Raw genomic sequence first — 57671 nt, 5'->3', positions numbered from 1 at the left:
CCGCCTGGCAGTCGTTTCGCCGTATCACCCTGCCCTTGTTGATGCCGGCCATTTTGCTGGCCGCCTTGTTCCGCTACATCTTTGTCTTCCGCATCTTTTCCGAGGCGTGGTTGCTCACCGGCGGTGGCCCGGCACGCACCACCGAAGTGGTGGGGGTCTACCTATATCTGGAAGCCTTCCGTTTCAACGCCTTTGGCGCTGCCTCTGCCACCGGCTGGGTGATGGTGCTGGTGTCCTTGCTGCTGGGTGCGGGGTATCTGTGGGCACTACGTCGTCAAGGTCGTCAGGGGGCGGGCCATGGCCATTAGCCACAAGCACACGTTCAAGAAGCTGGCCGTGCCCGCCGGCAAGTGGCTGGCGGTGCTGGTGATCCTGCTGTGGTCCCTGGTGCCGATTGCCTTCATGGTGCTGTCTTCACTGAAACCCGGGCAAGACATTTTTGCCGTGCCACCGCGCCTCACGTTCAGCCCCACGCTGCAGCACTATGCTGACCTGTGGACACGTTGGGGCGGCTTCTTCCATGGCCTGCTCAACAGCTTCATCGTCACCGCCGGCGCCACCTTGCTGGTGGTGGCCACCAGCACCATGGCGGGGTTTGCCTACTCGCGTATCCGCAGCCCGTGGCTGGAGCGCAGCGCGCTGTTCCTGATTGTTGTGCGTTTGCTGCCGCCCATCGTCATCACGCTGCCGTTGTTTGGGGTGGTCAATTACATGGGCCTGAACGACACCCACCTGGTGTTGATCCTGCTGTACGCCACATTTTTTGTGTCGCTGGGCACCATCCTCATGCGCACCTTCATCGACCAGATTCCACACGAGCTGGACGAGGCCGCGATGGTCGATGGCGCGGGCCGCTTCACCATTCTGTGGCGCATCATCCGGCCGCTGGCGCGCCAGGGCATGCTGGCGGTGGCGGTGTTTGTCATCGTCTACGCCTGGAACGAATTTTTGTTTGCCTTCATCTTCACCTCCACCAGGGCCAAGACCGCGCCGCTGGTGATCTCCGAAATGATGGGCTCGCTGGACGGTGTGGAATGGGGCGTGTTGTTCGCCGCTTCCACGGTGCAGCTGATTCCCATTTTGCTGTTCGTATTGCTGATGCAGAAACACCTGGTGGCCGGCCTCACGGGCGGCGCCGTGAAAGCTTGAACGACGGCATTGCTACAAGTTTCCAGAGCACACCCACAACAGGAGAGCACCATGACGCACCACTGGACCCGCAGGCAAGCCCTTCAATCCGCGCTGGGCGGCGCAGCCGCATTGGCGGCGGGCCCGTTGTGGGCCGCAGGCTCGACACTCAACATCCTGTGCCACCGCGTGCACCAGACCAGCCTGACCACCGGCCCCGCAGGCGACCTCACAGCGCCCTGGCGCAACAGCGCCAACGCCGAATGTGTCTGGACCAGCTTCGACACCAACCCGCTGCAAGACCGCCTGTTCCGCGAAGCCTCACTCGAGAAAACCGATTTCGGTGTCGGCTTTGTTGTCAACAGCCGCGCCACGCCCGCTGCGGCCAGCCTGCTGGCGCCGCTGGATGCCTTCCAGGCCAAGGCGCCGATCGAAGACTTTGCCGACATTGCCCCCGGCCTGGTGTCGGCCATGCGTTTTGGCGGCAAGCTGGCGGCCGTGCCTTTCCGCCACGCCACACAGGCCTTGTTCTACAACGAGGCGCTGCTGGAAGAGCGTGGCATCAAGGCGCCACCCACCTCGCTGGAAGAACTGGTCGACCAGGCGAAACAACTCAGCTTCCGCTCGGCGGCCGGCACACCCGTGGTGGGCATGGTGCTGGCCAGCGACCTGGCGGTGTTTCCGGTCACGTTTGCACGTGCCTTTGGCGGCGACTTCATCGGTGCCGACCTGGCCTTGCTGCCCGATCCGGACGCCATGGAAAAAGCGCTGACCACGTTGCAGGACATGTTCAAGGCCGGGGCCCTGCCGCGCAGTTATGCCACCACCACCAACGACGACCAGGTCACCTGGCTGCAGCAGGGCCGTGCTGCGTTCAGCGTGTTGCCGTTTGCGCGCCATACCCAGTTGAACCGCGCCAACCAGTCCAAGTACCCGGGCCGCATCAAGGCGATAGAGTTTCCGCAGTCGCAGGCGCTCAAGGGCAAAAGCAGCATGGCCTCGGTCACCGAATTCTGGGCCATGGGCATTCCGGCCAATGCGCAGGACAAAGAACTCGCCTGGAGCTTCATACGCGCCATGTCGACCAAGGCCAATACCGTGGGTGCGGCGCGTAATGGCAACGGCCCGGTGCGTGTCTCCACCTACAACGACGCCACGTTTGCCAAAGACCAACCGTTTGCCGCCATCGAGGCCAAGGCCTTGGCCAACGCACGTGTGCCACTGCCGGCGTTTCCCGAAGCGGCCCGTGCGCAGACCGTGTTCCTGGAAGAAGTACAGCTCACGGTGATAGGCCAGAAAACGCCCAAGGCTGCGGTGGCCGCGATTGCCGAACGTGTCAAACCCTTGCTGAAGGCTTGATGCCGTCTGGCCATGGACGCCGTCGCCGCCCCGCTGCTGCTCGCCATCGACGTGGGCTCGACCAGCGCCCGCGCGGGGGTGTTTGACACGGCCGGCCACATGCTCGCCAGCGCCAGCCGCGTATTCGATATCAATCGCCCCGCGCACAACCACGCCGAGCACGACAGCACGCAGATCTGGGCCGCCGTGGGCATGGCCGTGCGCCAGGCCTTGGGCACCTGCGGCCAACCCAGCAGCGACGTGGTGGGTGTGGGTTTTGACGCCACCTGTTCGCTGGTGCTGCTGGATGCACAGGGTGCGCCGGTCACAGCATCCACCACGGGCGACGACCGCTGGAACGTGGTGATGTGGGCCGACCACCGTGCCGTGGCCGAGGCGGCCGAAATCACCGCCACCGACCACCCGGTGCTTGAATTTGTCGGCAACACCATGTCGCCCGAGATGGAGCTGCCCAAGCTGCTGTGGCTGCGCCGCCACCTGCCCGCGGCCTGGGCGCGTTATGGCCTGGCGCTGGACCTGGCGGACTTTCTGGTGTGGCGCGCCACCGGACAGGTGCACGCCTCGGCCTGCACCGTCACCTGCAAGTGGGCCTACCTCAACCACCCGGCGCAGCCCTCGCCCGGCTGGCAAGAAGACCTGTGGCTACGGCTGGGGCTGGGCGACCTGCGTGAGCAACTGCGCCTGCCTGCCCAGGCCACACCCCTGGGTGGCCGTGCTGGTGGGCTCACCGAGGCGGTGGCCAGCGATTGGGGCTTGTTGCCGGGCATTGCCGTGGGCGTGGGCATGATAGACGCCCATGCGGGGGCGCTAGGCGTGTTGGGCGCCACCGCAGGGCCAGAGCTGGACAGCCGCCTGGCGTTGATCGCCGGCACCTCCAACTGCCACATGGCCTTGTCGCCACAGGCGCGTGCCGTGCCCGGCGTGTGGGGGCCGTATTTTGGCGCGTTGCTGCCACAGTGGTGGTTGAACGAAGGTGGCCAGTCGGCCACCGGCGCGTTGCTCGACCACGTGCTCGACTCCCATGTGCTGGGCGCCACGCTGGGCGAAGACCGGCATGCACGCATGGCCGACTACCTGCTGCGCCGCCGGGCCGAGGTAGGCCCCGGTTATGCAAGCGACGTGTTGGTGCTGCCCGACTTCCATGGCAACCGCTCGCCGCTGGCGCGGCCCGATTTGCGCGGTGTGGTGCATGGGCTGGAGCTGGACAGCTCGATGGAAAGCCTGGCCCGGCTGTACCACGCCACGGCCGTGGGTATTGCGTATGGCACACGCCACATCATTGATGCGCTGAACACTTACGGCTACCGCATCAACCAGCTGCACCTCACCGGCGGCCACGCCAAGAGCCCGCTGCTGGTGCGCCTGTATGCCGACGCCACCGGCTGCGCCGTGCTGCTGCCGCGCGAGGCAGATGGTGTGCTGCTGGGCACGGCGCTGCTGGCGGCCACGGCGGCGGGGGTCTACCCAGACTTTCTGGCCGCCGGCCTTGCCATGGTGCATACCCGTGAACGGGTTGTGCCGTCACGCGCGTCGTTCGACATCCACGCCTGTGGCTACGCCGCGTTTCGCCGCATGCTGGTGCAGCGCGAAGAGGTGCTGGCCCTGCTGCACGGTGTGGTCGATGGTTGTCCCGGCGCGGGCACGCTGCATTGAAGGCGCCAGAAGTGCGTGACGTATCGCCGATAATTTTTCATCAAACTTACCCACCAGAATCTGAAAGAGCCATGGCCACCACCCGCCGCCGTACCGCTGCTGCTGCCCCTGCCCCACAGCCCCCATCGGTGGTGGCCTCTGGGCTTAGCCTGGTGCCCAATATGCCGATGCGGCAGCAGATCCTGCGGGTGGCCGAAGACTTTTACGTGCTGCGCGGTTACGACGGCTTCAGCTTTGCGCACATTGCCGAGGCGGTGCAGACCACACGCGCCAACATCCACCACCACTTCGGCGACAAGCTGCAGCTGATGGCCGAGTTGATCGAGAAATTTGCCACCAGCGCCGAGACACGTATCACCGACAACTGGACCTGTGCCGATCGCCGCTTTGCGGAACGCCTGCAAGCACAACTGGACGACCTGCGCCAGTTCTACAACCGCTTCAACCACACTCCGGGTGAGCGCAACGTCTGGAGTCCGCTGTCGCGGCTGCGGCTTGATCTGCCGGTATTGGGCGAGCTGGCCACACAGGCGTTGCAGCGGGTAGACCAGGCCTATGACCGCAACCTGCGCCAAGCCCTGGCCGATGCGATTGCGCAGGGGGAACTAAAGGCTGAAACGCCGGTGGACGACGTGGCGCGTGTGCTGCGTGTCACGCTGCTGTCGTGTGCGCCCATGACACAAGACAGCGGCAGCTTTGCCGAGATTGAAAAACTCTTTGCCGCGATGCAGCGCCTGATTCTGGCGGCCTGGTCCACGCCAGCGGCGCAGACCAAGGCAAGATCAAAGGCCCCCAGGAAGCCTCAAAGGGGCGGGCTTAAAGCCGGCGCTTAAAACGGTGCATCAGCCGGCCAGTTTTCCGGCGCGGTGTTGCCCTTGCTCACCAGCGTGGCGGCGGCTGCGGCCATGGAGCCCGATGCTGCATCCTTCACCACGCTGGCACCCGCAGAAGCCAGGGCTCCGGATGTATCTGCGGCTGGCGCCGTGGCATCAATCACCACCTCGCCACCCAGCGCCATCAACAGCGCCGGAATCAGCTCGCGCATTTCACCCGTGCCAATCGCCACATCGGCGTCAAAACCGTCTTCCTTCTCTTTGCTGGTGCCGTCGTACACGCCGTCCATGAAGCTGACCTTCTTCACCTGCAGGCCCTCGGTGAGGATGAAGGACACGCGGTCTTCCCACACCATGGCCAGCTTGGTCGGCATCTTGCCGTCGGCCACGTGCTGGCGCACTTCTTCGATGTCCAGCGGGTGGCGCGCGTACTTCACCACGGCCTTGGATTCATCGGCCGCCTTGAGTTCACACTCGCGGTCTATGCTGAAGCCGGCTGGCGGCTCCTGTGTGGTCAGCCAGGTGGCCATGGCGGTGCTGGGTGCGAGCTGTGTGTTGAGCTGCATCACGGCAAAACCGTCGAGGTTCTTCACCAGGCTGGTGATGATGTCGTCGGCGCGGCTTTGGCTGCCGGCATCTACCACCATCAGGCGCTCGCTCGGGTCTATCCACACCAGCACACTGCCGCGCTTGGTGAAGGCCAGCGGCAGCAGCGACAACTTCACGTCGTCGCGTATGTCGCGTGCTTCCTTCTTGCCGGGCTTGCGGCCGGTGGTGGCCTCAATCTCGTCCAGGCGCTGCTGCGCCTTGCGTTTGACCACGGCGGCGGGCACGGATTTGCTCTCCACCATCATCTTCAGAATCCACTGGCCACCGACCGATTCGACCAGCGCGCCACCGGCTTCGCCGCGTGGCTCGGTCCAGCCCATGGACACCTCCTGGTTGGCGCCACATTCTTCAAAACGCTGGCTGTCCAACGCGGCTTCAATCTTGGTGAGATCAGGGGCCCAGGCGGGGCCAATACGGTAGACCAACACGTTTTTGAACACAGGCAATCTCTTTCGTTTTCAACTCAACAACAGCGGGACACGCCGACGGCAGCCGCCGGCAAACCACCTATTGTCCGTGCTGCGGGGGTGGCTTGATCGAGTGCTTTTGTTTTAAAAAGATTTTGATAGCTGCCTGCGTTCATCCCTTATGCGTCAGCGGCCGATTTCACGCATAAAAAAAGACCAGGCGCCGGGGTGCGCCATGGTCTTGTGTGGGGAGCCAAATGCGGTTAGCAGGCGCTAGTCTGCGTAAGCCCAGAGGTCTAGCAACTGCGTGCCGTTGTCCGCCACCATGCGGAACTTGGCGGGCGTGTAGTCCGCATCCAGTGTGGCTACACCGGTGCTCGTGGCGGGCAGCGTGCCGCAGCCCGAAGTGTTCAGGCTCAGCTTGAAGGTGTTGGGCAAAGTGCCTGCAGCCAAGCTGCCGGACAACTTGCAGCTGGATGTGCCCGCCGTGATGTTGCCGTTGGCATCCAGCGTAAAGCTGGCCGCCATGCCACTGGCCACCTGCGCGGCATAAGGCCCCGCCAGCGAGGCCAGGGTGGCGCTGTTGCCGGTTAGTGCCGTGCTGCGCAGCAGCGCCACGGTCACCGGTCCCGTCGCGGCGGGTACGGCCAGCCATTCAGCCGTGCCCGTCTTGCGGTAGAGCTGGGTCGCGCGGTCGGTGCTGTCGGCCAAGACCAGCAGGCGGCTGCCATCAGCGGCGGCGTAGTATTTGCCAATGGTGGGCGCGCTTTCGCTGCCCACGGCCACCACATAGCTGCCGGTGGCGAGGTTGTCCACCGCCACCTGTGAGCTGGATGCGCTGTCGCCATTGCTTCCGCCGCCGCAGGCCGTCAACACCACGGCCGCACAGGCCGCAGCACAAAATGCAAACGTTTTAGTCATGCCGCGCACCTCACTGCGCAAACAGTTCGCGCAGGCGCAACTGCAGCCACTGCTGTGCGGCGGGGCGGTGTTCAAAACCCACTTGCATGGCGGTCACCGCCACCTTGGTCTTGTAGACGATGGATTCGTCTTCGGCCTGCTCCGCCGTGGCCGTGCCGGAGCCGGCACCCGCGCCCAAGCCGTAAGGCACGGTGTTGTTGAACTTCAGGTTGTAGGCCTGGTAGCTGCCAAAGCGCGAGAAGGCGAACTTCATCGCGGTGGTAGGGGCGTTTGGAAAGTTCACATTCAGCGCCACACCTGTGGGCAGCAGTGCGCCCGTGCCGGCCTTGGCCTGCAGCGACTTCACCAGGTTCAGCGTGAGTTGTGCCACCACGGCCGAATACGGGTTGGCCAGGTTGGTGTTGTCGGTGGTGTCCGAGCCAGCGCTCAAGGCGATGGTCGGCAGGCCGCGTGCAGCCGCGAACTGTGCATTGCCCACGGTGCCCGAGCTGTTGACGATGTTGCCTAGGTTCTGCCCTTCGTTCGGCCCCGACAACACCAGGTCTGGCGCCTTGCCCCAGCGCGCTTGCGCCACCACGTCCAGGCCATACATCGTGGCCATCACGGGTGTGCCGTGCACATAGTAGTAGTCGCCGCCGGTGTAGCCGGCCTTGGTGAACTTGCCCACCGCGGGCGCGCCGGTGGGAGCTGCGCCGTTGTGGCAGCCGCCTTCGGCTTCGATCTGCGTTTTGTCGTTGTCCGGCACGATGGTGTTGGTGCTGTACATCACGATGCCGGCACCGCGGCCGCTTTGGCCGGTGCAGGGTACGGACACGATGACGTCATGGCCCGCGGCCTTCAGTGCTTCGTACAAGGCTTTGGTGTTGCTGGTCAGGCCGTCGTCGTTGGAGACCACGATGTTCAGCGCGAAAGCGGGGGCGGCCAGGCACAGCAAAGCTGCGCCAGCAAGAGCGTGACGTTGGAGAGTTGTTTTCATTTTTTTGCCGTCTGTCTCGGCGTTCAGAATCAAGATCAAGAGAGGGATGCGACACCACGCACCCCGCGCATCTTGTGAACACATGGGGCCTGGATAGCGGCGCATTCTGAAGCTGTCACATGACATATTTGTGAAAGCTGTGCGACGGCGTCTAAGCTGGCGCTGCAAGTCCGGCAAACCAAGCGCTGCCGACCACGGCCAAGGGCCGCACCAATCCGTCCGTGCTCAGGCCAGCTTGTGCCTGGTCTTCAGCAGGCCCAGGCCCAGCGCAATGAAGGTGCCGCCAACGATGCGGTTGAACAGTTTCACGTGGGCCAACACATGGCTCTTGACCAGCGAGATCAGCAGCACATAAAAGGCGTGTGAAATCAGCGCGCAGATGGCGAAGGTGCTGGTCAGCAACAGGTACTGCGTGAAAAGGGGAACCTGGGGCACGATGAACTGTGGGAACAGTGCCGAGAAGAACAGAATGGATTTGGGGTTCGTCAGCGACACCCCCAGCCCCTGGGCCACCAATTGCCAGTTCTTGCGTTCACGGCGTTGCATGGGCGCCAGACCCGCATCGCTGCTGATCAATGCGTCCTTGCTGCGCCAGCGCTTCAAGCCCAGCCAGATCAGGTACATCGCGCCCACCACCTTCATCAGCAGAAACGCATTCGCCGACATCGCCAGGATGGCGCCCATGCCAATCATCGCCAAGCCCGACACAACGAAGATGCCCGCCGAGCTGCCGGCCGAACTGAAGGCCGTGCGTTTGGCGCCTACGTCCATTGAATTCGACACCGCCAGCAGCACCGCCGGGCCAGGAGTGAAACACATCAGCAGCGAGACGCCGCAGAAAAGAAGCCAGTGGGTCAGGGTCATGGTTGTAGGGGTTCAGTTGCTGTGGACGGTGGGCAAGGGCCATTTTCGTTGAAGCTGGGTTGTCTTGTTTCAATGCTTGGCTGCATCGGCTGGCCCCATGGCTGGGCACAATGGGCCTTTTGTGTGTGCCTGCGCCAAGCTTGTTCGACGCAGCCACTCAGCGCAAAGGAGTGGAACCCGCATGACCGAGCCAGAAGCCGCTGCCAAACCACTGTCACCGCCGCAGGCGCCCCGGCCGGCCATAGGCCTGGGCCATGCGGCGCGCGACCTGTATCGCGCCCTGTGGCGCCATGCGTTGGGTGTGCGGGGCCAGTTGCTGGCTGCCGCCGGCCTGTTGTCGGCTGCGCAACTGCTGCGCCTGAGCATGCCCTGGCTCGCAGCCCAGGCCATCAACGCGCTGCAGCAGGACCAGCTGGCGGCAGCCGGCCGGTGGATCAGCTACCTCATAGGCATTTACCTGTTGTCGTGGCTGCTGCACGGACCGGGCCGCGTGCTCGAACGCAACGTGGGTGTGCGGGTACGCGAGCGCCTGGCCGACCAGCTTTATGCGCGCATCAGCTTCGCGCCGCTGGCCTGGCGCGACGGCAGGCATTCCGCTGAACTGCAGCACCGCGTGGTGCAGGCCAGCCGTGCGTTGTCCGACTTTGCGCAGAATCAGTTTGGCTATCTGCAGAGTGCGTTCAACTTCGTCGGCCCCATCGTGGCGCTGGCCTTGCTGTCGCACACCAGCGGTGCCATTGCGGTCACCGGCTACGTGCTCATCGCCGTCATCATCCTGCGTTTCGACCGCATCCTGATGCAGCTCGCGCGTGCAGAGAACGATGCCGAGCGCCGTTACGCCGCAGCTTTGCTCGACTTCGTGGGCAATGCCGGCACGGTGATAGGCCTGCGGCTGCAAGCCGCTTCGCGCAAGCTGCTGGGGCGGCGTATGGACGCGGTGATCGCCCCGCTGCGCCGCGCCGTCATGGTCAACGAAGGCAAGTGGTTTGCCGTCGACCTGATGGGCATGGGGCTCACCTGGATACTGGTGGTGGTGTATGTGCTGCAGTCGCGCCAGCCCGGGCAGGCGGTGCTGCTGGGCACGGTGTTCATGATCTACCAGTACGCGCAACAGGCTGCGGGTGTGGTCGGTGCCATGGCGTCGAACTTCCAGAGTTTTGCACGCATGCACACCGACTACAGCAGTGCCGAGCCGATCTGGCAGGCGCCCGGTGATGCCGATGCCGGCGTGACGGCGGTGCTGCCCGACGCGCCCTGGCATACGCTGCAATTGCGCGGCGTCAGCTGGCGTTATGCCGACGACGCGCGTGGCGGCCTGCAAGGGGTTGAGCTGCAACTGCGGCGTGGTGCACGTGTGGCGCTGATAGGCCCCAGCGGTGGTGGCAAAAGCACGCTGCTGCGCAGCCTGGCCGGCCTTTACCTGCCGCAACAGGGTGAACTATTGCGTGACGGTCTGGTGGTGGACTGGGCCGAGCTGCGCACCCTGGCCACCCTGATCCCGCAAGAGGCCGAGGTGTTTGAAGCCAGCGTGGAAGAAAACCTTACCTTCGGTGAACCGGCCGATGCGGCAGCCCTGCAGTCTGCGGTGTATGCGGGGGTGTTCGACGAGGTGCTGCAACGCCTGCCCCATGGCCTGGCGAGTGCACTCAATGAACGTGGTGGCAACCTCTCGGGCGGCCAGCGGCAGCGCCTGGCCCTGGCCCGTGGTGCGCTGGCGGCACGGGGCAGCTCGCTGCTGCTGCTCGATGAACCCACCAGCGCACTCGACCCGCAGGCCGAGGGCCTGGTGTTCGACCGCATCGTCAAAGCCTTTCCCTCCGCCTGTATCGTGGCCTCGGTGCACCGCCCCAGCCTGCTGGCGCGCTTCGACACGGTGGTGGTGGTCGAAGCCGGCCATGTGGTTGATGCGGGGCCGCGTGAAGAGGTGCTTGCGAGGCGTGCGCCCGAGATCGTCCCTACCTTCCAAGCTGCGCCTTGAGGGCGGTACAGGCTTCAGGTTTGCTGCAGCACCACGGCGCCGCCCAAGCGGCCATGGCAAGCCGGCAAGGCCCTGGAGCCGGTGGCCCATGGCCTGGCTGATTTTTTAGGCGGCCATGTAGAGGCCAAGCTTCTCGGCAAACTGATGTACACAAAATGAAGCAAATAGGTACACTTTGCTGCTCATAAACCAAGCGGCCGAAACCTTGACCACCAGTTACAACTTCTGGCTCGTTTCGTTATCGGTGGCCATCGCGGTCGTGGCGGCTTACGCCACGCTCGGCCTGGCCGGACGCTTGGCCTACAGCCGCGACAACTCCTGGCGCGGCTGGCTGGCCGGTGGCTCGCTGGCCATGGGTTTTGGCATCTGGGCCATGCACTTCGTCGGCATGCTGGCCTTGCGCGTGCCAATCGAGTTCAGCTACCAGGCGCTGTGGACCGGGCTGTCCATGCTGCCGGCAGCGCTGGGCTCGGCCGGCCTGCTGATGCTGATCCGCAAGGTGCCCAGGCCGCACGCCGGCCACATCCTGCTGGGCTCGGTGATCATGGGTTCGGGCATAGGCGCCATGCACTACAGCGGCATGCTGGCGATTGAACTGGCGCCGCCTATCCGTTTCGACTGGGGCATGGTGCTGGTGTCCGTGGGCGTGGCCGTGGGCCTGTCCATCGCCGGCGTCTGGCTGGCCTTCCGCCATGCACGCCAGGCCGGCTCGACCTGGACGCGCGCGCTGGGTGCGTTGGTCATGGGCTGCACCGTGGCGGCCATGCACTACACCGGCATGGCGGCGGCGCGTTTTGCCGACAACTGCATCAGTGTGCCCAGCGCCTGGGGCGTGCCGGGTACCGGCCTGGCGGCCGCGGTCAGCGTGTTGGCCTTTGTGGTGCTGGGCTTCACCATCCTGCTGACCGTGCTGGACGCACGCATGAGCGAGCGCAACTCCGAGCTCATGCGTGACCTCATGGTGGCCAAGGAGCAGGCCGAGCAGGCGGCGCAGGCCAAGAGCGATTTCCTGGCCAACATGAGCCACGAGATCCGCACACCCATGAACGCCATCATAGGCATGTCGCTGCTGGCGCTGCAGACCGACCTCACGCCGCGCCAGCGCAACTACGTGGAGAAGGCGCACCGCGCGGCCAAGGGCCTGCTCGGCATCATCAACGACATCCTGGATTTCTCGAAGATCGAGGCCGGCAAGCTGACCATAGAGCAGGTGCCGTTTCGCCTTGACCAGGTGCTGGCCGACCTGGCCAACCAGGTCGGCTTCAAGGCCGACGAGAAGGACCTGGAGCTGGTGTTCGACCTGCCCAGCGAGGTGCCGACCCTGCTGGTGGGTGATCCGCTGCGCCTGGGCCAGGTGCTGCTCAATCTGGTCAACAACGCCGTCAAGTTCACCGACCGCGGCGAGGTCACGGTGGGTGTGCGTGCGCTGCGCAGCGATAGCGGCCATGCCGAGCTGCAATTCCATGTGCGCGACACCGGCATAGGCATGACGGCCGCCCAGGTCGAGAAGGTGTTCGAGTCCTTCACGCAGGCCGACAGCTCCACGTCGCGCCGCTACGGCGGCACCGGCCTGGGTCTGGCCATCTCGCGCCATCTGGTCCAGCACATGGATGGGCGGATCTGGGCCGACAGCCAACCCGGCAAGGGCTCGTGTTTCCAGTTTGTACTGCCCTTTGTGCGCCAGAACGAGACCACCGAGCCGGCCGCGCCGCGCATGCCGCTGGCGCAGCAGATCGAGGGCCTGCGCGCGCTGGTGGTGGACGACAACGCCATGGCGCGCGACATCACGGCTGCACTGGCCTCCGAGATGGGTCTCAAGGTGGACACCGTGACCAGCGGCGAGGCGGCCGTGAAGGCCGCCGCCGAGGCGGCGCGCGGCGGCACGCCCTACGAGCTGCTGCTGGTGGACTGGAAGATGCCGGGCATCAGTGGCGTGGAAGCCTTGCGCCAGCTGCAGGAGCAAAAGGTCGACCATGCGCGCGCCAGCATCATGGTGACCGCCTATGCGCGCGAGGAGGTGATGGAGTCGGCCCGCTTGGCCGGCGTGTCGCTGCAGGCCGTGCTGACCAAGCCGGTCACGCCGTCCACGCTGCTGGAGACCATAGGCGAGGTGCTGGCGCCCCAGTCGGCGGCAGCGCCGACAGCGCCTACGCTGCTGCCGGGCGCGGCGGCGGCCGCGCTGGCCGGCGCGCGCGTGCTGCTGGTGGAAGACAACGCGCTCAACCAGGAGCTGGCGCTGGACCTGCTGGGCCAGGCCGGGCTGCACGTGGTTGTGGCCGAGCACGGCCGCCAGGCGCTGGATACGCTGGAGAGTGATGGCGACTTCGACGGCGTGCTGATGGACTGCCAGATGCCTGTGATGGACGGCTTCGAGGCCACGCGTGCGATCCGCGCCGAGGAGCGCTGGGCCAAGCTGCCGGTGCTGGCGATGACGGCCAACGCCATGGCCGGCGACCGCGAGCGTGTGCTGGCCGCTGGCATGAACGACCACATCACCAAGCCTATCGACGTGGACGAGATGTTTGTCACCATGGCGCGCTGGATCCGGCCCAAGCTGCGGCGCGCGGCGGCGGTGGCCAAGGCGGCCGCGCCGGTGCCGCTCAGCAACACCCTGGGCGCATTGCCCGGCATAGACGTGGCGGGCGGCCTGCGCCGCACCCAGAACAATGCCCAGTTGTACCGCCGCATGCTGGACAAGTTCGCCAGCAGCAACGCGGGTTTTTCGCAGGACTTCACGCAGGCGCTGGACGGCGGCGAGCTGACCCAGGCGGCGCGGCTGGCCCACACGCTGCGCGGCACGGCCGGTACCATCGGCGCCAACGGCGTCTGGGAGGCCGCCACCGAGCTGGAGCTGGCCTGCAACCAGGGGCGGGGCCGCGCGCAGCAGATGGCGGCGCTGGCGCGTGTGGGGCGCGAGCTGTCGCCGGTGCTCGCCGGCCTGGCCACGTTGCTGGCGCCGGTGGAAGCGCCGGGCGTGCCTGCGGCCAAGGTGGCGCCGGCGCTGGCCAAGGCCCAGCTGCTTGAGCTGGCGGGTCAGCTGCGTGCGCGGCTGCAGGAATCCGACCCCTATGCCCTGAACCTCGGTGAGGCGCTGCGCGCGGCCACCGCCGGCAGCACCGTACATGTGGTCCTGGAGGAGGTGATGCAGGCCGTGGGCGACTACCGTTTCGACGAGGCGCTGGATGCGCTGGACCGCTGGAGCGCCCACTACGCCAGCGCCTGACGGTTAACAGGCCGAATGGGCGCGCCAGGACCAGCCCGCGCCACGTGGCAAAACCGCCAGACTGCGATGTACCGCATAGCCAATGGTCAAGTTGAATTGATCCGCGCCGATAAACCATGAGGGCAGGTGCAGACCCTAGCGCCCTTGATGCCTTTTTTCCGATTCCGCTGGAGCCCCGTTGACACGTTCTTTAGACAACCACACGTTTTTCAAGCAAGCATGGACAGGTCTGGGCTTTTTTCTGGGTTTGACGCTGGGGCTAGGCATTCTTCAGTTGTACCTCGCTCACATACGCCTCAGCGAAGAGGAGAGCGGCCGCCTGCAGATACAGGCGAGTGTCCTGGCCGAAAACCTGGCGAGCCAGTTTGAAGGGGTGGACAACGCTCTGACCGACCTGGGGGACGCGCTGGTCGGCAACACCCCGGGTGCGGCGCCTCCTGCATCTTCCAGGCTCAAGGCCTTGGCAGAGGCCATGCCGGCGGTGCGTGGCATCGCTGTACTGGATGCGACCGGCACCGTCATCCTGAGTGATCAGGCCGCGCAACGTGGCAAGAATTTTCGCGACCTGGCCTACTTCGCGGTACCGCAGAAAGACCGCGACCTCAGCCGTATGTATGTGAGCCCGCCCTTCAGGTCTGCAGATGGGGTGTACTCGGTCAATCTGAGCAAGGCCGTTTTGGCCAACAACGGAAAGTTCGCCGGCGTCGTCACGGCCAGCCTCAATCCCAGATATTTTGAAACCCTGGCCAAGGCGGTGCTTTATGCCCCCGACATGCAGGCCAGCCTGGTGCACAGCGCGGGCCGCGTGTTTGTTGATGCGCGGCACGACGAAGTGGTGCTGGGCAGTGATCTGCATGACGGCAAGTCGCTGTTCAGCCAGCACGTGGCCAGTGGCCGGGAAGAGTCCACCTTCGAGGGCGCAACCGATGATGAACGCATGACGGTGCTGCGCACCGCAGCGCCGGTGCCGCTGCGCATGGACGCGCCGTTGGTGGTGCAGCTGAGCCGCAAGCCCTCGGCCATCTACGCGGGCTGGCAGGTTAATCGTTTGTTGGGTGTGGCGTTGTTTGTTCTGGTCGCGGTGGGCAGTGTGGCCGCCCTCTTTCTGGCGCAGCGAAGAGCCGAGACCGCCAGCCTGGGCGCCCAGGAGCGCGCGCGGCTGGAGCGCGAGAACGCTTTGCGCCTGGAGTTTGGTCTGGAGAGCGCCGGCCTGGGCCTGTGGGACCTGCGCCTGGATTTAAACGCCCTGACCGTGAACGACAGAGAGCTGGAAATGCTGGGCTACCGCTACGGCGAGGTGGAACTGTCTGTTGAGCACTGCCGAAGCCTGGTGCACCCCGACGATTTGAAGTCCGTCTATGTCGGTTTTCAGGGGCATCTGAAAACCAGCTTCAAGCCCTATCGCGTGATGCACCGCATGCTGCACAAAGACGGCCGGGTGATCTGGGTATTGGCGCACATCCTGGTGATGGAGGTCGACCAGCACGGCGCGCCGGTGCGCATACTGGGCACCCACCTGGACATCACCGAACGTATGCAGACCGATGCCGCATTGCGTGATTCAGAACAGCGCCTGGCGTTGGCCATGGAGACCGGCAATATGGGGCTGGTCGACTGGCACGTGACCACCGACGAGGTGTTGTTCAACGACCGTGCGTATGAGGTGTTGGGCCTGAAGCCTGGCGCGGTTGCGCTCAGCTTTCCGCAGTGGATTGCCTTGCGCCATCCCGATGATGTGGAACAGACGAATTTGGTGCTGCAGAAGATGCTCAAAGCAGAAGTGGCCACCGCCGATATCGAGTACCGAGTCTGTCACGCCGACGGGCATTACCTGTGGGTGCACCTGCGTGCCGAAGCCATTGAGCGCGGGCCGAAGAACGAGCCACTGCGCGTGATGGCGACCTTCAGGGACGTGGACGCACGCAAGGCCGCAGAGTTCGAGCTGAAGCGGGTCAACGAACAGCTGGAACTGCTCACCGTGACCGATGGCCTGACGGGTGTGGGCAACCGCCGCCTGTTTGACAAAACCCTGCACGACGAATGGCAGCGTTGCGCGCGGCAGGGTTTGCCGCTGGGCCTGTTGATGATAGACATTGACCACTTCAAGAAATACAACGACCACTACGGCCACCAGGGCGGCGACGCTGCGCTGGCCGGCGTCGCGCAGATCCTGAAGAAATGTGTCAAACGCTCGGGCGAACTGGTGGCGCGCTACGGCGGCGAAGAGTTCTCTCTGCTGCTGCCGGGCAGCGACGCAGCGGCTGCGGCCGTGGTGGCACAGCGTTGTGTGGCAGCGGTGCAAGCAGCACAAATCCCCCACGATGCATCACCGGTGTCGCCATGGGTGTCGCTCAGCATTGGTGTTGCAAGCTGGGTTCCAATTGCTGGTCTTTCGCCCGAGGACTTCCTGAAGGCAGCAGACGCCGCGCTGTACGAGGCTAAGGACGCGGGGCGTAATCGGTTTGAGGTGGCGAAGGATGTTGAAACTGTGGGATGAATGGGTGTTCATCGAGTTTGTGGTGCCGCGGGGCGCGTGGCGCAATTTGCTTGGACTGATTTGCAGCGATTGCGATCAGTGATCGTCGCCGCGCATACTCTCGCTTTCTGGCGGCAAGCGGTCGTTGGGTCCGACGACCAGCCGATGGTCCGGCTGGCTGCTTTACGAGGTACTGCAGTCGTAGAACTCTCACGAGGCGGTCCTCGCGTCGCCAGTGACCACTTCTCTACTATTCGGCCGCGCAGCCTCGACTCAAAGCGGTCGAAGATTTTTCACATTCGTGAGCTAGGAGGCCGACTTTCGGACGACTCGGTTGATAGGCGCGACTAGCTCGGAAACCCAGAGCGGGCAAAGCAAATAGCGTGGGAAGATCAATCAAGAAATTTTCGCTCCCAACCTATCTCGGGCGGCAATCACATAACTCAGTTCGGCGCCATCAATCTTCTGCTTTAGCTCGAAGTTCGCAGAGCGCACTGTGAGTCCGACGTTTGCGACCTCAACTGCAACGCCAGCCAGTAGAGCGGCGCTTCCAGCAATACCACTATCCGGAATATTGCCGAAAAGCCAAGCCATGATTCCACCCAGCCCTCCGGCTGCGATGTATTTCGAATTCAATACAGAACGCACGACTGAATTTTGAAGCTCAAACCCGTGCTTCTTGCGGATCGCTTCGAATTGGCGCAAGCGTGTCAGTAGATCGTCTTCAATGAACGTCGGACTCTTACCGCTATAGTTCTGTCTCACGAATTGGCGGAAGGCCCTGAACTTATCAACCGCATCGGTGTCCTTTCTGAATTCCATGATTTGTGCCCATGGGGTGGTCGATAAGTTAACCCAAGGAACATCAACCAGTGTCACCAACACATCGTTGGTATCCTTGTCTGCTTCACCAAGAAGGTCGAAGCCGAAGGCGCTTGCACTTGCCGACTTGAAATTAACAGAGAACAGAAAGTCTCTGAATGTACGTTCATGCGTATCCTCGAAATCTACGGGGAGCGGCGCATTTGAATTTACGAGTGACGCGATGCACGTATCTATTTCTTCGTCTTTTCCGGGGCGGCGATGGTAAAACTGATAGATGGGGTGACCGTCATATCCAACCATTTCCATTTTTTTTTCAATCAGTGATTCGTATCCTGACAAAAAGAGCGCTTCAAGAATGGAATGTTCGATATCCCGGAATCCAGTCAAACTCTCGGAATGCGCCAAAAACGGTGGAATCAGTTCGAAAGGAATGCCGGTTGAGTTTATTAATGGCGTAACGTATTTAAATAGCAATGCAGCCGACTTTGTTGTCTGATCCTCGACTCCGAAAGTCAGGGCGGTCGCCGTGATCTGCTGAGCCTTGTTTGCTTCATGGAACATATATTCCTCCTGGTGCATCGCTGACCTAGTTGGGTATCAAACTTTGACTGGCTCGTAATCTAATCTACTCCGTAGACCCAGTCTGGCTCAGTGTGCCGAACGAGACCAGCGGAGTGGTCATACTGACAAATGTGGCGGCGGATAACTTCCTAACAATCATTCAAAACTAAAGTTGAATTCAGGCGGATAGCTCTGTCAATACGCCATCGAACTGACGCGCCTTGTTAATGATCGTGATGGCAAACCGATATCGAGTAGTTACGCAGGCAAACAACCTAACCCCGCCGTCAGCGCGAGTTCGTCGAGCCAGCGTGATGGCTGAAGTGGTTCGGGTACAGCCGATGACCCAGGGCGCAAGAAGTCCCTCGTGAGCCACGACTCGGCGGGCAGCGGTCGACTGACCGGTGTTGGATGTGCTGCAGACGATCTAGACTGCAGCTGGCGATTGACCGCTTTGAGCGGCCGCCGCCATTCCCGGTGAGCGGCCCAATGTCTCAGACCAGCCTGCAGCAGCCATCCGCGCAAATCACTCCTCCCCCCGCACCCCCAACCCCTAAGGCAAGTTCTCTCTAAAAATCACCTGGCTGCGCGCCACTTCCACCCCCCCCAGCGGCTCCAGCCCATCGCGCACATTGGTGAAGATGCGCACACAGCTGGTCATCGCCGTTTGTGGGCTTTGGGTGATCACCGCGTCCATGCTGCCGCGTATCAGCAGCGCACGGGTGTCGGGCGAGAGGCCGTGGCCAACGAACACGACCTTGTGCTCCAGGCCGGCCTCTTCCAATGCACGGCCTACACCGTCTGATGCACCGCCGATGTTGTAGATGCCGGCCAGATCGGGGTGTTGTTCCAGCAGCACCTTCATCTGTTCGTAGTTCTTGCGTGCATCGTCGTGGCCTTCGCGCAGGCCGACCACTTCAATGCCCGGAAACTGCTCCTGGAACAGTTGCAGAAAACCGGCCTCGCGTTCCTCGTGTGCGCGGTAGCTCAGGCTGCCCGCAATCATGGCCACCTTGGCGGTGGTGTGGTTGGCGCGTGGGCCGATGAAGCGGCCTATGAGGTAGGCGGCGGTGCGGCCGGCGGCGCGGTTGTCCAGCCCCACATAGGCGGTGCGCAGGGTGTTGGAGATGTCGGAGATCAAGGTCACCGTGGGCACCTTGCGTTCGGCCAGGCTGTTCACCGCCTCACGCACCGCTGGGTGTTCCAGTGCCATGAAGGCCACACCATCGGCACGTTCGCCCGCGCGCAGCACGCTGCGCGCGAGTTCTTCGGGGTTGAAGCTTTCGATGTAGTCGACGTGGCAACGCACGTTGTAGGGCGCCCAGTGTTCGTGCAGATAACCCACGGTGTCGCCCATCATGCGGATGAAGCGGTTGGTGCCGGCGGGCAGCAAAAACGCCAAGCGCATGGGCTGCGGTGCCAGCGCGGCGTAGAGGTCGTTTTCGGGCAGGTACTTGAGTTCGGCGGCGGCCTTGAGCACACGCTCCACGGTGGCCGGGCGTACACCGGGGCGGCGGTTGAGCACGCGGTCCACGGTGGCGGTAGAGACGCCTGCAAGCCGCGCCACATCGGGCAACAGGGCGGCCTTGGTTGCAGCAAACGGCGCGGGTTTACCCGTATTCATACATCAAATTCCATCATTTTTAAGTTTGACATTAGCCGTATGAATCCATATTGTTCGGCATCTTGCAAGACGAAAAGCAGATAAACCAAGACAAATGATGCATCAAAACGCATCAACATTTCATTAGGAGACACCATGACCCAAGTCACCCGCCGCAGCCTGTTGCGTACCTTGTCCGCCGTTCCCGTCGCCGGGGTTGCGGGCGCCTTGCCGGTCATGGCGCAAACGGCCGAGTTCACGCTGAAGTACGGCAACAACCTGCCCGTCACCCACCCGCTGAACATCCGCGCGCAAGAAGCGATGGACCGCATCCTGAAGGAAACCAAGGGTCGTGTAGACATCAAGATCTTCCCGAACAACCAGCTCGGCGGTGACACCGACATGCTGTCGCAGGTGCGCTCGGGCGGCATCGACTTCTTCACCCCATCCGCCCTGGTGATCGCCACGCTGGTGCCGGTGGCCGCGATCAACGCCGTGGGTTTTGCGTTCTCCGACTACAACCAGGTGTGGGGCGCGATGGACGGTGGTCTGGGCGCCCACGTGCGTGCGGCGATTGCCAAGATGCGCCTGCACACGTTTGAAAAGATGTGGGACAACGGCTTCCGCCAAACCACCAGCAGCAAGGCGCCGGTGAGCACCGCCAAAGACCTGGACGGCCTGAAGATCCGTGTGCCGGTGAGCCCGCTGTCCATCAGCATGTTCAAGGGCCTGGGCGCCGCGCCCACCAGCCTGCAGTTCAGCGAGGTCTACTCTTCGCTGCAGACCAAGATTGTCGATGCGCAAGAAAACCCGCTGCCCATCATCCAGGTGGCCAAGCTGTATGAGGTGCAGAAGTACTGCTCGCTCACCAATCACATCTGGGACGGCTACTGGTTCATCGCCAACGGCCGCACCTGGGAACGCCTGCCGGCCGACCTCAAGACCATTGTCTCGGCCGCCATCAACGACGCCGGCCTGGCCCAGCGCGAAGACATCAAGAAGCTCAACGAATCGGTGGTCGGCGACCTGCAGGCCAAGGGCCTGAGCATCAACCGCCCCACGGCCGACAGCTTCCGCGCCAAGCTGCGCGAAGCCGGTTTCTACGGCGAGTGGAAGGGCCGTTTCGGCGACGAAGCCTGGGCCCTGCTCGAAAAAGCCGTGGGCAAGCTGGCTTAACTGCTGCTGCTTCGCTGGCTTGCGGCAGTGGGCGCTTGGTCAAGCGCCCCGCCGCCGCCTTGTCTGTTTGATGACCTCGATCACACCCGTGAAAGTACCCCCGCGCCATGTCCCTGCCCTCTGATCCCGCGCTAGAAAAAAACGCCCCGCCAGCCAATCCGTTCAGCCCGCTTGCACGCCGGCTGGACCAGGGTTTTGGTGTGGTGATGGAGTCGGCGGCGGCGGCCATTGTGCTGGTCGAGATCGTGGTGCTGTTCGCCGGTGTGGTGGCGCGTTATGTGTTCCACGCGCCGCTGGTGTGGTCGGATGAACTGGCCTCCATCCTGTTCCTGTGGCTGTCCATGCTGGGCGCCGTGGTGGCCTTGCGCCGGGGTGAACACATGCGCATGGCCGCACTGGTGAACAGTGCCAAGCCCGGCACGCGCGCCATGCTGGATGCGGTGGCCATCACCGCCGCCCTGGCCTTTCTGGCGCTGGTGTTGTGGCCGGCCTACGAATACGCCGAAGAAGAACACTTCATCATCACGCCCGCACTGGAGATCAGCAACGCCTGGCGCGCCTCGGCCATTCCTGCGGGCATGTTGCTGATGATGCTGGCGGCGCTGCTGCGGCTGTTCAAACTCAGCACGCTGCGGCAGATTGCCGTGGCCGTGGGCGTCACCGCCGCGCTGGTGGCGGCGTTCTGGCTGGCGCAGCCGGTGTTTGCCAGCCTGGGCAAACTCAACCTGATTGTGTTTTTTGTGTGTGTGGTGGCGGGCTGTGTGTTCGCCGGTGTGCCGATTGCGTTCTCGTTTGCACTGGCCACGTTTGGTTATCTGGCGCTGACCACACAAACCCCCATGCTGGTGATGGTGGGCCGCCTGGACGAAGGCATGTCGCACCTCATCCTGTTGGCGGTGCCGCTGTTCATCTTCCTGGGTGCGTTGATCGAGATGACCGGCATGGCGCGTGCCATGATTGGCTTCCTGGCCAGCCTGCTGGGCCATGTGCGCGGCGGCCTGTCGTATGTGTTGATCGGCGCCATGTATCTGATCTCCGGCATCTCCGGCTCGAAGATCGCCGACATGGCGGCGATTGCGCCGGTGTTGTTCCCCGAGATGAAAAAACGCGGCGCCAAGCCCGGCGACCTGGTGGCGCTGCTTTCGGCCACCGGCGCGCAGACCGAAACCATTCCGCCGTCCATCGTGCTCATCACCATTGGTTCGGTCACCGGGGTGTCGATTGCGGCGCTGTTCACCGGCGGCATGTTGCCCGCCGTGGTGCTGGGCCTGTGCCTTTGTTCGGTGGTGTGGTGGCGTTACCGCAATGAAGATCTGAGCGGCATCCAACGTGTGCCCAAACGCGAAATCGCCCGGCTGTTCTGGGTGGCGCTGCCAGCGGTGGCCTTGCCGTTTGTGATCCGCGCGGCGGTGGTTGAAGGGGTGGCCACGGCCACCGAGGTGTCGACCATAGGTGTGGTGTATTCGGTGCTGGCCGGGCTGATCTTCTACCGCCAGTTCGACTGGCGCCGCCTGCGCCCCATGCTGATCGAAACCGCTTCCCTGTCGGGCGCCATCATGCTCATCGTGGGCTGTGCCACGGCCATGGCCTGGGGCCTCACGCAGTCGGGTTTTTCCACCGATCTGGCCAAGATCATGGCGTCGCTTCCGGGCGGCAGCTACGGCTTCCTGGCGGTGTCCATCGTCGCTTTCATCGTGCTGGGTTGTGTGCTCGAAGGCATTCCCGCCATCGTGTTGTTTGGCCCGCTGCTGTTCCCCATTGCCAAGGCCGTGGGTGTGCATGAAGTGCACTACGCCATGGTGGTGATTTTTGCGATGGGCATAGGCCTGTTCGCGCCGCCGATTGGTGTGGGTTACTACGGCGCCTGCGCGGTCAGCAAGGTCGAGCCCACCGAAGGCATGAAATACATCTGGGGCTATATGGCGGCGCTGCTCGTGGGCCTGCTGCTGGTGGCCGCTGTGCCGTGGTTCTCCACCGGTTTCCTCAAAACGTAATCACCCACCCTCACACCAAAGCCAACATACAAGGGAGAACCACATGAGCCGCCATTTCGGACAAATTCGCCAACTCGGCTACGTCGTGCACGACATCGAAGCCGCCATGGACTACTGGAGCAAGACCCTGGGCGTGGGCCCGTGGTACTACAACCCCAAGGTGCCCATCGTCAACTACCAGTACGACGGCAAGAGTTACGAGCCACACAACTCGGTGGCGCTCGCCAACTCGGGTTTTGTGCAGGTCGAGCTGATACAGACACGCAACGACGTGCCCTCTATGTACCGCGACTTCCTGCAGGCCGGCCGCACCGGTTTGCAACACGTGGCCTACTGGACCGAAGACTACGACGCCGACGTGAAGCGCCTGCTGGCCGAAGGTTTCAAGCCCAAGATGAGTGGCGAGGTGGGCGAGCGTGGCCGCTTCATTTATTTCGACACCGAATACCACCCCGGCACGGTGATCGAGCTGTCGGAAGTCGCCGGTCCCAAGGGCCGTATGTTCGACCTGATCCGCAGTTCATCTGAGGGCTGGGATGGCAAAGACCCGGTGCGCCCCTTCCCTGATCTCAGCAAGATTTGAATATGACGCTCACCCCCAGTCTTTGCGCACTACGTGTCGCTTCGCCAACCCCCTTGCAGGGGGCAATACCAGCGGCCCGGCAAAGCCGGTTCCGCGGTATTTCGCGCCTCGATGGGGCTTGTCGCAACGCTGCGTTTTGACTGTGGCAATGCAAGGAAAGAATATGAGTTCAGATCGCATTTTCGCGCGCTACCTCGTCGAGACCCCGCTAGACCCGGCCAAGGTGGCCGAGGTCATGGCCGGTGAGCAGTCCTGCGGCACCTTTACCCGTGTGGCCGGCGAAACCGACGACCTGCGCGCCCGTGCGCGCGCCACGGTGGAGCGCATCGAAACCGTCGCCACCGCCAGTACGCCCAGCCTGCCCAACGCCTGGCTGGCGCGTCACGCGCCTTCTGGCCCGTGGCGCCAGGTGTTGGTCGACGTTGCTTACCCTGTGGCCAACATAGGCGCCAACCTGTCAACGCTGGCCGCCACCGTGGCGGGCAATTTGTACGACCTGGGCGAAGTCACCGGCATGCGTTTGGAAACCCTGAGCTTGCCGGCCGACTACCGCGCGCAGTTTGAGTTGCCGCAGGTCGGTATTGCGGGCACACGCCGCATCACCGGTGTGGACCAAGGCGCCTTGGTGGGCACCATCATCAAACCCAACGTGGGTTTCTCGGCCGCGCAAACCGCTGAGCTGGTGGCCACCTTGTGCGCCGCCGGTGTGGACTTCATCAAGGACGACGAAGTCTGTGCCAACCCGGTTCACGCACCGCTGGCCGAGCGCGTGCCGGCGGTGATGGCCGTGGTGCGCGCACACCAAGAGCGCACCGGCAAACACGTGATGGTGGCCTTCAACATCACTGACGAAACCGACGCCATGAAGCGCCATGCCGATCTGGTTCAACGCGAAGGTGGCTCGTGTGTCATGGCCAGCATCAACTGGTGTGGCTACTCCGGCATGCAGACGCTGCGCCGCCACACACCGCTGGCGCTACACGCGCACCGCAATGGTTTTGGCGCCCTGTCGCGCCACCCCATGTTGGGCATGGGCTTCCAGGCTTATCAAACGCTGTGGCGCCTAGCCGGTGTGGACCACATGCACGTGCATGGCCTACAGGGCAAGTTTGCGCAGGCCGATGCCGAAGTCATCAGCTCCGCACACGACTGCTACACACCCTTGACCCAGGCCGTGGACGACCGCGTGATGCCGGCCTTCTCGTCCGGCCAATGGGCCGGCACCGTGCCCGCCACCTGGGACGCGATTGGCAGCGACGACTTGTTGTTCATGTCGGGCGGCGGCATTCTGGCCCACCCCGATGGCCCGGCCGCGGGCGTGACCAGCATCCGCCAGGCCTGGCAGGCCGTGCGTGCCGGGCAAACGCTGGCGGACTACGCCAGGCAAGCCCCGGAGCTGGCCAGTGCGCTGAAGTTCTTCGGCAAGTAATCCACCCGCATGCAAGCCCCGCGCATCGTTTATTACGCCGACGACTTCACCGGCGCCACCGACACCCTGGCCAACGCCGCACGTGCCGGCCTGCGCGCCCTGCTGTTCCTGGCCTTGCCCACAGCGGCGCAGCGCGAGCGTGCGGGCGCGCTGGATTGCCTGGGCATAGCAGGTGCCGCACGTGCCATGGCGCCCGAGGAAATGGCGACCGAACTGGCCCCCGTGGGCGCCTTTTTTGCCGCTTCGGGCGCGCGGGTGTTGCACTACAAATGCTGCTCCACCTTCGACAGTGCGCCGCATGTGGGCAGCATAGGCCAGGCGGTGCGCAGCCTGCGCCCGTATGCGCCCAACCAGTTTGTGCCCATCGTCGGCGGCCAGCCCAACCTGGGGCGCTACTGTGTGTTTGGCAACTTGTTTGCGGCGGCGGGCAGCGGTGGCACGGTTTACCGCATCGACCGCCATCCCACCATGCGCCAGCACCCGGTGACACCCATGCACGAGGCCGACCTGCGCCAGCATCTGGCGCTGCAGGGGCTGGAGGCGGTGGCCGGGCTAGCCTACCCGGTGTACCACGCCGCCGAGGCCACACAACACGACAAACTCGAGGCCTTGCAGCAGACCCGGCCGGATGCCGTGTTGCTCGACGTGGCAGAGCCTGCACACCTGGCCGCGGTCGGTGGCCTGATCTGGCGCGAAGCCCAGCAACAGCCGCTGCTGGCCGTGGGCCCGAGCAGCGTGGTGCAGGCCTTGACGGCGCATTGGGCCGCGCAGCAGCAGCAGCAGCACACGCCGCCCGCGCCCAGCAACATTGGCGCGGCCGTGGGTCCGGTGCTGGTGCTGGTGGGCAGCCTTTCGCCCATCACCGCACAGCAGGTGCATCACGCCAAGGCGTTTGAACGGGTCAGCCTGGACGCCGTGCAGCTAGCCGCGCCCGACGGTGTTTACCGCCGACGCATGGCGGCTGAGGTGTCGGCCATGTTGCGCAAGGGCCAGAACGTATTGGCCTGCACCTCGAGTGCCGAAGGCCGCGCGACGGAAGGTGTGCCCGCAGGCTCACGCAGCCTGGCCCAGGCCTGTGGCGACTGGTTGGCCCAGGTGCTGCAGGCCAGCCCGTTGCGTCGTGTGGGCATTGCCGGGGGCGACACCTCCAGCCTGGCTGTGCAGTCGTTGGACGCCTGGGGCCTTTCACACATAGGCCAGGTCTCTGCCGATCAGGCCTTGTGCCGTGTGCACAGCGACAACCCCACGCTCGACGGCATGGAGCTGATGCTCAAAGGTGGGCAGATGGGGCCGCCCGATGTGTTTGAGCGCTTGATCCGGGGGGCGTGAAAGGGCTTGCGCTAGCGGCCGCTGGCGCGGCTGCCGTGCGTGGCTCGGGCATGACCTTGTTCGCCATTAGTTGCCGTACTTCTTGTGCCGAGTACCCAATCGAGCCTAGCACCTGCGCAGCGTCGGCATTGAAGCTGCGTGGTGATGCGCCGGGTGTGCCGGGTGTGCTGTGCAGCCGCACGGTCAAGCCCATGCCGCTGTAGCCGTCGCGCCGCACCAGCATTTCCCGGTGTACCGCATGTGGCTGGGCAAAAGCCTCGGCCACCGAGTGGACCGGGCCGGCGGGCACACCGGCCTGCATCAGCGCCGCGCAGAGTGGTGTACGTGGCCAGTGGCGCAGCGTGTTTTCGATTTCATGCCGCAACGCGTCGCGGTGCTGCAGGCGGCTGGCGTTGTCGCGGAACCGTGTGTCGCTGGCCAGGCCGGGACGGTCGACCACGCCGCAGAATTTCTCGAACTGGCTGCGGTTCATGATGCCCAGGAAGATGTCGCCGTCCTGGCACTTGAACCTGTCGTAGGGGGCGATGTTAGGGTGGGCGCTGCCCAGCAGGCCGGGCACCTTGCCCGATTGCAGGTAGTTCGCCGCGTGTGGCACCAGCAGGCTCAGTGCCGCATCGAACAAGGTGGCCTCCACGTGTTGCCCCTTGCCCGTGGTGTGGCGGCTGTGTAGTGCCAGCAGGATGGCCGACAAGGCCGTGTAGCCGGTAAGGTGGTCAACGATGGGCACACCCATGCGTGTGGGCCCGCTCGCCGCTTCGCCATTGATGCTCATCAGGCCACACATGGCTTGCAGCACCGCGTCGTAACCGGGCAGCCCGGCCAGCGGGCCATCGGCACCAAAGCCGCTGATGCTGCAATGGATCAGCCGGGGGAAACGCGGCTTGATCCAGCCTTCAAAAGAGATGCCCCATTTCTCCAGGGTGCCGGGCAGGAAGTTCTCCACCAGCACATCGGCATCGGTCAGCAAACGCGCCAATACCTCGCGTCCCTCGGGCCGGGCCAGGTCCAGGCTGATGCACTGCTTGCCACGGTTGAGTGCCGTGAAGTAGGCGGCATTGCCCTGGGCGTCAAAGGGCGGGCCCAGGGTGCGGGTGTCGTCGCCCGCAGGCGGCTCCACCTTGATCACGGTGGCGCCGTGGTCGGCCAGGATCTGTGTGCACAGCGGCCCGGCCAGAACACGCGACAAATCCACCACTCGAATGCCAGCAAGGGCTCCAGGCATATTGATTTCCTGTTGTCTCTTTATCTTTTTGATGCAGGCCCGCCGCCATCGGCAAGGGCCTGTTTTATAGCTTCAACCGCGGCTCGGTAATTCCACCACGCCAGAGCCAATCACCGACAGCTCTTCATCCTGGTTGCGCGCTTCTTGGGCAATTTCCACCAGGTGTTTGCCGTCTTCTATGTATTTGCGTTTGACGTGGCCCTTGATGAACAGCATATCGCCTTCAGGATTGTGGCGGCGGATCTTGCAGCTGGCCTTGCGCAGGAAACCGTCGTCGCCCATCCAGTTGGTCAGGTGGTGGGTCAGCCAGGAGGTGCGTTCCGGGCCGTAGTCATAGGCGCCGGGTGCGCCGACTTCCAGCGCGAAGTCCTCTTCCCAATGCACACGCTCGGGCACATCCGGAATGCCAAAGCGGTTGGTGATGCCCACGCCGGGATGCGCGTCTATCAGCTTCCAGGCCAGCTTGTTGGCTCGGATGTACAAGCCACCCCAGCCTTGTGCGTAGGCAATGAAGCCGGTCACCGTCATCGGGCCCTTGAACATCACCGGCAGCGCTTCACCCTCCACCACATCTTCCCAGTAACGTGGTGTGGCGCCGCGCACCTGCTCACCACGGTACAGCTTGTAGGCTTCGCCGATTTCCTCGGGGGTGTAGCGCCGCGGCGTGCGGGCACGCACTTCCTTGTACTTGGTGCCTTGTTCGCGGGCGTGGTCGCGTTCGGTGCGGAAGCACCAGCTGTCGGCCTCGGACACCTTGTCGCCGTGTTGGTTGTAGAAATCAACGTGGTAGATCTGCTGCACCGCACGCCCGGCAAAACGCGTTTGGTGTTCGACCAGTTCCTTGAGATAAGCCTCGGTGTGGATCTCGTCGTTGCGGTGTATGTTTTTATGCCATGTCCAGTCGGCGCCCGACCACATCGCATGTACACCCGGCAGGCCACCCACGTAACCCGACACGATGCGGCTGGTCGAAAACAGGAAGCTAGGCAGCGCAATGATGCCGCCATGGCGCGTCTTGGCCGCATAGGCCGGGTCGCACCACAGCGGGTTGTCGTCGCCTATGCCGTGTGCGTAGTGGCGGATGTTGTCGCGTGTGGCTTCGTGGCACCAGGGTTCGAGCGTATTTTCAATCTTCTGGCCAATGCGCTGGCGCAATTCATCGAGTCCGTTTTCGGTGATTTTCGGGAAGCTGCGTTCTGTTTGTGCTGACATGCTTGTCTCCTGTGGTTGATTCGGGTGAAGGGTGAGGTGGGGTCTTAGGCGGTCGCGGCCTTGAGCTCGCGCTCCCTGAGCACTTTGCGATGCACTTTTCCGGCGGGTGTCTTGGGCAGTTCGCTGACAAAGGCCACGTGCCGGGGGTACTCGTGCTGGCTCAAGCGGCTGCGCACAAGCTCCTGGATTTCCTTGGTGAAGGCGTCGCTGGCCACGCGCTGGGTCACCACAAAGGCTTTCACGACCTGGCCACGTAGTTCGTCTGCCACGCCAATGGCGGCGGCCTCGTGTACGTCCGGGTGCTTCAGCACGGCGTCTTCTATCTCTACGGCGCTCATGGTCCAGCCGGCCGAGATGATCACGTCGTCGGCGCGGCCGGCGTGGTAGAAATAACCGTCTTCATCGACCTTGCCCAGGTCCTTGGTGGAAACCCAGCCGCCGCCGCGCCAGATCTTCAGCTCACCCACCGTGCCGGCCGGGCAGGACTGGCCCGCCGCATCCTGCACGTCGACACGGCCACCGGGTATGGGTTTTCCCAGAGACCCGCGTTTGACCTCAAAGTCGTCGGCGCCGGGGTAGTTCACCAGGATCACGCCAATCTCGGTCGTGCCATACATGCTGCACACCGGCCGGCCGAATGTTGCCTTGACGAAGTCCTCGGTTTCGCTGTCCATGGGCTCGCCCGTGAACGACACCTTTTCAAGGTAGTACTTGTATTTGTCGGCGGCACCCGAGTTGCGCATCATCCGGTAATGCGTGGCGGCGGCCGAGATGTTGTTGAAGCGGCCGTGCTGCAAGGCCTTCAACAGCCGCGCGGCGTCAAACTTGCCAGCGTATGCGCCTATGGTCACACCCAGCGCCAGTGGCGCCAGGGTGCCGTGCCACAGACCATGCCCCCAGGCCGGAGAAGAAGGGCAGAAGAAACGATCGCCAGGGCGGATGCCGGTGCCATACAGCGCCGCCAGCATCAGCGTGACCAAGGCGCGCTGCTTGTGTTTCACGGCGGCGGGCAATTCCCTGGTGGTGCCCGAGGTGTACTGGAAGATCGCCTCGTCTTCCGCGCCGGTCTGGATTTCGAAGCTCTCGGGATATGCCGCGAGCTGGGTGTTGAATGTCTCGTCGGCGATGAACAGTTCAACACCTTCCATGCCTTCCGAAACCGCGGCTTTTTCTGTGTTGGTGACCAGGATCTTGGGGCGGCAGTCGCCGACCCGCAGCCGTATCCCATCGGGGCCGAACAAGGTGAACAGTGGCACGGCAATCGCGCCCATCTTGATGGCACCAAAGATTGCGACATAAAAGGCCAGAGAAGGCTCCAGCATGACGGCGACACGGTCTCCGCGCCCAACACCACGGGCGACGAGCAGATGCGCAAAGCGGCTCGACAGTTGAGACAGGCTCTTGAAGCTGATCACCTGTTCGGTGCCATTGGCGTTGGCCACCACGATGGCGACCTTCTCGCTGTTCGCGTGCCGGTCCACACATTCATGCGCGATGTTGAAGGTCTCGCGATTGCCGTCGAAAAGTTCCCAGAGTTTTGCCGGTGAGCAGTGTTTCTGGGCGTCTGCAAACGTCGTGTAGTCGGTGAGGTGTTTCATGGTTCTCATGTCGTCTTGCGGTGAACGAACTATGCTGCTTTCAACAATAAATTGTCAAATACGACAATCAATTGTCTATGTACAAAAACTATGAAAAACCTGAAGCGGCCGATTTTCTAGAATCGGCCACCCATTCTTCTAGATGCGAGGCGGCCATGTGCGAGACCCAGGAAATGCAAACCCGACTGCTGTCGCAGGGCTGGAAGCAAGTCAAATCGGCGGGTGTCTTCATGGACCTGGTGGGTCCTCTTTGGGCACGGCGAGAGCGTGAAGGTGTTGCTGCGGCCTGGCGCTACGGCCTGCTGCTGACGCCACGCCATCTCAATCCCGCAGGTGTGGTGCACGGCGGGCTGCTCGAAACCTTGATGGACCATGCGCTCAGCGCCATCGCCTGGGAGGCTGCCGGGCGTGTGCCCTGCGTCAGCGTGCAACTCGACTCGCATTTCCTCTCGGCCGCGCGCGCCGGCGAGTTCATAGAAGCCTCTGGACTGGTGGTGCACCGCAGCCAGAGCATGGTTTTTCTGCGCGGCGGCTTGTGTGTCGCAGAGCGTCAAGTGATGGCGGCGCAGGCGCTGATGAAAATTCAGCAAGCCTGAAAGGCTCGGCGCATTTGTGTAAATGCCGGCGCCAGATTTCGCCCAGTGATTGATTGTCTATGTACAAAATATTGTTGTATTTGACAATCGTAAGTGCGAATTTCATACTTCATTTCAGAGCCACAGGATGCGCTGAGTTCCGTGAATTGCAGGAACCGGGCCGCGAACAACGGCAGATGTTGTTGCGGCCTGGAGTGAGGCACGCCAGCCGCCGGGCGCAGAAAATAACAAAGGAGACAAGCATGAAGCTATGGAAACTGCTCTTCGCGAGCTGTGCAATGGTGAGCGCTTCGCAGGCCGGTTTGGCGCAAGCCTATCCGGCCAAGCCGATCAGGATCATCGTCGCCTACCAGGCCGGGCAAGGCACGGACACGGCGACGCGTTACCTGGCCAACCAGCTGTCCAAGGAGCTGGGCCAGGCCATCATCATCGACAACCGGCCCGGTGCCGGCGGCAATCTGGGAACCGACCTGGCGGCCGAGGCCGCACCCGATGGCTACACCCTCACCATGGGCACAAATGCCACACATGTGCTCAACCAATACCTCTATGCGAGCCCGCGCTTCAAGCCTGAAGTGGCCTTCGAGCCGATTGCCCTGGTGGGGACCTTCCCCATGGTGCTGGGGGTCAACGCAAAGTCCCCGTTCCGCTCGATTGACGACGTGGTGGGCGCGCTCAAGAGCAACCCCAGGGCCGCAGACATCGCCACGCCCAGCACCACCGCCCGCCTGGTGGTCGAGTTGCTGAAGGAGCGTGCCGGCCTGAAGCTGTTCGAGGTGCCGTACAAGGGCTCGGGCGGCGCCATGACCGATGTGCTGGGTGGGCAACTGCCGCTTCTGGTCGACACACCAACGGCGGTGCGCTCGCAGATCTCGGCTGGCCAGCTGCGCGCGATCGCCGTGACCTCGGCCGTGCCCAGTGGCCTGGTGCCGGGCATCAAGCCGGTGGCAGAGCAAGGTTTCCCCAACTTCGAGGTGGTGGCCTGGAACGGGCTTTATGCACCCAAGGGCACACCCGTGGCCATACTCGATCTGCTGAACACCAGCCTCAACAAGATTCTCGCGCGCGCCGAGACCAAGCAGCAGTTGCTCGACTACGGCTTCGACCCCGCGGGTGGCTCGCGCCAGCAGCTGGCGGATTTTGCGCAGGCCGAACGGCGCAAGTGGGAGCCCATCATCAAGGCTGCCGGCATTCGGGCGGAGTAGCCGCGGTGCACACCCTGACACCACAAAGCGCTGCAGCGGTAAGCCCCTGGGCCAGCCTGCTGGAGCGCCCAGCATCTGGGTTAAGCTTGCGTGCACGTAATGAACGCACCATGAACTCAAGCCCGACCCCGCCCGCCAAGCCCGAAAAGAAAACCCCTGTTGCCAAGAAAACGGTGCGTGTGCGGCCCGTGCCAGGCGTGACCCGCGCGGTGGCCATTCTGCGCTTGCTCGGGCGTTCGCCGCAGTCCATGGGGGTCAAGGCGATTGCCGATGAACTCGAGCTTGTGCCCAGCACCTGCCTGCATATTCTGCGGGCCCTGGTGGCCGAAGAGCTGGTGCGTGTGGACACCGAGACCAAACGTTATAGCCTGGGCACCGGCATGTTGAGCCTGGCGCGCAGCGTGATTGAAACCAGCGGCTTCGCCAACCTGGCCCAACCCGTTCTGGACGGCCTGGCCAATGACTGGAACGTGACCATGATTGGTGTCGAGACCCCCGACATCGACCATATCGTGGTGCTGGCCTTGTCGCGCTCGCGGGCGCCGTTTCGCCTGCATGTCGACGTCGGTAGCCGCTTTCCGGCCATGGTCAGTGCCACCGGGCGGCTGGTGGCGGCGTTCAGCGAAGCGCCATGGGCGCAGATTGAAAAGCGCTTCAAGGCCATGCGCTGGGACAAGCCGGTTGAGCTGGCCACCTGGAAACGCGAGGTGGAGCTGGCGCGCAAAAAAGGCTTCAGCATAGACCGCGGCAACTACATGAATGGCGTGACCGTGATTGCGGTGCCGCTGCTGGACGCGGCCAACCGCATCAGCCACACCCTGGTGGCGACCGGGCTGTCGGACAACTTTGTGGGCGCGGCCGCCACGGACCTGGCCATGGCCATGAAAAAGCAGGCAGAAGGTCTTTCGGCCTTGCTGCCATCGACCCGATGAGTGCCGACACCCCTGGCGCCTCCCTGCCCGGCGACACCGGGGCGGATGCGGAGCTGGTGCTGCGGCTGATTCCCATGCCGTCTGACACCCATCTGGGCGACCAGGTGAGCGGCGGCTGGATGCTCGCCAAACTGGATGCCGCCGGCAGTGTGCTGCCTACGCGCGCAGCACGCGGGCGGGTCGTTCTGGTGGCCATAGAGAAGCTGGCGTTCAACCTTCCCGTCAAGTCCGGCGACCTGGTGTCGTTTTATGCTTCGGTGCTGCGCATCGGCACCACTTCCATTACTGTGCTCGTCAAAGCCAAGACCGAGCGTCGCGGCAATCTTGGTGAGGCCAGCCAGGTCACGGAGGCAGTCATGACCTATGTGGCCATCGATGATGCTGGCCAGCCTTTGTCAATGCAAATGACTTAATAAGTCTTGTAGGGCAAGAACTTGCCCGACAGCACCACCTTCACGCGGTCGCCCTTGGGGTCGGGCTGGCGCTCGATGTCCATGCTGAAGTCAATGGCGCTCATGATGCCGTCGCCAAACTCTTCGTGGATCAGCTCCTTGATGGTGCTGCCGTACACGCTGACGATCTCGTACCAGCGATAGATCAGCGGGTCGGTGGGCACTGGGGTGGGCAGCGAACCTTTGTAGGGCACGACTTGCAGCCACTTGGTTTCTTCGCTGGTGAGGTCAAAGATTTCGGCAATGGTTTTAGCCTGCTCGGCGGTGCAGGTCATCTGGCCCAGGCAGGCCGCCGTGGTCCACTCTTTCGACTGGCCCACCTTCTGCGCCACGTCGGCCCATTGAATGCCCTTGGACACTTTGGCGGTGATGATTTTTTCGGTGATCTCGTTGCGGTTCATGGTTTGCTCCTCGGGTGAAAACAGCTGGTTAGTGGGCAGTGGCAGGCAAGGCTTTGCCCACCAGAAAATCGACGATGTGGTTACGCAGCGGGTAGTAGCCGTTCAGGTGGTGCAGCTCCGCGCGTTTGCGGCTTTTGGGTAGCGGGTTGACCACCACTTCGGCCACGCTGCCAGGGTGGTAGCCGTTGGCCGTTTCGCTGCCGTTCTGCATCAGCAGAATGCGGTCCGCCAGCAGAATGGCTTCGTCCACGTCGTGGGTGATCATGAACACCGTTTGCTGCGTCTCGCGCACGATGGCCATCAGCTCATCTTGGATGCTGCCGCGCGTCAGTGCGTCGAGTGCGCCAAACGGTTCGTCCAGCAGCAGCATCTTGGGCTGAATGGCAAACGCACGTGCAATGCCCACGCGTTGCTTCATGCCGCCGGAGAGCTGCGACGGCTTCTTGTCGATGGCAGCGGTCAGGCCCACCATGGCGACAAATTTTTCCACCTGCGCATCGATCTGCGCGCGGCTCCAATCGGGCCAGCGCGAGGCCACGGCAAAGGCAATGTTTTTGCGCACCGTGAGCCAAGGCATCAGCGCATGGCTTTGGAACACCACACCGCGCTCCAGGCTCGGCCCGCTGATCTCGCGGCCGTCCATGATGACCACGCCGCTGCTGGCCGTGTCCAGCCCGGCCAACACATTCAGGATGGTGGTTTTGCCGCAGCCCGAATGGCCGATGATGCAAACGAACTCGCCACGCTCCATGGCAAACGACACATCGGCAAACACCGGCTTGCTGGGCACAAAGGCTTTGGCCAGACCTTCAACAGATAAGAAACTTTGCATGGTGTGGATGGCCTCAATCTATGTACGTCACACGCTTTTGCACTTGCGCAAAAGCCAGGTCGAGCAACATGCCGACGATGCCGATCACGCCAATCGCAAAGATCACGTTGGTCAGCGACAGGTTGTTCCACTCGTTCCATACAAAGTAGCCAATGCCGGTGCCGCCCACTAGCATCTCGGCGGCCACGATCACCAGCCACGCAATGCCCATGCTGATGCGCATGCCGGTCAAGATGGTGGGCGCGGCCGCCGGCAAGATCACCAGGAAGGCTTTGCGCAACGGGCTTACTTCCAAGGTGGCAGCCACGTTGAGCCATTCACGCTTCACGCTGGCCACACCAAAGGCGGTGTTGATCAACATGGGCCACACCGAGCAGATGAAGATCACAAAGATGCCGCTGATCGAAGAGTCCTTGATGGTGTAGAGCGCGAGCGGCATCCACGCCAGCGGGCTGATGGGTTTGAGCACCTGGATGAAAGGGTCGAGCGCACGGTGCAGCAGCGGCGACATGCCAATCACAAACCCCAGCGGAATCGCCACCACGGCGGCCAGTAAAAAGCCCAGTGCCACGCGGCCCAGCGAATACGCGAGCTGGATCAAGATGCCCTTGTCGTTGGGCCCGTTGTCGTACACCGGGTTGCTGAGTTGATGCCAGATGGTGTTACCCATGGCGGCCAGCGTCGGGAAGCCGGTGGTCTTGGTGCTGCCGGGGTCCTTGCCCATCATCTTCTGGTATTCGATCTGCTCGGCTGTCATGCCCGCCGTAGAGGCTGGCCCGGTGCCCGGCGCGGGCAAGGTGGCCGCGTACCACACGCCCAGAAACGCCAGGAAGATGATCAACGACAGCAAGGCTGCCTTTAACTTCAAAGCCAACATCACGCAGCGATCTTGTTGATGGCGAAGCTCTTCACGTAGTCTTCTGGCTTGGCCGGGTCGAACACCTTGCCCATCACGGTGAACTTCTTGTAGGCGCCTTCGGGCGGCGTCCACCCAGCGAGCGCCATTTGCTTTTTGGCCTCGGTCAGCAGGAATACTTTCTCGGCGATTTGTTTGTAGTTGACGTCGCCCTTGATGTAGCCCCAGCGCTTCATCTGCGTGAGCATCCACACGGCCATGCTTTGCCATGGCACGGGGTCGAAGTTGGCGCGGTCGGGCACGTTGCGGATGTTGCCCAGGCCGTCGGCAAACTTGCCGGTGAGCACTTGTGTGAGCACGGCCTCGGGCTGGTTCAGGTACTGCGTGGGGGCGATCACGCGGGCGATGAGTTCGCGGTCTTTCGCTTGGCTGGCCATGAACGACGCCGTGAGGATGGCGCGGTACAAGGCCGCAAAGGTGTTGGGATTTTGCTTGATGAACTCGTCGCTCACACCAAAGGCGCAGCAGGGGTGACCGTCCCAGATTTCTTTGGAGAGGATATGGATGAAACCCACCTCGTCGTACACCGCGCGTTGGTTGAATGGGTCTGGTCCCAGGAAACCATCGATGTTGCCGGCGCGCAGATTTGCCACCATTTCGGGCGGTGGCGTCACGCGGATCTGCACATCGGTATCCGGATTGATGCCGTTCTCGGCCAGGTAGTAGCGCAGCAGGAAGTTGTGCATGCTGTACTCAAACGGCACGGCCAGCTTGAAGCCTTTCCACTGCTTGGGGTCGCGTTTGTCTTTGTGCTTCACGTGCAGTGTGATGGCCTGGCCGTTGGTGTTTTGAATAGTGGCCACGTTCATGTTCACCTGGTTCGAGCCCAGGCCCATGGTCATGGCCAGCGGCATGGGCGACAGGAAGTGGCTGGCGTCGTGCTCCTTGTTGATCATCTTGTCGCGTATCAAGGCCCAGCCAGCGGTCTTGTTCAGCTGCACGTTCAGGCCTTCTTTTTTGTAGAAGCCCAGCGGCTCGGCCATGATCAGCGGGCTGGCGCAGGTGATGGCGATGAAGCCCAGCTTCAAATCCTTTTTCTCCAGCGGGCCGCGCTCTTGCGCCATGGCCTGCAAGGCACCCACCGGCAGCAGCGAGGCGATGGCCGCGCGTGCGGTGTTGGCGCCCACGGCTTTCAAGAAACCGCGGCGTACGCTGTCCACCGGGAATAGCGCTTTCATCAGCGTGGCCTCGACGAAGTTGCGCGACAGGTCGTCTTCGTTGTGTATCGTGGCCTGCCCGTGTTCACTCGGCGCATGGTCTTGGCCGCAGCCGCAACGCAGCATCAGCGGGCGGTCGGCGTCATACGGATCGTGCGGGGCGGCGGTGGCTGGTGTGGCGAGCGTGACAGGCTTGGACATGGTGCACCTTTGTGGAAGGAAGATGCAGGGCCCTTGCAAGCCGCAGGCCCGTTCTGCTGTTTTGGCAGAACGCGCGGCAAGTCGCAGAAACTTTGTGCCGCCCTTGTAGGGCTAGCACTACAAAAGAATGCTCGCTAAGCGTTTTTCACCTGGCGCTGCGCGTACAAGGCCAACTCCACGTCGTTCTTGGTGCCGGTTTTTTCCAGGATGCGGGCGCGGTAGGTGCTCACCGTGTTGGGAGCGAGCTTGAGCTGCGCACCAATTTCACCCACGCTGTGCCCCAAGATCAACAACCTGAACACCTGGTGCTCGCGGTGCGACAGCGACTCGGTGCCAGTCTTGCTCGACACCGCCTGGGCCAGTGCCTCGGCGGTGTTGGCCGTCACATAGATGCCCCCGGCGGCGGCTTTGCGCACGGCGGCGAGCATGTCGTCGGGGTCGGCGCTTTTGCTGAGGTAACCGGCGGCGCCTTGTTTGATGCAGTGCACCGCGTACTGGCGCTCGGGGTAGGTGGAGAGCATCAGCACCGGCAGCGTGGGGTGCTGCTGCTTGAGCTGCTGCAGCACATCCAGCCCGTCGCAGCCGGGCAGTGCAATGTCGAGCAGCACCAGGTCGAGCCCTTGGCTGCCGCCCAAGCTGTTGACCTGTGCCAGCACGTCGGGTCCGGTGGCGGCCTCGGCCAATACTGCGACCTCGGGCGCTTCGGCCAGCACTTGTTTCAGGCCCTCGCGCACGATGCGGTGGTCGTCGCCAATCAGCAGGCGAATGGTGTCATTTCTATTCATCAGATAACAAGTTTGATAGCTGCATGCGCAGGTGGAATGTGCTGCCCAGGCCGATTTGGCTTGTGATCTCCAGGCTACCGCCAAAGTGCCGCGCGCGTTCGCGCATGCCTTGCACGCCGTAAGCGGTGGGGGCTTCAAAGGCCTGCGGCGCGGCGCCTACGCCGTTGTCTTGCACGCGCACTTCCAGCTGCTGCGGCGTGGCCTGGATGTAGATGGCAATGCGGCTGGCCTGGGCGTGCCGGCCCACGTTGGAGAGCATCTCCTGGAAGATGCGAAACACCGCCATGGCGGCGGCATCGGGCAGCGCCAGGTCGTCGTCTACCAGCATCTGCCAATCGAGCGCCAACTCTGCGGCGCGCACAAACTCCTGCGCCTGCCATTCCAGTGCCGCCCACAGGCCTTGGTGGTCGAGGATGCTGGGGCGCAGGTCGGTGATGATGCGGCCCACGTTGTCTACGGCGGTTTCGATCAGGCCGCTCATGTTCTGGCACTTGCTGCGCATGCGGTTGCGCATGTCCTGGGCGGCCACCGCGTCGCGGCTTTGCTGCTCGCTCAGGCGCTTGTCCATCCAGTTCACGTCCATCTTCAACGCCACCAGCAGGCTGCCGAGTTCGTCGTGCACCTCACGGGCAATGCGTGTGCGTTCGTCTTCGCGCACACGGTCGAGGTAGGCCGAGAGTTCACGCATCTGGGCCAGCGTGGCCGACAAGGTGGCCGTGCGCTCGGCCACGCGTTCTTCCAGCTCGGCCTTGGCGCGCTGCAAGGCATCGGCCGTGCGTTTGCGCTCGGTGATGTCGACAAAGGTGATCACCGCGCCGCGCACCTCGGCGCCGTCCAGGATCGGGTAGCTCGAATACTCCACCGCAAACGCCTGGTGGTCGCGGCGCCAGAACACTTCGCTGTCGATGCGGCAGCCCAGGCCCTGGCGAAAGGCGTTGAAGATCGGGCAGTCGGTGTCGGCGTAGTGCGAGCCGTCGGCATGTGAATGGTGGGTGAGCCAGTGCATGTTGTGGCCCAACACCTCGGCCGGCTCGTAGCCCAGCATCGCCGCACCGGCGCGGTTGATGAACATGCAGTGGCCGTCCAGGTCGACACCAAAAATGCCCTCGCCGGTGGACTCCAGCAGCAGGCCCAGTTGGTGCTGCCACAGCGGATCTTGGCTCGCCAACAAGGGTTACAACCCCAGGCTGCTTAGCGAGGCGTGGTCGTCGGGTCGACGTCCCAGCGGCCAGTGGAACTTGCGGTCGGCCTCGGTTATCGCCAGGTCGTTGATGCTGGCGTAGCGCCAGGCCATCAGGCCGTGTTCGTTGAAGCCCCAGTTCTCGTTGCCGTAGCTGCGAAACCACTGGCCTGTGGCGTCGTGCCACTCGTACGCAAAGCGCACGGCGATGCGGTTGCCGGTAAAAGCCCAGAGCTCTTTGATCAGCCGGTAGTCCAGCTCCTTGGCCCATTTGCGTGTGAGGAACTGGTGCACCTCGGTGCGGCCCACGGGAAAGTCGGCGCGGTTGCGCCAGTTGGTGTCTTCGGTGTAGACCTGCACCACGCGGTCGGGGTCGCGGGTGTTCCAGGCGTCTTCGGCCATGCGGGTTTTCAGCGTCGCGGTCTCGAAGGTGAAAGGCGGCAGTGGCGGTTTGGTTTCCATGGGTTTGTCTCCGGTCAAAAATGCGCAATCAGCGAACTCTCGGGGGGTGATGGAGCAACGCAAGTTCTACGCCTGAACGCCCGCGCTGGAAACAACTGCGCGCGCAAACTTTACAAAGCAATAAACCCCCGTTATGGCGGCGAAACATCGGCCAACCACACTAGCCTCAACCTGAACCCGATGTGGCGTGCAGGCTTCTTCTTCGAAAGGAAGGACTTCTATGCGTTCAAACACCACCACCCTCAAAAGTCTTGTTCTCGCCGGTTTGCTGGCCACGCTAGGCGCCGGCGCCATGGCGCAGACCCCGGCACCTGCCGACGCGGCGTCACCACCACCCGCTGCCGCCCACAAGGGCCCGCGTGAAGGCATGCACCACCGTGATCCGGCCAAGATGCAGGCGGCCATCGCCAAGCGTATGGCCGAGTTGAAGACCAAGCTGAAGATCACGTCCGAACAGGAACCGGCCTGGGCCGCGTTCACCGGCAGCATGAAACCACCAGCCCCCATGGCCCCCGGTGAGCGCGCTGACTTCGCCAAGCTGACCACACCCGAGCGCCTGGACCGCCTGCACGCCCTGCGTGTGGCACGCAATGCCGAGATGGACAAGCGTGAAGACGCCACCAAGACCTTTTATGGTGCGCTGAACACCGAGCAGAAGACCACCTTTGATGCCGAGTCGCTGCGCATGCTGCAGCGCATGGGCCACGGTGGCCCTGGCGGCCCTGGTGGTGAGCACCACCGCCCAATGCGTGACAAGAGCTGAGTATTGGAAACAGAAACTCCAGGCTCGCCGGGCACCGGCGTTCTGTCTCCAGCCAAGGCCCTTAGGGGCCTTGGCTTTTGCCAGTTGGCGTCAGCTGGCCGCCACGGACTGGTTGCGTCCGGCGCGCTTGGCCTGGTAGAGCCGGCGGTCTACCAGGTCTATAAACAGGCGCAGGTCTTCGCCGGCCGTGGGGATGACGGTGCCTATTCCCATGCTGACCGTGATCAACTGGCCAAGCGGAGAGCTGCCGTGCGGAATCTGCGCCTTGAAGACGGCCCGGCGGCAACGCTCGGCGACCGCTGCGGCGGCCTTCTCGTCGCTCGCGGGTAATACCAGGACAAATTCCTCACCACCATAACGGGCAAAGAAATCGCGCGGCCGGTTCGCCGCCGAGGCCAGCGCCTGCGCGATGCGCTGCAGGCAGTTGTCGCCTTCGACATGGCCATGCTGGTCGTTGTAGAGCTTGAAGAAGTCCACATCCACCATGATCAGGGACAGGGGCTGGGTGTTGTGCCTGGCCTCTCCCCACTCTTTTTTGAGTACCGCATCAAACCTGCGCCGATTGGCCACGCCGGTCAGGCTGTCGAGGTAGGAGAGTTCCTCCAGCTCCCTTTGCAGGCTCAGCAGTTTTTCTTCGGTTTGCTTGCGCTCGGTGATGTCGAACATGAAGCCTATCAGCGACTCCACTTGGCCCTGTGCATCCCGGACCACGTGCACAACATCGCGTATCCACACATACTCGCCGCTGGCCGTGAGTGCGCGGTAGTCAGCCTCGTGGTCCACACCGGCCTGCGATTGCGAGACGCAGAAATTGACCACACGCTCGCGGTCGTCCGGGTGCATACGCATGGCCCAATCATTCACCGTCAGCCAGCTGGACGGCGCCCAACCCAGCAGGGGCTCGATCTGCGGGCCTATGTAGCTGAAGGAAGCGGTCGCCCAGTCTATCTTCCAGGGGATGGCACGCGTGGATTCAAGCAGTGTGCGGTAGACCGCGCTGTCGGGTGCGTTGGGTTCGTTGGCTTGCATGGTGTTGGAATAGTTGTCGCGATGCAGGCTACTTCTGGTTCAACAGCTGCTGCAGCTCACCGCTGTTCAGCAACCGCTCCAGATCGTTGGCGCCACCGACCAAGCTGCCGCGCACAAACACCATGGGGAAGGTGCGCCAGCCGCTCCACAACTTCAAGGTATTGCGCGGACGCCAGTTGCTGAAGTAGTTGCCGTAGCCCAGGTAGTGGTAGGGAATGCCGGCCGCATCCAGCAGGCGGCGCGCCTTGCGCGGGAACGGATTCAGCCCCATGCCCACCACCACCAGCGGATGAGCGGCAATGGCGGCCTGGACTTCGGCCACTTGGGGCGACACTTTGGCCACTTCGGCGCGCACAGCAGGGTGGATATGGGCTTCGTCAAGAATCGGGCGGGGCATGGCGCTCCTCAAGGTTGTGGGTTCAAACAGGCCTGGATGGTAGCCTGCAGGTGCTGGCTGGCGCACGGCTTTACAGTGCTTGTTGCTATCAAAAGTGAAGCTGTTGACGCTCTTCCCGATTGTGCAAGAGGCCAATTTTGCCGGAAATACTTCTGCGCCCCAATGCCGATACCATCGACATCTCTTTTCCAGCCCGCAGCAAACCCTCGCTCGCCTACTTCATGCAAACAACTCCTCAGGCTCGGCGCAAGGCGCACGAAAACAAGATCTTTGTGCTGCTCATGGTGGTGGTGACACTGGCCTTTGGCTGGATTCTGCTACCCTTCGGCGGCGCGGTGTTCTGGGGCGTGGTGATGGCCATCCTGTTTGCGCCGCTGCACCGTTGGCTGCTGCGCAAGTTGAATGGCCGCGCCACGCTGGCGGCGCTTTGCACGCTGCTGATCATCCTGGTGATGGTGATTTTGCCCATGGGGCTGATTGGCGGCATGTTGGTGCGTGAGCTCACCGCCATTTTTGCCAAGCTGCAAAGCGGCAGCTTCAATCTGGGTGAACGCATACACCAGATCGAATCGAGCCTGCCCCAGTGGCTCACCGACGGCCTGGCCTATTTCGAGATCAGCGGCATCAAGGGCCTGGAAGAAAAGCTGGTGCAGCTGCTCACGCAGGGCGGCCAGATTGTGTTGAAGCAATCGCTCAGCGTCGGACAGAACACGTTTGAGTTTGCGGTGTCGTTCTGCATCATGTTGTACCTGCTGTATTTTCTGCTGCGCGATGGCGATGTCTTGATGCGCAATATGCGCGCCGTGGTGCCGCTGCAGGATCACACACGCCGTGCGTTGATGGGCAAGTTCATCACGGTGGTGCGCGCCACCGTCAAAGGCAATTTGCTGGTGGCGGCCGCGCAGGGCGCGCTGGGCGGCCTGGCGTTCTGGGGTCTGGGCATTCCATCGGCGGTGCTGTGGTCGGTGCTGATGGCGTTTCTCTCTCTGCTGCCGGCCGTGGGCGCGGGGCTGATCTGGGGGCCTGTGGCGATCTACTATCTGGCCACCGGTGATACCGTCAAGGCGGTGGCGTTGGCGGCCTATGGCGTATTGGTGATAGGCATGGTGGACAACGTGCTGCGCCCCGTGCTGGTGGGCAAAGACACCAAGCTGCCCGATTACATGGTGTTGTTGTCCACGCTGGGCGGCATGGCGATTTTCGGGCTGAATGGTTTTGTCATAGGACCGGTGATTGCGGCCTTGTTTCTGGCGGTTTGGGGCTTGTATGCGGCCTCGGTGAACGAGCCGCTGGAGGGTGTTGAGGCCGATGCCAGCCCGGTCGCTGCTACGCCGCTGCAGCCCCTGCAGCCCCTGCCTTCGCAGGCTGGCAACCAAGACAAGCCCCGCCACGACTGAGTGAAGCTGATGTCCACCTCCTCCCTCTCCGCGACCAGCCCTGCGGTTGGCAAGCCCTGGCGTGTGGCCGTGGCCGGCATGGTGGCGCTGGCCACCGCCATGGGCATAGGCCGCTTTGCCTTCACGCCGCTGCTGCCGATGATGCTGCACGACGGCGTAGTCGATCTCGCCACCGCCAGCTGGCTGGCCAGCGCCAATTACATAGGCTACCTGGTCGGTGCGCTGCTGTGTACCTTTCAGCCGTGGATCTGGGGGCGTTTGAAGGGTTTGCCGCCGGTGGTGCCGGCCATGATGGTGCGTGCAGGCCTGGTGGCCACCTGTGCCTTGACCCTGGGCATGGCCTGGCATTGGGCAGCGCTGTGGCCCTTGCTGCGTTTTGTCTCGGGCGTGGCCAGCGCCTTTGTGTTTGTCTATACCTCGGGCTGGTGCCTGGCCAGGCTGGCGCGTCTGGGGGTGCCCGAGATGGGCGGATTCATCTATGTTGGGCCAGGCGCGGGCATCACCCTCAGTGGTCTGTTGGCCAGTGCCATGGTGGCGCACGGCTGGGCGGCGTCCAGTGGCTGGCTGTTGTTCGCCGCGCTGGCCCTGGTGTTGACGGTGCTGGTGTGGCCGGTGTTCCAGCGGCCCGCCGCAGAGCACCTGACAGCGGCAGCACCGCTGGCGCCCAGCACCACCACCACTACCGCCGCCACGCCAACGCCGCTGGCCGCGCACGACAAGGGCCAGATGGCCAGCCTCACCGTGGCCTATGGCCTGGCCGGTTTTGGCTACATCATCACCGCCACCTTTTTGCCGGTGATTGCACGCGGCGTGTTGGGCAATTCGGTGTGGATCGATTTGTTCTGGCCCATTTTTGGCCTGGGTGTGATGTTGGGGGCGGTGCTTGCCACACGTGTGCCGCGTGACGCGGACATGCGCCTATGGCTGGCCTACTGCTACGGCATGCAAGGGCTGGGGGTGTTGGCCAGTGTGGTCTTGCCCAGCGCGTTCGGCTTTGCCTTGGGCAGCCTGTTCCTGGGCCTGCCGTTCACGGCCATCACTTTTTTTGCGATGCAGGAGGTGCGCCGCCTGCGTCCGCTGGCCGTGGCCAGCAGCATGGGCATGCTTACCGCGATGTACGGTTTGGGGCAGATTGTCGGACCGCCGCTGGTGGCCTTGGTGATCGCGCACAGCAGCAGCCAGGCCCTGGGTTTTACGCTGTCCCTGAGCCTGGCCGCCGGCACGCTGTTTGTCGGCGTAGCCCTGTACCTGTGGATGTTGCGGCGCTACCCCATGGCGCACACCGTCGCTCGCGCATAATTCGACGCCATGCAGTTTTTCCGTTCATCGTCCCTACTTGCCCGCTTGTTCTTGGCCTGGTTTGTGTTGACGCTGAGCGTGGCGAGCGCCTCGCCGCTGTTGCACCCCCAGGCCATGGAAATTGTGTGTTCGGCGGGCGGCGCGGTGAAGGTGGTCTTCACCAGTGACGATGGCTCGGCTGCCGAGCCTGGGCAACACACACTCGACTGCTCCTTGTGCCTGGCGGCCACGCTGCCGCTGCCACAAGCGCGCACCTCGGTGGCTCCGCCACATGCCCTGGCTTATGCCCTTCAGCCCATTGCGGCGGCACACATTGCCGCCCGTATTGGCGCTGCCTTGCCCGCACGCGGGCCCCCAGTTTCAGTCTGACTTCTTTTGTTGGTGTTCACCGCTGCTGAGGGCTTGCGTTTGCAAGACCTGCTCGGCAGTGCGTGCGCTTGTGTTTTGGCACGTTCAAAGATTTCATGATGTCTTCATCCACCCCCACTGTTTCTCTCCAGGCCGCCGCCGCGCCGGCCGCTGGCAACCTGTACCGTGCTGTCTGGCGCTGGCACTTTTATGCTGGCTTGCTGGTGCTGCCGTTCCTCATCTGGCTGGCCGTGACCGGCGGCCTGTATGTTTTCAAAGCCGAGATTGACGGCTACTTTCACCGCGATCTGAAGTTTGTCGCGGCGACCGATGGCGCCCCACGCGCCCATAGCGAACTGGTGGCCGCTGCGCTGGCCGCACACCCGGGCAGCCTGCGCAAATACCGCGCGGCGGCGGCGACCGACGACTCGGCCGAGATCAGCGTGCTCACCAGCCAAGGCGAGGCCTTGTCGGTGTTTGTCGACCCCTACCGCGCCCAGGTGCTGGGTGCCTTGGCCGACCGCAGCAGCGTCGCCTGGACGATTCGCAAGCTGCACAGCCTGAAGTACTTCGGTGCGCTGGCGCGTGGCGCCATAGAGATTGCGGCAGGTTGGGCCATCTTGTTGGTGCTGACCGGCATCTACCTGTGGTGGCCGCGTGGCAAGGGGCGCGGCGGCGTGCTGGTGGTGCGTGGCCAGCCGCGCCAGCGGCTGTTCTGGCGCGATCTGCATGCCGTCACCGGCATTTTTGTCGGGGCCGCCCTGGTGTTCCTGGCGCTCACCGGCATGCCGTGGTCGGTGGTATGGGGCGCCAAGGTGAATGAGTGGGCCAATGGCCACAATTTTGGTTACCCGGCGGGTGTGCGCGTGGCCGTGCCTATGTCGCAGCAGCGTCTGAACGATGTGGCGCCCACCAGCTGGTCCGTGGAGCAGGCGCGGCTGCCGGAGTCGGCGCATGCGGCACATGATGCGCATCAGGAGCACGCCGGGCATGATGAGCACAACGCTGCCGCTGCGGCACCGGTGGCCACTTCAGCGCAGGCCTTGAGCCTGGACCAGGCCATGGCCATCTTCAGCCGTCTGGGCATTGCGCCAGGCTTTAGCGTCAACCCACCCAAGGGGCCTGCTGGGGTCTACAGTGCTTCGGTCTACCCCAACGTCTTGGCCCAGCAACGTGTGATCCACCTGGACCAATACAGCGGCCAACCGCTGATCGACATGGCTTACGCCGACTACGGGCCATTCGGCCGCTGGCTGGAGTGGGGCATCAATGTACACATGGGCCAGGAGTTTGGTGTGCCCAACCAGGCCTTGCTGGTGCTGGTGTGTCTGGCGATTGTGCTGCTGTGTGTGAGTGCCGCCACCATGTGGTGGAAGCGGCGGCCTGCGGGTGGGCTGGGTGTGCCGCCCTTGCCCGCCGAGCGCCGGGTGCTGCGCGGCGTTGTCGCTTTGCTGGCGCTGGGTGGACTGTTGTTTCCCTTGGTCGGGGCATCACTGCTGGTGATGCTGGTGCTGGATCAATGGCTGAGCCGTGGCGCCTCAACTTTTCAGCCCATGCGCCGATAACCCAGACAAGCACGGTTGCCGTTGGTGAACGCCTAGAACAGGTGCGGGAATTTTCTCCCGTTCGCGGGGGCTTGGGCGCAAAATTGCAACCGCATAAGAATTCTCGGTGGCCCCAGGCCACCAGGGGGAGCAATGGTTGACAGTCGTGACACTGCATGTCGAGCGGCCGGCGGGGCCGAGGGCGTGTGAGCGCTATGGAAGAAGCCGCCGCACACCAGTCAGGGCAACTCAGCGAAGCCGCGCGGCTGGAGTTGCTCGCGCGTTACGCTATTTTGGGCACCCCTTCCGAGCCTGAGTTTGACCAGTTGGTGCAGCTCGCGGCGCGTATCTACGCCATGCCCATGGGCTTGCTCGGCATCTTCACCTCCAGCCGCCTGTGGCTGAAAGCGCACCAGGGCCCGTTGGGCACCGAAATTGCGCTGGACGAAAGTTTTGAGTCACGTGCCGGTTGGCCCAGCGAAGGCCTGCAAATAGCCGACGCCAGCACCGACCCGCGCTTCGCCGATCACCCTTGGGTCAGCGCGGAACCCGGCATCCGGGCCTATGTGTCAGTGCCCTTGGTCTGCGCCAACGGCTGGCTGCTGGGCAGCCTGGCGGTGGCCGATACGCTGCCGCACCAGCCCGAACCGGCCTTGCTGCGGGCCTTGCAGGCATTGGCCGTGCAAGCCGTGCGGGTGCTCGACCGCTCGCCCGAAGCGCGCGCGCCGGGCCAGGCCGGCGGCGCACCTGGCGCTGCACCGCGTCTGGTGGCGCCCATGCGCAGCCAGCGCTACGAGGCCTTGCGTGTGGCCAGCCAGCTGGCGCGTGTGGCCGGCTGGACCCTGGACGTGCGCCGCAACCGCCTGCGCTGGACCGAGAACACCGCCGATCTGTTCGCCCTGCCCTTGGGCTACGCCCCCACGCCGGACCAGGCGGTCGCCCTGTGCGCTGCAGAATGCCGCCCTGCGCTGCGGCAGGCCATGGCGGCCTGTGTGCGCGAAGGCAAGTCTTTTGATGTGGTGGTCTGGTTGGATGCCAGTGTTGGCTTGCGCCGCTGGATCCGTGTCCTGGGCAGCGCCGCGCCCGATGCCCAGGGTGTGGTGACGCGGGTGCGTGGCTCGGTGCAGGATGTGTCCGAGCAAATGCGCGCCGAGGAGGCGCTGCGCGCCAGCGAAGAACGCTTCAAGTACCTGGCCAAGGCGTCGGCAGATGCCGTCTGGGACTGGGACCTGCGTACCGACGTGACCACCTGGAGCGATGGCCTGTACACGTTGTTTGGTGTGCCGCCCGAAGAGTTTGTTGTAGGGGCGCCGGGCTGGGCCGCGCGTGTGCACCCCGAAGACCGCGCGCGTGTGGTGAAGAGCCTGAACGACGCGCTGGGCCCGCCGGCGGCGCGCAGCTGGAATGCCGAATACCGCTTTCGGCGTGGCGACGGCAGTTATGCCGAAGTCTCCGACCGTGGCCTGGTAATCCATGATGAAAGCGGCCGTGCGGCGCGCATGGTCGGCGGCCTGACCGACTTGCGCAGCATCCGCCTCGCCGCAGAAGAGGCGCGCCGGGATGATGAAGCCCGTGTCGGCATTGTGCGCATCCAGCAGGAGCTGGCTTCACTTGACCTGGGGCTGCAGGCGGTGCTCGACATCACCGCCGAGCGGGTGTGTGCATTGACATGCGCCACGGGTTGCCAGGTCGGCTTCATAGAGGGTGAGGACATGGTCTGCAGCGCCGTCGCCGGCGAAACCGCGACCGGTGTCGGAGCCCGCCTGCCACTCAAAGGCAGCCTGACCGGCGTGGCCTTGCAGCGCGGCGAAGTGATGCTGGCCAATGACGCGCCCAACGATCCCCGGGTGATACGTGACCTGTCCGATGCGATGCAACTCACCGCCATCATCGTGGCGCCGTTGAGCACCGAGGCCGGTCCCATAGGCGCGTTGAAGGTCATCTCGAATCGGCTGGGGGGGTTCAGTGCACGCGACGTGTTGAGCCTGCAGACACTGGCGCTGTCGCTGGGCTCGCTGATCCAGCGCCACCGCGTGGCCGAGACCTTGCGCCATTCTGAAGAGCATTACCGTGTGCTGTTTGGCGACAACCCGCAGCCGGTGTGGGTCTACGACTATGACACGCTGGCGATTCTGGCGGCGAATGCGGCCGCGATCCGTCTGTTTGGTTATTCCGAGGCCGAACTGCTGAAGATGACCCTGGCCGACCTGGTGCCCGACGAGGACCGGGAACAGTTTGCAGCGGTGATTGAAAGTGTGCGTGTGGGGCAACCGCTGACAGGCGTGCACAACCGCAACCGCACCAAGGACGGCAGATTGGTGCAGTTGTCGGTGGCCGGCCAGACCATCAGCCTGGACGGGCGCAAGGCGCGCATCGTGCAAGGTGTGGACATCACCGAACAACTGCGCACCGAACGCGAACTCACGCGTGTGAGCCGCGCCCAGGCCTTGTTGAGCGCGTGTAATGAAAGCCAGGTGCGTGCCACTTCCGAGGCGGTGCTGCTGGAAAACATCTGCCGCATCACGGTTGAAAAAGGCGGTTATGCCGCGGCCTGGGTCGGTTTTGCGCGCGACGACGTGGAGCGCACCGTCGAGGTGATGGCGCGCTGGGGCAAGCAGTCCGAAGTGCTGGACGAGGTGCGTGTGTCGTGGGACGAGGACAGCCCCTACGGCCAGGGCCCCAGCGGCCTGGCGATTCGCAGCGGGCAGTTGGCGATTGTCGAGGACATTGCCCAGAACGAAGGTTTCAAACCCTGGGCGATGTTGGCCAGAGAGCGCAATATCCGCGGCCAGATCAGCCTGCCGTTGCGCGAAAACGGGCACACCTTCGGCGTCTTGTTGCTGTATTCGGTGGAGGTGCTGACCATAGGCTCGGACGAAGTGCGGCTGCTGGAAGCGCTGGCCAACGACCTGGCCTTCGGCATCATGAGCCTGCGTGCGCGCGAGCAGCAGCAGCATCTGCAGGAAGCCCTGGTGAAGGTGGCGTTGGCCGTGTCGGATGGCGCGGGCACCAAGTTCTTTGACAACCTGGGCCTGCACATGGCGGATGCGCTGAACGCACAGGTCGGCGTGGTCGCGCAGTTGCATCCCCCTGACGAACCCACGGGTCTGCGCAGCCTGTCGCTGTACGTCAACGGCAGCCTGCTGCCCAACCGCGAGTTGCCGCTGAACGGCGCGCTGCTGCAACTGCTGTCGCAAACGCAGTTTGTTGTGGCCGACATGAGCCACCTGTCCAGCGCCCTGGTGGACCACATCGTGCCCTGGCGCGATTGGGTGCCTGGCGTGGACGTGCGTGGCTTTGCCGGTTTCCGCCTGGACAACCGCGAAGGCCAGGCTGTGGGCCTGATCTGTGTGTTGTTCGACGCTCCGTTGCAGCACCCCGACCTGGTGATGTACACGCTGCGCATTTTTGCGGCACGTGCCACCACCGAACTCGAGCGCCAGCAATATGAGACACGCCTGCTGGACCAGGCCTCGCTGCTCGACAAGGCGCAGGACGCCATCATCGTGCGCGACCTGCAGCACCGCATCGTTTATTGGAACCGCAGCGCGCAGCGTGTGTATGGCTGGTCGGCCGACGAAGTGATGGGCACCACGGTGACCCAGGCGGCCTACCGCGACCCGCGTGACTTTGACCGCGCCCACGCGCAGGTCATGGCCGATGGCGAGTGGACCGGCGAGCTGACCCAGCGCCGCAAGGACGGCCATGCCATCACCATAGAAGCGCATTGGACCCTGGTGCGCGACAGCCGTGGCAAACCGGTGTCGGTGCTGGCCATCAACACCGACATCAGCCAGCGCAAACGCGCCGAGCGCGAGATCCAGCAACTGGCCTTCTACGACCCGCTGACCCAGTTGCCCAACCGGCTGTTGCTGATGGACCGGCTGCAGCAGGCGCTGACCAGCACCGAGCGCAGCAAACGTGGCGGTGCCTTGTTGTTCATCGATCTGGACAACTTCAAGACACTAAACGACACCCTGGGCCATGACCAGGGCGACCTGCTGTTGCAACAGGTGGCACAGCGCCTGCGGGTGTGTGTGCGCCAGGCCGATTCCGTGGCGCGGTTGGGCGGCGATGAGTTTGTGGTGATGCTCGAAGACCTGGGCGGCAACATCCATGATGTGTCGCGCCAGGCGCGCCTGGTGGCCGACAAGGTGCTCGCGGCGCTGAATTCGCCCTACCAGCTTTCGCTGGGTGAATACCAAAGCTCGGCCAGCGTCGGCATTGCACCGTTCACCGAAGAACATGCGGGTGTGGGAGAGTTGCTGAAGCAGGCCGACATTGCCATGTACCAAAGCAAGTCCGCAGGGCGCAACACCGTGCGCTTTTTCGACCCGGCGCTGCAGGCCGCGGTGACCGGACGGGCCGCGCTTGAAGTGGACATGCGCAGCGCCTTGGCGCAGCACGAATTTTTCCTGCACTACCAGCCGCAGGTCGATGGTGATGGCCGTTTGACCGGGGTTGAGGCCTTGATCCGCTGGCAACACGCGCAACACGGCATGGTGTCGCCGGTGCGCTTCATCCCTGTGGCCGAAGAGACCGGCATCATTGTGCAGATCGGCCGGCGGGTGTTGCGCCTGGCGTGTGAACAACTCGCCGCCTGGGCCGCGCGGCCGGAGACCGAGCACCTGGTCATGTCCGTGAACGTCAGCTCGCGGCAGTTTCGCCACCCCGATTTTGTGACCCATGTGATGGCCGAGCTGCAGCGTTCGGGCGCGCGCCCGCGCCGGCTGAAGCTGGAGTTGACCGAGAGCCTGATGGTCGACGACATGGACCTGACCATCGACAAGATGACCGAGCTGCAACGCTTGGGCGTGGGCTTTGCGCTCGACGACTTTGGCACCGGTTATTCGTCGCTGGCCTACCTCAAGCGTTTGCCGCTGGACCAGCTGAAGATTGACCAGTCGTTTGTGCGTGACGTGTTGACCGACCCGAACGACGCGGTGATTGCACAAACCATCATAGGCCTGGGGCAAAACCTGGGCCTGGCCGTGATCGCCGAGGGTGTAGAGACCGAAGAGCAGCGGCAGTTCCTCGCGGAAAACGGTTGCCGGGCCTACCAGGGTTATCTGTTCAGCAAGCCGCTGCCGGCGGATGCGCTGGAAGCCTACATCCAGCAAAACCTGCCGCAAAGTGGTCTGATCACTTGATGTTGCTGCTGGAGCGCAACAAGGGTGCGGGCTGAGGGGGCAGCTGGCGGATGTCATCCGGCAGCGCCTGCTGCTGTGCACGTATGTAGTCGTAGCGGTCTAGCGACAAACTGCTGCTGGCGCTCTCGTCGGGCATGACCACAGGGCGCAGGAACACCAGCAAATTGGTCTTTTTGCGCGAGCGGCTGATGCTGCGGAACAGCGGACCGAGCAGCGGCACATCGGCCACGCCCGGCAGCTGCGCGGCATCGTCGGTGCTGCTGTCTTCGATCAAGCCGCCCAGCGCGATGATCTTGCCGTCGTTGACCATCACACTGGACTCGATAGAGCGCTTGTTGGTGGTCGGCCCGAGGGTGCTGCTGGTGGAGGCCACCGAAGACGACTCCTGGTAGATGCTCATGCGGATGTTGCCGCTTTGGCCAATCTGCGGCTTGATGCGCAGCGTGATGCCCACGTCTTTGCGTTCAATGGTCTGGAACGGGCTGGAACTGGTGGTGCTGGTGTACGAGCCGGTGACGAAGGGCAGGTTTTTGCCCACAACGATCTTGGCCTCTTCGTTGTCCAGCGTCACCACGTTGGCCGTGGACAGGATGTTTGTACCCGACATCGACTCCAGCGCCGCGGCCACGGTGCCCAGCGTCAGTGTGGTGCTGCTGCTGATGTCGAAGATCTTGGCCCACTGCAGGCCCAGGTCCACACTTTTGCTGGCGTCCACTTCCACCACCAGGGACTCGACAAACAACTGCGCGCGGCGCGAGTCGAGTTGCTCGATGATCTGCCGCATCTCGGTGAACCTGGGCTCGGCTGCAGTGATGATCAGCGCGTTGCTGCTGGGGTCGGCCTGGATGCCGCCGCCGGTGGACGGTGCGGCATTGGCCGCGACCGCCGTGCTCGCTGGTGCGGCTTCCTTGCTGTTATTGCTGCTGCTGGCCTCGCTGGAGGATGTGGACGTGGCGGTTTTGCCGGCCGCTGCACTGCTGGAGGCATCCGAGGGAAACGCGGCGCGCAGCACCTGTGCCAAGCGCATGGCGTCGGTGTTCTTCAGGTAGACCACCCGCACGTTGGCCTTGCCGCGCGCCTGGTCCAGCCTGGCGACCAGCGAACGTATGGCCGCCAACTGCGCCGGGTTGGGCGCGCGCACCAGCAGGCTGTTGCTCTGGGTGTCGGCCACGATGGTGGCGCCGGCGCTACTGCTCGCGGCTGGCGCTGCGCTGCCGCCTGTGGACGCGCTGGCGCCGCCGGCGCTTGCCGTAAGGCGTTGCACCGTCACAGCCAGGTCGGCCGCCGTCGTGTGTTGCAGCGGCATCACTTCCACATCGGTGGCGCTGGGGGTATCCAGCGCGGCGACGATGGTGCGCAGGCGCGCCAGGTTGCTGGCGTAGTCGGTGACCACCAGCGAGTTGTTGCCGGCATTGACGTTGATCACGTTGTTCGGGCTGATCAGCGGCCGTAGCACCGGCAGCAGGTTGCTGGCGTTCTCATGGCTCAGTTTGAAGATCTCGGTGACGATCTGGTCGCCGCGCACACTGCTGGTGTCCACCTGCACCGAGGCCGACTGCAGCTTGCCCTCGGCCTCGGGAACAATCTTGTACAGCCCGCCGCTCTCGACCAGGGTGTAGCCCTGCAGGCGCAGCGCGGCCAGGAATTGCGCCCACGCCTGCGCTGGCGGTACCGGCTGCTCGGTGTTCAGCGACAGCGTGCCTTTGACGCGCGGGTCGACCACGATGTTGCGTTCGGTGATCACGCTCAAGGTACGTGCCACGCCCTCGATGTCGGCGTTGCTGAAGTGCATGCTCACCGGCTCCGCTATCGGCTTTTTGGCGGCGTGGACTGGCTGTGACAGCACCAGGCTAGCCAGCAGCGGCAGGGCCCAGACAGGTGGAGCGCAGAGCAGAGAAAAGGGTAGAGAAAGGGGTAGAGAAAAGGGCTGAGAGGGCATGGCAGTCACGGTCAGCGGCGCATTCTGCGGGTGGCATGTGGCGCGCAGGTATCGCTGACGTAATGCTTGTGCATGTTTTCATGAAGATACGTGACGCGGTGGCTGCGTTGATGTTGTTTTGCTACTGTTTCAATAGCTTGTTACGCATATCAGATAGGCAATCAAGGGTTTTTTGGCTTGAGACCGTTTTAACCATTTGCCAGCAAGGGGCACCCGGTGTGGGCATTGCATTCGATGTAAATAAGATATATCGTAACTGTATCGATATATCTAAATAGAAAGCCCAAGCATGCGTGACGCACATCATTTCAAACACGGCCGCCCCCATGGCCGAGGCCCCGACGCCCACGGCCACGGCCGTGGTTTGGGGCTGGAACTGCCACTCGAGTCTGGCCGAGGCGGCCGTGGCGGCCGGGTCTTCGGCCACGGCGGCCTGCGCTTTGTGCTGCTGCAGCTGATTGCCGACAAACCCAGCCACGGTTACGAACTGATCAAGCAGATCGAAGACCGCATGTTGGGCCGCTACAGCCCCAGTCCCGGTGTGATCTACCCGGCCCTCACCTGGCTTGAAGACCTGGGCCACACTTCGGTGACGGCCGAAAGCGGTGGCCGCAAGCTCTACACCGTCACCGACGCTGGCCGCGAATACCTGCAAGCCAACCGCGAAGCCGCCGACGCCATGATGGCGCGTATGGGCGATGCGGGTCACAGCCTGGCGACGCGTCCGCCGCAAGTGGTGCGCGCTTTGGAAAACCTCAAATTGGCTGTGCGTATGCGCCTGTCGCGCGGCCAGCTGACCGAAGAACAGGCCAACGCCTTTGCTGCCGTGCTCGACACCGCAGCGCAAAACCTGGAACGCTTATGAACACACCTATGAACACCACTCTGAACCCTGCCCTGGCCGAACTTTCGGGCCGTACCGCGCAACGTGTGCGCCATGAACTGCGTCGGCGCAACGTCCACGTGGTGCGCAGCACCCGGCTGACCCCTGGCATGTTGCGCATCACCTTGGGCGGTGCCGAGCTGCAGGGCTTCTACAGCCCCGGTTTTGATGACCACGTGAAGCTGTTTTTCCCCGACCCGGCCACAGGTGAATTTCACCTCGCTGCAGCTGGCCCGGGCGCCGATGCCGCCCCGGATGCGCCACGCCCCATCATGCGCGACTACACCCCGCGCCACTTTGATGCCCAGGCGTTGACCCTGGACATAGACTTCGCGCTGCACGAAGCCGGCCCTGCCACGCAGTGGGCTTTGCAGGCCAAAGTGGGCGACCCGCTGGTGATCGGCGGCCCACGCGGCTCATTCCTCCTGCCCACCGATTTTGATTGGCACCTGTTGGTCGGAGACGACACTGCCTTGCCCGCCATCGCACGCCGCCTGGCTGAGTTGCCGGCCGGCAGCCGCGCCCTGGTGGTGGCCGAAGTGGATAACCTCGAATGTGTGCAAACCCTGCAAACTGCGGCGACGCTGCAGCTGCAATGGGTGTTTCGTGATGCCGGTGCGGCGGGCGATGCTGCTGGCTTGTTGTCTGCATTGCAAGCACTGGCGTGGCCTGCCGGGGATTTTCATGCCTGGGTGGCGTGTGAGACTGGTGTTGCCAAAGCCGTGCGCAGTTATTTGTTGGCCGAACGCGGTGCACAAGCCAAGTGGCTCAAGGCGGCGGGTTACTGGCGGCGTGGCAGCATCGCGGTGCACGAAAACATAGACAGCGAGTAGCCGCCGACGCCGGCTGGCGACAACTTGGGGACAGATTGGCAACGGGGCTGGGGTGAAGCGTTCTTGACGTGTGCGAAGAGGTTTGTAACCATTCGCTTCAATTACTTTACATGTCACTGGCCAAGCTGTTGTTGATGCACTCAAGATTTCAGAACTCCAGATTAGCCGTCGTGCCCGAAGCGGCGCTCCACTTCACCACCTGCCCCGCCATTCCATCTGGCCTGTGGCAAGCTGTTTGATGGCTGCGGGCGACCTCTGGCTGGCCGCCGGGCTGGAACCACTCGTCCAGGTGGCGGCCCAGAGTGTGGGCGCCGAAGCCGCGGCATTGCTGGGCTGCGAAAGCGGGGCCTTGCATGTGCTCAGCAGCCTGGGGGACAGCGATGGCACAGCGCTGCAATGGGCGCTGGACTGCGGCGCCGAGGTTCTGAGCAGCCGCCAGCCGGTGCAACGAGCGGCAGCTGCAGGGGCATGGGTTCTGGGTTTTCCGGTGACAGCCACGCCGGGCGGCGAAGTGTGGGGCGTGCTGGCATTGCGACTGGTCTCGTCCGAACGGCTGCAGGCGCCGGACGGCGCTGACAAAACACAAACCATTCAGCTGCTGGTGCAACACATGGGTGAGCGCCTGCAATGGCACCAACGCGAGCGCGAGGCGCGCCAGCAACTGGCCGCCGAGGTGGCGATGGACAGCCGCAGCCGCAGCAAGCTGCTGCAGATCCAACAGGAAATCGCCGAACTGCAGGGCGAGCTGGCGCAGGATTACGACACCCTGCTGGCGCGCATGACACAGCGGCTGCTAGACCTCACAGGTGCCGATGGCTGCGCCATTGATTTGGCGGATGGCGATGCACTGATCTGCAAGGCCGCGACCGGTGTCTGTGCCCACTTGGTGGGGCAGAGCATGCCCATGGGCATGGGCTTGGCGGGCATTGTGTTGCGTGAACAGGAACTGGTCTACACCCCGGATGTCTGGCATAGCCCGCTGTCGAATCCGCTGGCCGCGCGCCTGCTGCCGCAGGTGCGCGCGCTGATGCTGGCACCGCTGCGCAACGGCGCCAACGCTGTGGGGGTGGTGCGCCTGCATTCCCTGCGGGTGGCGGCGTTTGGCGAGCGTGAACGCAGCGCCCTGCTGGCCGTTGCAGAGACTCTGGGTGGCGCCATCCACCGTTACGGGCTGGCGCTGCAGGTCAAGGATTCGAGCCAGCAATACCGCATGTTGTTCGATCACAACCCGTGCCCCATGTGGGTGACGGCACGTGACACGCGCCGCTTTCTGGCCGTCAACCGCGCGGCCGTGCTGCACTATGGTTATGCCGAGGCAGAGTTTTTGAGCATGACGGTGCATCAGCTCTGGCCACAATCCGATGCCGAAGAGATGGAGCGGGCTTTGCTCGCCACGGCTTCAGCCGCGAAAGTGCTGGCGCTGCCCAGGCGGCATGTGAAAAAGGATGGCACGGTGATCGAGATCGAGGTGTCTTCCGACGCCATCGATTTTGCCGGCCAACCGGCGCGGCTTGTTCTGGTGCAAGACGTGACCCTGCGCCGCCGCGCGGAACGCGAGTTCACCCGGCTGAGCCGAGCGCACCGCCTGCGCAGTGCCTGCAACGAAGCGCTGATCCGCGCCACCAGTGAAGAAGCATTGCTGCAGGCGATTTGCCAAGTGGCGGTGGACATAGGCGGTTATCGCCGTGTGTGGGTGGGATATGCGCAGAAAGCCCTGCAGCTGCAGCCGCAGGACGCAGCCCAGTATTCGATCACGCGCGAGGCCGAGGCCGGCTACAACGCACCGTTTCTGGCCACGCTGCCGCTGAGCTGGCGCTCAGACGAGGACATCTCACTCAAGCCCGTCATGCGCACCGTGCGCGATGCCGAGGTGGTGATCGTCGAAGACCTGATGCTGGAACCCCTGTTCCAGTCGCGTCTGGCCGACCTCGCCGAGGCTGGCATTCGCGGCATGGCCAGCCTGCCGCTACGCAACGGCGATGACACTTTTGGCCTCTTGTGCCTGTATGCCAGTGAAGTGGTGCAGATGAGCCAGGACGAGATCCGGCTGCTGCAGCAACTGGCCGACGACCTGGCCTACGGCATCGCCCACCAGCGAGCGCAGCACAAGCAGCGTCGGGTACAGGCCGCCATGCTGAAGATGGCCGCCGGTGTTTCGGCGGCGATGGATACGGCTTTCTTTGAACAATTGGCGCGCAACATGACGGAAGCGCTGGGGGCGCAGGCCGGATTTGTCGCCCGTGTGGCACCGGCCCTGCCTGGCCGTAGCTGCCAAACGCAGAGCATCGCCGCCGTGGTGGCCGGTGTGGCTGTGCCCACGCTGGTCATTCCGGCCCAGGGCATGCCATGGGACGACTGTTTCGACCAGGACAGCAATCTGCATTGTGAGCAGGTGACGGCACGCTTCCCGGCCGTGGCCGCCATAGGCCTGGCCGATGTCCACACCTGTATTGCGCGCCCCCTGATGGGCGGCAATGGCGAGGTGCTGGGCTTGCTGGTGGCCTTGTTTCAAGAAGCCTTGCAAGACCGCGACTTTGTGCATTCCACGCTGCAGATCTTCGCCGCGCGCGCTTCTGCCGAGCTCGATAGGCAGGAGTCGGACGCACGCATCCAGCATCAGGCTTCGCTGCTCGACAAGGCGCAGGACGCCATCGTGGTGCGTGGGCTGGATGCGCGGGTGATGTTCTGGAACAAAAGCGCCGAGCGCATGTACGGCTGGAGCGCGCAGGAGATGATTGGCCGCTCGGTGCTCAGCCGTATCTACGCGACACCGCTGCAATACGACCAGGCGAATGAGGCGCTGCTGGCGCGTGGTGAATGGCACGGGGAGATGGAGCAGCTCTGCAAGGACGGCAGCACGCTGTGGGTGGAAGCCCGCTGGACGCTGGTGCGCGACGCCCAAGACCAGCCACACTCCATCCTGGCCATCAACACCGACATCAATCAACGCAAACTCGCCGAGCGCGAGATCGAGAAGCTGGCATTTTTTGATGCCCTGACCTCGCTGCCGA

General features: G+C 63.5%; 45 protein-coding genes (2 of these 45 only partly in view). 26 read left to right on the top strand and 19 right to left on the bottom strand.

The features are described 5' to 3' along the window. The 5 genes from ACFQ95_RS15425 to ACFQ95_RS15405 form a co-directional block, all read left to right on the top strand. Positions 1–308: the final stretch of a carbohydrate ABC transporter permease gene (locus ACFQ95_RS15425; protein ID WP_422832364.1), read on the top strand. 640 nt of this gene lie to the left of the window's left edge; 308 of the gene's 948 nt are visible here — the last part of the coding sequence; its start codon lies beyond the left edge, outside the window; the stop codon is at positions 306–308. Next, on the top strand, positions 298–1149 hold the full coding sequence (locus ACFQ95_RS15420) for a carbohydrate ABC transporter permease (RefSeq protein ID WP_422832363.1): 852 nt from the start codon (positions 298–300) through the stop codon (positions 1147–1149). Before ACFQ95_RS15425 ends, ACFQ95_RS15420 begins: the two co-directional genes overlap by 11 nt. Positions 1150–1200: 51 nt before the next feature. Then, positions 1201–2487, top strand: coding sequence for an extracellular solute-binding protein (locus ACFQ95_RS15415; protein WP_422832362.1), 1287 nt, complete (start codon positions 1201–1203; stop codon positions 2485–2487). Between the two features lie 12 nt (positions 2488–2499). Further along, positions 2500–4140, top strand: a complete 1641-nt coding sequence (locus tag ACFQ95_RS15410; protein ID WP_422832361.1) for an FGGY-family carbohydrate kinase — start codon at positions 2500–2502, stop codon at positions 4138–4140. Positions 4141–4211: 71 nt separating this feature from the next. Continuing rightward, positions 4212–4973 carry a TetR/AcrR family transcriptional regulator gene (locus ACFQ95_RS15405; protein WP_422832359.1) on the top strand — a complete coding sequence of 254 codons (762 nt, stop codon included), beginning with the start codon at positions 4212–4214 and terminating at the stop codon, positions 4971–4973. Here ACFQ95_RS15405 and ACFQ95_RS15400 read toward each other — a convergent pair. From ACFQ95_RS15400 to ACFQ95_RS15385, 4 genes are all read right to left on the bottom strand, one after another. Continuing rightward, complete coding sequence (locus tag ACFQ95_RS15400) at positions 4970–6022, bottom strand: recombination-associated protein RdgC (protein ID WP_422832358.1); 1053 nt, start codon at positions 6020–6022, stop codon at positions 4970–4972. The genes ACFQ95_RS15405 and ACFQ95_RS15400 overlap by 4 nt on opposite strands. A gap of 240 nt (positions 6023–6262) precedes the next feature. Further along, the gene (locus tag ACFQ95_RS15395; RefSeq protein ID WP_422832357.1) at positions 6263–6910 is read right to left on the bottom strand and encodes a hypothetical protein; all 648 of its coding nucleotides are present in this window, start codon (positions 6908–6910) and stop codon (positions 6263–6265) included. Positions 6911–6920: 10 nt separating this feature from the next. Next, positions 6921–7886, bottom strand: coding sequence for a 5'/3'-nucleotidase SurE (locus tag ACFQ95_RS15390; RefSeq protein WP_422832356.1), 966 nt, complete (start codon positions 7884–7886; stop codon positions 6921–6923). Positions 7887–8111: 225 nt separating this feature from the next. Continuing rightward, positions 8112–8750, bottom strand: coding sequence for a LysE family translocator (locus ACFQ95_RS15385; protein ID WP_422832355.1), 639 nt, complete (start codon positions 8748–8750; stop codon positions 8112–8114). 181 nt (positions 8751–8931) lie between these two features. Here ACFQ95_RS15385 and ACFQ95_RS15380 point away from each other — a divergent pair, with 181 nt between their 5' ends. The 3 genes from ACFQ95_RS15380 to ACFQ95_RS15370 all read left to right on the top strand — a co-directional run bounded on the left by ACFQ95_RS15380 (position 8932) and on the right by ACFQ95_RS15370 (position 16448). Next, on the top strand, positions 8932–10728 hold the full coding sequence (locus ACFQ95_RS15380; RefSeq protein WP_422832353.1) for an ATP-binding cassette domain-containing protein: 1797 nt from the start codon (positions 8932–8934) through the stop codon (positions 10726–10728). Between the two features lie 175 nt (positions 10729–10903). Continuing rightward, positions 10904–13951, top strand: coding sequence for a response regulator (locus ACFQ95_RS15375; protein ID WP_422832351.1), 3048 nt, complete (start codon positions 10904–10906; stop codon positions 13949–13951). Between the two features lie 178 nt (positions 13952–14129). After that, positions 14130–16448 (top strand): diguanylate cyclase domain-containing protein, encoded by a 2319-nt coding sequence (locus ACFQ95_RS15370; RefSeq protein ID WP_422832349.1) that lies wholly within the window; start codon positions 14130–14132, stop codon positions 16446–16448. Positions 16449–16823: 375 nt separating this feature from the next. Here the strand turns inward: ACFQ95_RS15370 and ACFQ95_RS15365 are convergent, their stop codons facing one another. Beyond that, complete coding sequence (locus tag ACFQ95_RS15365; RefSeq protein ID WP_422832348.1) at positions 16824–17813, bottom strand: hypothetical protein; 990 nt, start codon at positions 17811–17813, stop codon at positions 16824–16826. Positions 17814–18366: 553 nt separating this feature from the next. Beyond that, entirely contained in the window at positions 18367–19437 is a 1071-nt protein-coding gene (locus tag ACFQ95_RS15360; RefSeq protein WP_422832347.1) for a LacI family DNA-binding transcriptional regulator, read from the bottom strand. Between the two features lie 135 nt (positions 19438–19572). On the opposite strand from ACFQ95_RS15360, the gene ACFQ95_RS15355 reads away from it, so the two are divergent. The 5 genes from ACFQ95_RS15355 to ACFQ95_RS15335 all read left to right on the top strand — a co-directional run bounded on the left by ACFQ95_RS15355 (position 19573) and on the right by ACFQ95_RS15335 (position 25927). Beyond that, positions 19573–20592 (top strand): TRAP transporter substrate-binding protein, encoded by a 1020-nt coding sequence (locus tag ACFQ95_RS15355; protein ID WP_422832346.1) that lies wholly within the window; start codon positions 19573–19575, stop codon positions 20590–20592. Between the two features lie 107 nt (positions 20593–20699). Beyond that, a complete protein-coding gene (locus ACFQ95_RS15350) occupies positions 20700–22586 on the top strand; it encodes a TRAP transporter large permease subunit (RefSeq protein WP_422832345.1) in 1887 nt (628 codons plus the stop codon). A 43-nt stretch (positions 22587–22629) separates the two neighbouring features. Beyond that, the gene (locus ACFQ95_RS15345) at positions 22630–23169 is read left to right on the top strand and encodes a VOC family protein (protein WP_422832343.1); all 540 of its coding nucleotides are present in this window, start codon (positions 22630–22632) and stop codon (positions 23167–23169) included. Between the two features lie 163 nt (positions 23170–23332). Then, on the top strand, positions 23333–24598 hold the full coding sequence (locus ACFQ95_RS15340) for a ribulose-bisphosphate carboxylase large subunit family protein (RefSeq protein WP_422832342.1): 1266 nt from the start codon (positions 23333–23335) through the stop codon (positions 24596–24598). A 9-nt stretch (positions 24599–24607) separates the two neighbouring features. Further along, on the top strand, positions 24608–25927 hold the full coding sequence (locus tag ACFQ95_RS15335) for a four-carbon acid sugar kinase family protein (protein WP_422832340.1): 1320 nt from the start codon (positions 24608–24610) through the stop codon (positions 25925–25927). Here the strand turns inward: ACFQ95_RS15335 and ACFQ95_RS15330 are convergent. The 3 genes from ACFQ95_RS15330 to ACFQ95_RS15320 all read right to left on the bottom strand — a co-directional run bounded on the left by ACFQ95_RS15330 (position 25869) and on the right by ACFQ95_RS15320 (position 29959). Beyond that, positions 25869–27149, bottom strand: coding sequence for a CaiB/BaiF CoA transferase family protein (locus ACFQ95_RS15330; RefSeq protein WP_422832338.1), 1281 nt, complete (start codon positions 27147–27149; stop codon positions 25869–25871). The two genes, ACFQ95_RS15335 and ACFQ95_RS15330, sit on opposite strands and share 59 nt — an antisense overlap. 72 nt (positions 27150–27221) lie before the next feature. After that, positions 27222–28361 (bottom strand): FAS1-like dehydratase domain-containing protein, encoded by a 1140-nt coding sequence (locus tag ACFQ95_RS15325; protein ID WP_422832336.1) that lies wholly within the window; start codon positions 28359–28361, stop codon positions 27222–27224. A 44-nt stretch (positions 28362–28405) separates the two neighbouring features. Then, positions 28406–29959, bottom strand: coding sequence for an acyl-CoA synthetase (locus ACFQ95_RS15320; protein ID WP_422832334.1), 1554 nt, complete (start codon positions 29957–29959; stop codon positions 28406–28408). A 173-nt stretch (positions 29960–30132) separates the two neighbouring features. On the opposite strand from ACFQ95_RS15320, the gene ACFQ95_RS15315 reads away from it, so the two are divergent. From ACFQ95_RS15315 to ACFQ95_RS15300, 4 genes are all read left to right on the top strand, one after another. Then, positions 30133–30555: a PaaI family thioesterase gene (locus ACFQ95_RS15315; RefSeq protein WP_422832333.1), complete on the top strand. Its 423-nt coding sequence runs from the start codon at positions 30133–30135 to the stop codon at positions 30553–30555. Positions 30556–30797: 242 nt separating this feature from the next. Further along, positions 30798–31760, top strand: coding sequence for a Bug family tripartite tricarboxylate transporter substrate binding protein (locus ACFQ95_RS15310; protein WP_422832331.1), 963 nt, complete (start codon positions 30798–30800; stop codon positions 31758–31760). 110 nt (positions 31761–31870) lie between these two features. Continuing rightward, positions 31871–32692, top strand: a complete 822-nt coding sequence (locus tag ACFQ95_RS15305; RefSeq protein WP_422832329.1) for an IclR family transcriptional regulator — start codon at positions 31871–31873, stop codon at positions 32690–32692. Further along, positions 32689–33105, top strand: coding sequence for an acyl-CoA thioesterase (locus ACFQ95_RS15300; protein WP_422832327.1), 417 nt, complete (start codon positions 32689–32691; stop codon positions 33103–33105). Before ACFQ95_RS15305 ends, ACFQ95_RS15300 begins: the two co-directional genes overlap by 4 nt. Here ACFQ95_RS15300 and cynS read toward each other — a convergent pair. The 7 genes from cynS to ACFQ95_RS15265 form a co-directional block, all read right to left on the bottom strand. Beyond that, positions 33102–33545: a cyanase gene (gene cynS, locus ACFQ95_RS15295; protein WP_422832325.1), complete on the bottom strand. Its 444-nt coding sequence runs from the start codon at positions 33543–33545 to the stop codon at positions 33102–33104. The genes ACFQ95_RS15300 and cynS overlap by 4 nt on opposite strands. Positions 33546–33573: 28 nt before the next feature. After that, entirely contained in the window at positions 33574–34377 is an 804-nt protein-coding gene (locus ACFQ95_RS15290; protein ID WP_422832324.1) for an ABC transporter ATP-binding protein, read from the bottom strand. Between the two features lie 13 nt (positions 34378–34390). Beyond that, positions 34391–35254, bottom strand: a complete 864-nt coding sequence (ntrB, locus tag ACFQ95_RS15285; RefSeq protein WP_422832322.1) for a nitrate ABC transporter permease — start codon at positions 35252–35254, stop codon at positions 34391–34393. Then, a complete protein-coding gene (locus tag ACFQ95_RS15280; RefSeq protein WP_422832321.1) occupies positions 35254–36651 on the bottom strand; it encodes a CmpA/NrtA family ABC transporter substrate-binding protein in 1398 nt (465 codons plus the stop codon). Before ACFQ95_RS15280 ends, ntrB begins: the two co-directional genes overlap by 1 nt. A 134-nt stretch (positions 36652–36785) precedes the next feature. Next, complete coding sequence (locus ACFQ95_RS15275) at positions 36786–37436, bottom strand: response regulator (RefSeq protein ID WP_422832319.1); 651 nt, start codon at positions 37434–37436, stop codon at positions 36786–36788. After that, on the bottom strand, positions 37429–38607 hold the full coding sequence (locus ACFQ95_RS15270) for a PAS domain S-box protein (protein WP_422832317.1): 1179 nt from the start codon (positions 38605–38607) through the stop codon (positions 37429–37431). Before ACFQ95_RS15270 ends, ACFQ95_RS15275 begins: the two co-directional genes overlap by 8 nt. A 3-nt stretch (positions 38608–38610) precedes the next feature. Next, positions 38611–39078 carry a DUF1348 family protein gene (locus ACFQ95_RS15265; protein ID WP_422832315.1) on the bottom strand — a complete coding sequence of 156 codons (468 nt, stop codon included), beginning with the start codon at positions 39076–39078 and terminating at the stop codon, positions 38611–38613. 220 nt (positions 39079–39298) lie between these two features. On the opposite strand from ACFQ95_RS15265, the gene ACFQ95_RS15260 reads away from it, so the two are divergent. Beyond that, on the top strand, positions 39299–39841 hold the full coding sequence (locus tag ACFQ95_RS15260) for a Spy/CpxP family protein refolding chaperone (RefSeq protein WP_422832314.1): 543 nt from the start codon (positions 39299–39301) through the stop codon (positions 39839–39841). Positions 39842–39931: 90 nt separating this feature from the next. On the opposite strand, the gene ACFQ95_RS15255 is transcribed toward ACFQ95_RS15260, so the two are convergent. Both ACFQ95_RS15255 and ACFQ95_RS15250 read right to left on the bottom strand, forming a co-directional pair. Continuing rightward, the gene (locus ACFQ95_RS15255) at positions 39932–40870 is read right to left on the bottom strand and encodes a GGDEF domain-containing protein (RefSeq protein WP_422832312.1); all 939 of its coding nucleotides are present in this window, start codon (positions 40868–40870) and stop codon (positions 39932–39934) included. Positions 40871–40898: 28 nt separating this feature from the next. Further along, complete coding sequence (locus tag ACFQ95_RS15250; RefSeq protein WP_422832310.1) at positions 40899–41267, bottom strand: glutaredoxin domain-containing protein; 369 nt, start codon at positions 41265–41267, stop codon at positions 40899–40901. A 137-nt stretch (positions 41268–41404) separates the two neighbouring features. Between ACFQ95_RS15250 and ACFQ95_RS15245 the strand changes: the two genes are divergently transcribed. The 5 genes from ACFQ95_RS15245 (at position 41405) to ACFQ95_RS15225 (ending at position 51005) form a co-directional block, all read left to right on the top strand. Further along, on the top strand, positions 41405–42664 hold the full coding sequence (locus ACFQ95_RS15245; RefSeq protein WP_422832309.1) for an AI-2E family transporter: 1260 nt from the start codon (positions 41405–41407) through the stop codon (positions 42662–42664). 9 nt (positions 42665–42673) lie between these two features. Continuing rightward, complete coding sequence (locus ACFQ95_RS15240; protein ID WP_422832307.1) at positions 42674–43963, top strand: YbfB/YjiJ family MFS transporter; 1290 nt, start codon at positions 42674–42676, stop codon at positions 43961–43963. A 9-nt stretch (positions 43964–43972) separates the two neighbouring features. Further along, positions 43973–44332, top strand: coding sequence for a DUF2946 family protein (locus tag ACFQ95_RS15235; RefSeq protein WP_422832305.1), 360 nt, complete (start codon positions 43973–43975; stop codon positions 44330–44332). A 98-nt stretch (positions 44333–44430) separates the two neighbouring features. After that, on the top strand, positions 44431–45876 hold the full coding sequence (locus ACFQ95_RS15230; protein WP_422832304.1) for a PepSY-associated TM helix domain-containing protein: 1446 nt from the start codon (positions 44431–44433) through the stop codon (positions 45874–45876). 194 nt (positions 45877–46070) lie between these two features. Further along, the gene (locus tag ACFQ95_RS15225) at positions 46071–51005 is read left to right on the top strand and encodes an EAL domain-containing protein (RefSeq protein ID WP_422832417.1); all 4935 of its coding nucleotides are present in this window, start codon (positions 46071–46073) and stop codon (positions 51003–51005) included. Here the strand turns inward: ACFQ95_RS15225 and ACFQ95_RS15220 are convergent. Then, positions 50998–52797 carry a secretin N-terminal domain-containing protein gene (locus ACFQ95_RS15220; RefSeq protein WP_422832302.1) on the bottom strand — a complete coding sequence of 600 codons (1800 nt, stop codon included), beginning with the start codon at positions 52795–52797 and terminating at the stop codon, positions 50998–51000. The genes ACFQ95_RS15225 and ACFQ95_RS15220 overlap by 8 nt on opposite strands. Positions 52798–53233: 436 nt before the next feature. Here ACFQ95_RS15220 and ACFQ95_RS15215 point away from each other — a divergent pair, with 436 nt between their 5' ends. The 3 genes from ACFQ95_RS15215 to ACFQ95_RS15205 all read left to right on the top strand — a co-directional run. Continuing rightward, positions 53234–53809: a PadR family transcriptional regulator gene (locus ACFQ95_RS15215; protein WP_422832300.1), complete on the top strand. Its 576-nt coding sequence runs from the start codon at positions 53234–53236 to the stop codon at positions 53807–53809. Between the two features lie 8 nt (positions 53810–53817). Beyond that, positions 53818–54660, top strand: a complete 843-nt coding sequence (locus tag ACFQ95_RS15210; RefSeq protein ID WP_422832298.1) for a siderophore-interacting protein — start codon at positions 53818–53820, stop codon at positions 54658–54660. 223 nt (positions 54661–54883) lie between these two features. Beyond that, positions 54884–57671 carry the 5' portion of an EAL domain-containing protein gene (locus tag ACFQ95_RS15205; RefSeq protein WP_422832296.1) on the top strand. The gene runs 1349 nt beyond the window's last position, so 2788 of the gene's 4137 nt are visible here — the first part of the coding sequence; its start codon is at positions 54884–54886; the stop codon falls past the right edge of the window.

The sequence above is a fragment of the Variovorax sp. HJSM1_2 genome, assembly GCF_049316285.1.
Taxonomy (GTDB): Bacteria; Pseudomonadota; Gammaproteobacteria; order Burkholderiales; family Burkholderiaceae_C; genus Rhodoferax_B.
The sequence above is the reverse complement of the archived record's forward strand: the minus strand, read 5'-3'. Positions and strand labels throughout refer to the sequence as shown.

Bases quoted from the DNA above. Each gene is read 5' to 3' on its own strand.
- ACFQ95_RS15420 (WP_422832363.1), top strand. From the start codon at position 298: ATGGCCATTAGCCACAAGCACACGTTCAAGAAGCTGGCCGTGCCCGCC.
- ACFQ95_RS15415 (WP_422832362.1), top strand. From the start codon at position 1,201: ATGACGCACCACTGGACCCGCAGGCAAGCCCTTCAATCCGCGCTGGGC.
- ACFQ95_RS15410 (WP_422832361.1), top strand. From the start codon at position 2,500: ATGGACGCCGTCGCCGCCCCGCTGCTGCTCGCCATCGACGTGGGCTCG.
- ACFQ95_RS15405 (WP_422832359.1), top strand. From the start codon at position 4,212: ATGGCCACCACCCGCCGCCGTACCGCTGCTGCTGCCCCTGCCCCACAG.
- ACFQ95_RS15395 (WP_422832357.1), bottom strand. From the start codon at position 6,910: ATGACTAAAACGTTTGCATTTTGTGCTGCGGCCTGTGCGGCCGTGGTG.
- ACFQ95_RS15390 (WP_422832356.1), bottom strand. From the start codon at position 7,886: ATGAAAACAACTCTCCAACGTCACGCTCTTGCTGGCGCAGCTTTGCTG.
- ACFQ95_RS15385 (WP_422832355.1), bottom strand. From the start codon at position 8,750: ATGACCCTGACCCACTGGCTTCTTTTCTGCGGCGTCTCGCTGCTGATG.
- ACFQ95_RS15380 (WP_422832353.1), top strand. From the start codon at position 8,932: ATGACCGAGCCAGAAGCCGCTGCCAAACCACTGTCACCGCCGCAGGCG.
- ACFQ95_RS15365 (WP_422832348.1), bottom strand. From the start codon at position 17,813: ATGTTCCATGAAGCAAACAAGGCTCAGCAGATCACGGCGACCGCCCTG.
- ACFQ95_RS15360 (WP_422832347.1), bottom strand. From the start codon at position 19,437: ATGAATACGGGTAAACCCGCGCCGTTTGCTGCAACCAAGGCCGCCCTG.
- ACFQ95_RS15355 (WP_422832346.1), top strand. From the start codon at position 19,573: ATGACCCAAGTCACCCGCCGCAGCCTGTTGCGTACCTTGTCCGCCGTT.
- ACFQ95_RS15350 (WP_422832345.1), top strand. From the start codon at position 20,700: ATGTCCCTGCCCTCTGATCCCGCGCTAGAAAAAAACGCCCCGCCAGCC.
- ACFQ95_RS15345 (WP_422832343.1), top strand. From the start codon at position 22,630: ATGAGCCGCCATTTCGGACAAATTCGCCAACTCGGCTACGTCGTGCAC.
- ACFQ95_RS15340 (WP_422832342.1), top strand. From the start codon at position 23,333: ATGAGTTCAGATCGCATTTTCGCGCGCTACCTCGTCGAGACCCCGCTA.
- ACFQ95_RS15335 (WP_422832340.1), top strand. From the start codon at position 24,608: ATGCAAGCCCCGCGCATCGTTTATTACGCCGACGACTTCACCGGCGCC.
- ACFQ95_RS15330 (WP_422832338.1), bottom strand. From the start codon at position 27,149: ATGCCTGGAGCCCTTGCTGGCATTCGAGTGGTGGATTTGTCGCGTGTT.
- ACFQ95_RS15325 (WP_422832336.1), bottom strand. From the start codon at position 28,361: ATGTCAGCACAAACAGAACGCAGCTTCCCGAAAATCACCGAAAACGGA.
- ACFQ95_RS15320 (WP_422832334.1), bottom strand. From the start codon at position 29,959: ATGAAACACCTCACCGACTACACGACGTTTGCAGACGCCCAGAAACAC.
- ACFQ95_RS15315 (WP_422832333.1), top strand. From the start codon at position 30,133: ATGCAAACCCGACTGCTGTCGCAGGGCTGGAAGCAAGTCAAATCGGCG.
- ACFQ95_RS15310 (WP_422832331.1), top strand. From the start codon at position 30,798: ATGAAGCTATGGAAACTGCTCTTCGCGAGCTGTGCAATGGTGAGCGCT.
- ACFQ95_RS15305 (WP_422832329.1), top strand. From the start codon at position 31,871: ATGAACTCAAGCCCGACCCCGCCCGCCAAGCCCGAAAAGAAAACCCCT.
- ACFQ95_RS15300 (WP_422832327.1), top strand. From the start codon at position 32,689: ATGAGTGCCGACACCCCTGGCGCCTCCCTGCCCGGCGACACCGGGGCG.
- cynS (WP_422832325.1), bottom strand. From the start codon at position 33,545: ATGAACCGCAACGAGATCACCGAAAAAATCATCACCGCCAAAGTGTCC.
- ACFQ95_RS15290 (WP_422832324.1), bottom strand. From the start codon at position 34,377: ATGCAAAGTTTCTTATCTGTTGAAGGTCTGGCCAAAGCCTTTGTGCCC.
- ntrB (WP_422832322.1), bottom strand. From the start codon at position 35,254: ATGTTGGCTTTGAAGTTAAAGGCAGCCTTGCTGTCGTTGATCATCTTC.
- ACFQ95_RS15280 (WP_422832321.1), bottom strand. From the start codon at position 36,651: ATGTCCAAGCCTGTCACGCTCGCCACACCAGCCACCGCCGCCCCGCAC.
- ACFQ95_RS15275 (WP_422832319.1), bottom strand. From the start codon at position 37,436: ATGAATAGAAATGACACCATTCGCCTGCTGATTGGCGACGACCACCGC.
- ACFQ95_RS15265 (WP_422832315.1), bottom strand. From the start codon at position 39,078: ATGGAAACCAAACCGCCACTGCCGCCTTTCACCTTCGAGACCGCGACG.
- ACFQ95_RS15260 (WP_422832314.1), top strand. From the start codon at position 39,299: ATGCGTTCAAACACCACCACCCTCAAAAGTCTTGTTCTCGCCGGTTTG.
- ACFQ95_RS15255 (WP_422832312.1), bottom strand. From the start codon at position 40,870: ATGCAAGCCAACGAACCCAACGCACCCGACAGCGCGGTCTACCGCACA.
- ACFQ95_RS15250 (WP_422832310.1), bottom strand. From the start codon at position 41,267: ATGCCCCGCCCGATTCTTGACGAAGCCCATATCCACCCTGCTGTGCGC.
- ACFQ95_RS15240 (WP_422832307.1), top strand. From the start codon at position 42,674: ATGTCCACCTCCTCCCTCTCCGCGACCAGCCCTGCGGTTGGCAAGCCC.
- ACFQ95_RS15235 (WP_422832305.1), top strand. From the start codon at position 43,973: ATGCAGTTTTTCCGTTCATCGTCCCTACTTGCCCGCTTGTTCTTGGCC.
- ACFQ95_RS15230 (WP_422832304.1), top strand. From the start codon at position 44,431: ATGTCTTCATCCACCCCCACTGTTTCTCTCCAGGCCGCCGCCGCGCCG.
- ACFQ95_RS15225 (WP_422832417.1), top strand. From the start codon at position 46,071: ATGGAAGAAGCCGCCGCACACCAGTCAGGGCAACTCAGCGAAGCCGCG.
- ACFQ95_RS15220 (WP_422832302.1), bottom strand. From the start codon at position 52,797: ATGCACTTCAGCAACGCCGACATCGAGGGCGTGGCACGTACCTTGAGC.
- ACFQ95_RS15215 (WP_422832300.1), top strand. From the start codon at position 53,234: ATGCGTGACGCACATCATTTCAAACACGGCCGCCCCCATGGCCGAGGC.
- ACFQ95_RS15210 (WP_422832298.1), top strand. From the start codon at position 53,818: ATGAACACCACTCTGAACCCTGCCCTGGCCGAACTTTCGGGCCGTACC.